Annotated in this window: 55 protein-coding genes and 1 tRNA gene (2 of these 56 only partly in view); 39 read left to right on the top strand and 17 right to left on the bottom strand. The window is 43.3% G+C overall.

Translation table 11 applies throughout. The annotated features are described in order from the left end of the window. Positions 1-105 carry the 3' end of a M20/M25/M40 family metallo-hydrolase gene (locus tag ABD960_RS13045; RefSeq protein ID WP_345331598.1) on the top strand. The gene continues 1,476 nt to the left of window position 1, outside the view, so the window shows 105 of its 1,581 coding nt (coding positions 1,477-1,581); the start codon falls outside the window, past its left edge; its stop codon occupies positions 103-105. A 63-nt stretch (positions 106-168) separates the two neighbouring features. Here the strand turns inward: ABD960_RS13045 and ABD960_RS13040 are convergent, their stop codons facing one another. Continuing rightward, positions 169-381 carry a hypothetical protein gene (locus tag ABD960_RS13040; RefSeq protein ID WP_345331597.1) on the bottom strand — a complete coding sequence of 71 codons (213 nt, stop codon included), beginning with the start codon at positions 379-381 and terminating at the stop codon, positions 169-171. Between the two features lie 60 nt (positions 382-441). On the opposite strand from ABD960_RS13040, the gene ABD960_RS13035 reads away from it, so the two are divergent. The 10 genes from ABD960_RS13035 to ABD960_RS12990 all read left to right on the top strand — a co-directional run bounded on the left by ABD960_RS13035 (position 442) and on the right by ABD960_RS12990 (position 16,498). Continuing rightward, a complete protein-coding gene (locus ABD960_RS13035; RefSeq protein WP_345331596.1) occupies positions 442-915 on the top strand; it encodes a LuxR C-terminal-related transcriptional regulator in 474 nt (157 codons plus the stop codon). 108 nt (positions 916-1,023) lie between these two features. After that, a complete protein-coding gene (locus tag ABD960_RS13030; RefSeq protein WP_345331595.1) occupies positions 1,024-1,557 on the top strand; it encodes a DUF4199 domain-containing protein in 534 nt (177 codons plus the stop codon). Positions 1,558-1,868: 311 nt separating this feature from the next. Further along, positions 1,869-3,083: a Pycsar system effector family protein gene (locus ABD960_RS13025; protein WP_345331594.1), complete on the top strand. Its 1,215-nt coding sequence runs from the start codon at positions 1,869-1,871 to the stop codon at positions 3,081-3,083. Further along, on the top strand, positions 3,073-5,121 hold the full coding sequence (gene ppk1, locus ABD960_RS13020; RefSeq protein ID WP_345331593.1) for a polyphosphate kinase 1: 2,049 nt from the start codon (positions 3,073-3,075) through the stop codon (positions 5,119-5,121). Before ABD960_RS13025 ends, ppk1 begins: the two co-directional genes overlap by 11 nt. Then, positions 5,105-5,989 carry an SdiA-regulated domain-containing protein gene (locus tag ABD960_RS13015; protein ID WP_345331592.1) on the top strand — a complete coding sequence of 295 codons (885 nt, stop codon included), beginning with the start codon at positions 5,105-5,107 and terminating at the stop codon, positions 5,987-5,989. Before ppk1 ends, ABD960_RS13015 begins: the two co-directional genes overlap by 17 nt. 39 nt (positions 5,990-6,028) lie before the next feature. Continuing rightward, positions 6,029-6,646, top strand: coding sequence for a phosphatase PAP2 family protein (locus tag ABD960_RS13010; RefSeq protein ID WP_345331591.1), 618 nt, complete (start codon positions 6,029-6,031; stop codon positions 6,644-6,646). Further along, on the top strand, positions 6,636-10,265 hold the full coding sequence (locus ABD960_RS13005) for a BamA/TamA family outer membrane protein (protein ID WP_345331590.1): 3,630 nt from the start codon (positions 6,636-6,638) through the stop codon (positions 10,263-10,265). Before ABD960_RS13010 ends, ABD960_RS13005 begins: the two co-directional genes overlap by 11 nt. Before the next feature lie 16 nt (positions 10,266-10,281). Beyond that, the gene (locus ABD960_RS13000) at positions 10,282-12,645 is read left to right on the top strand and encodes a hypothetical protein (RefSeq protein ID WP_345331589.1); all 2,364 of its coding nucleotides are present in this window, start codon (positions 10,282-10,284) and stop codon (positions 12,643-12,645) included. A gap of 16 nt (positions 12,646-12,661) precedes the next feature. Further along, positions 12,662-15,238, top strand: a complete 2,577-nt coding sequence (locus ABD960_RS12995) for a BamA/TamA family outer membrane protein (protein ID WP_345331588.1) — start codon at positions 12,662-12,664, stop codon at positions 15,236-15,238. Between the two features lie 240 nt (positions 15,239-15,478). Then, entirely contained in the window at positions 15,479-16,498 is a 1,020-nt protein-coding gene (locus tag ABD960_RS12990) for a LacI family DNA-binding transcriptional regulator (RefSeq protein WP_345331587.1), read from the top strand. Here ABD960_RS12990 and ABD960_RS12985 read toward each other — a convergent pair whose 3' ends face one another. Next, a complete protein-coding gene (locus ABD960_RS12985; RefSeq protein WP_345331586.1) occupies positions 16,499-18,811 on the bottom strand; it encodes a mechanosensitive ion channel family protein in 2,313 nt (770 codons plus the stop codon). It lies immediately after the preceding gene. A 251-nt stretch (positions 18,812-19,062) separates the two neighbouring features. Here ABD960_RS12985 and ABD960_RS12980 point away from each other — a divergent pair, with 251 nt between their 5' ends. From ABD960_RS12980 to guaB, 3 genes are all read left to right on the top strand, one after another. After that, complete coding sequence (locus ABD960_RS12980; protein WP_345331585.1) at positions 19,063-20,340, top strand: M16 family metallopeptidase; 1,278 nt, start codon at positions 19,063-19,065, stop codon at positions 20,338-20,340. Between the two features lie 44 nt (positions 20,341-20,384). After that, the gene (locus tag ABD960_RS12975) at positions 20,385-21,665 is read left to right on the top strand and encodes a M16 family metallopeptidase (RefSeq protein WP_345331584.1); all 1,281 of its coding nucleotides are present in this window, start codon (positions 20,385-20,387) and stop codon (positions 21,663-21,665) included. Between the two features lie 285 nt (positions 21,666-21,950). Then, positions 21,951-23,420 (top strand): IMP dehydrogenase, encoded by a 1,470-nt coding sequence (guaB, locus tag ABD960_RS12970; RefSeq protein ID WP_345331583.1) that lies wholly within the window; start codon positions 21,951-21,953, stop codon positions 23,418-23,420. 94 nt (positions 23,421-23,514) lie between these two features. Here the strand turns inward: guaB and ABD960_RS12965 are convergent, their stop codons facing one another. Further along, positions 23,515-23,916 (bottom strand): DUF1573 domain-containing protein, encoded by a 402-nt coding sequence (locus tag ABD960_RS12965; RefSeq protein ID WP_345331582.1) that lies wholly within the window; start codon positions 23,914-23,916, stop codon positions 23,515-23,517. Between the two features lie 130 nt (positions 23,917-24,046). Here ABD960_RS12965 and ABD960_RS12960 point away from each other — a divergent pair, with 130 nt between their 5' ends. The 6 genes from ABD960_RS12960 to ABD960_RS12935 all read left to right on the top strand — a co-directional run bounded on the left by ABD960_RS12960 (position 24,047) and on the right by ABD960_RS12935 (position 30,319). Beyond that, the gene (locus ABD960_RS12960; protein WP_345331581.1) at positions 24,047-26,479 is read left to right on the top strand and encodes an alpha-ketoacid dehydrogenase subunit alpha/beta; all 2,433 of its coding nucleotides are present in this window, start codon (positions 24,047-24,049) and stop codon (positions 26,477-26,479) included. A gap of 40 nt (positions 26,480-26,519) precedes the next feature. Further along, complete coding sequence (locus ABD960_RS12955; protein WP_345331580.1) at positions 26,520-27,128, top strand: porin family protein; 609 nt, start codon at positions 26,520-26,522, stop codon at positions 27,126-27,128. Positions 27,129-27,276: 148 nt separating this feature from the next. Beyond that, on the top strand, positions 27,277-27,885 hold the full coding sequence (locus tag ABD960_RS12950) for a porin family protein (RefSeq protein ID WP_345331579.1): 609 nt from the start codon (positions 27,277-27,279) through the stop codon (positions 27,883-27,885). Between the two features lie 67 nt (positions 27,886-27,952). Next, positions 27,953-28,669, top strand: a complete 717-nt coding sequence (locus tag ABD960_RS12945; protein WP_345331578.1) for a hypothetical protein — start codon at positions 27,953-27,955, stop codon at positions 28,667-28,669. A 72-nt stretch (positions 28,670-28,741) separates the two neighbouring features. Beyond that, positions 28,742-29,323, top strand: coding sequence for a nitroreductase family protein (locus ABD960_RS12940; RefSeq protein WP_345331577.1), 582 nt, complete (start codon positions 28,742-28,744; stop codon positions 29,321-29,323). A gap of 195 nt (positions 29,324-29,518) precedes the next feature. Beyond that, entirely contained in the window at positions 29,519-30,319 is an 801-nt protein-coding gene (locus tag ABD960_RS12935; RefSeq protein ID WP_345331576.1) for a murein L,D-transpeptidase catalytic domain family protein, read from the top strand. Positions 30,320-30,382: 63 nt separating this feature from the next. On the opposite strand, the gene ABD960_RS12930 is transcribed toward ABD960_RS12935, so the two are convergent. Then, on the bottom strand, positions 30,383-31,918 hold the full coding sequence (locus ABD960_RS12930) for a L,D-transpeptidase family protein (RefSeq protein ID WP_345331575.1): 1,536 nt from the start codon (positions 31,916-31,918) through the stop codon (positions 30,383-30,385). A 101-nt stretch (positions 31,919-32,019) separates the two neighbouring features. Between ABD960_RS12930 and ABD960_RS12925 the strand changes: the two genes are divergently transcribed. After that, entirely contained in the window at positions 32,020-32,538 is a 519-nt protein-coding gene (locus ABD960_RS12925) for a DinB family protein (RefSeq protein ID WP_345331574.1), read from the top strand. Here the strand turns inward: ABD960_RS12925 and ABD960_RS12920 are convergent. The 6 genes from ABD960_RS12920 to ABD960_RS12895 all read right to left on the bottom strand — a co-directional run bounded on the left by ABD960_RS12920 (position 32,533) and on the right by ABD960_RS12895 (position 38,913). Beyond that, a complete protein-coding gene (locus tag ABD960_RS12920) occupies positions 32,533-33,159 on the bottom strand; it encodes an HAD family hydrolase (RefSeq protein WP_345331573.1) in 627 nt (208 codons plus the stop codon). The two genes, ABD960_RS12925 and ABD960_RS12920, sit on opposite strands and share 6 nt — an antisense overlap. Positions 33,160-33,198: 39 nt before the next feature. Then, entirely contained in the window at positions 33,199-34,287 is a 1,089-nt protein-coding gene (gene aroC, locus ABD960_RS12915) for a chorismate synthase (RefSeq protein ID WP_345331572.1), read from the bottom strand. A gap of 90 nt (positions 34,288-34,377) precedes the next feature. Continuing rightward, entirely contained in the window at positions 34,378-35,646 is a 1,269-nt protein-coding gene (aroA, locus tag ABD960_RS12910) for a 3-phosphoshikimate 1-carboxyvinyltransferase (protein WP_345331571.1), read from the bottom strand. A 9-nt stretch (positions 35,647-35,655) separates the two neighbouring features. Next, positions 35,656-36,780, bottom strand: coding sequence for a chorismate mutase (locus tag ABD960_RS12905; protein WP_345331570.1), 1,125 nt, complete (start codon positions 36,778-36,780; stop codon positions 35,656-35,658). Between the two features lie 178 nt (positions 36,781-36,958). Beyond that, positions 36,959-37,801, bottom strand: a complete 843-nt coding sequence (locus ABD960_RS12900) for a prephenate dehydratase (protein WP_345331569.1) — start codon at positions 37,799-37,801, stop codon at positions 36,959-36,961. Between the two features lie 236 nt (positions 37,802-38,037). Next, on the bottom strand, positions 38,038-38,913 hold the full coding sequence (locus ABD960_RS12895; protein WP_345331568.1) for a PH domain-containing protein: 876 nt from the start codon (positions 38,911-38,913) through the stop codon (positions 38,038-38,040). An 85-nt stretch (positions 38,914-38,998) separates the two neighbouring features. Between ABD960_RS12895 and ABD960_RS12890 the strand changes: the two genes are divergently transcribed. Further along, the gene (locus tag ABD960_RS12890) at positions 38,999-39,181 is read left to right on the top strand and encodes a hypothetical protein (protein ID WP_345331567.1); all 183 of its coding nucleotides are present in this window, start codon (positions 38,999-39,001) and stop codon (positions 39,179-39,181) included. Between the two features lie 241 nt (positions 39,182-39,422). Here the strand turns inward: ABD960_RS12890 and aroB are convergent, their stop codons facing one another. Both aroB and ABD960_RS12880 read right to left on the bottom strand, forming a co-directional pair. Continuing rightward, the gene (gene aroB / locus ABD960_RS12885; RefSeq protein WP_345331566.1) at positions 39,423-40,481 is read right to left on the bottom strand and encodes a 3-dehydroquinate synthase; all 1,059 of its coding nucleotides are present in this window, start codon (positions 40,479-40,481) and stop codon (positions 39,423-39,425) included. A gap of 3 nt (positions 40,482-40,484) precedes the next feature. Then, positions 40,485-40,691, bottom strand: coding sequence for an RNA-binding S4 domain-containing protein (locus ABD960_RS12880; RefSeq protein WP_345331565.1), 207 nt, complete (start codon positions 40,689-40,691; stop codon positions 40,485-40,487). A 71-nt stretch (positions 40,692-40,762) separates the two neighbouring features. Here ABD960_RS12880 and ABD960_RS12875 point away from each other — a divergent pair, with 71 nt between their 5' ends. The 3 genes from ABD960_RS12875 to ABD960_RS12865 all read left to right on the top strand — a co-directional run bounded on the left by ABD960_RS12875 (position 40,763) and on the right by ABD960_RS12865 (position 43,937). Continuing rightward, complete coding sequence (locus ABD960_RS12875; RefSeq protein WP_345332817.1) at positions 40,763-41,968, top strand: proline dehydrogenase family protein; 1,206 nt, start codon at positions 40,763-40,765, stop codon at positions 41,966-41,968. A 114-nt stretch (positions 41,969-42,082) separates the two neighbouring features. After that, positions 42,083-42,646: a carboxymuconolactone decarboxylase family protein gene (locus ABD960_RS12870; protein ID WP_345331564.1), complete on the top strand. Its 564-nt coding sequence runs from the start codon at positions 42,083-42,085 to the stop codon at positions 42,644-42,646. A 1-nt stretch (position 42,647) separates the two neighbouring features. Next, on the top strand, positions 42,648-43,937 hold the full coding sequence (locus ABD960_RS12865; RefSeq protein ID WP_345331563.1) for a sensor histidine kinase: 1,290 nt from the start codon (positions 42,648-42,650) through the stop codon (positions 43,935-43,937). Positions 43,938-43,954: 17 nt separating this feature from the next. On the opposite strand, the gene ABD960_RS12860 is transcribed toward ABD960_RS12865, so the two are convergent. Further along, on the bottom strand, positions 43,955-44,587 hold the full coding sequence (locus ABD960_RS12860; RefSeq protein WP_345331562.1) for an HAD family hydrolase: 633 nt from the start codon (positions 44,585-44,587) through the stop codon (positions 43,955-43,957). A 64-nt stretch (positions 44,588-44,651) separates the two neighbouring features. On the opposite strand from ABD960_RS12860, the gene ABD960_RS12855 reads away from it, so the two are divergent. Both ABD960_RS12855 and ABD960_RS12850 read left to right on the top strand, forming a co-directional pair. Continuing rightward, a tRNA-Ile gene (locus tag ABD960_RS12855) sits at positions 44,652-44,725 on the top strand. A 293-nt stretch (positions 44,726-45,018) separates the two neighbouring features. Beyond that, positions 45,019-46,245, top strand: coding sequence for a site-specific integrase (locus tag ABD960_RS12850; RefSeq protein WP_345331561.1), 1,227 nt, complete (start codon positions 45,019-45,021; stop codon positions 46,243-46,245). Positions 46,246-46,285: 40 nt separating this feature from the next. On the opposite strand, the gene ABD960_RS12845 is transcribed toward ABD960_RS12850, so the two are convergent. From ABD960_RS12845 to ABD960_RS12830, 4 genes are all read right to left on the bottom strand, one after another. Beyond that, complete coding sequence (locus ABD960_RS12845; protein WP_345331560.1) at positions 46,286-46,540, bottom strand: hypothetical protein; 255 nt, start codon at positions 46,538-46,540, stop codon at positions 46,286-46,288. A 233-nt stretch (positions 46,541-46,773) separates the two neighbouring features. Next, positions 46,774-47,190 (bottom strand): type II CBASS E2 protein, encoded by a 417-nt coding sequence (locus ABD960_RS12840; RefSeq protein WP_345331559.1) that lies wholly within the window; start codon positions 47,188-47,190, stop codon positions 46,774-46,776. Next, complete coding sequence (locus tag ABD960_RS12835) at positions 47,190-48,320, bottom strand: nucleotidyltransferase domain-containing protein (RefSeq protein WP_345331558.1); 1,131 nt, start codon at positions 48,318-48,320, stop codon at positions 47,190-47,192. Before ABD960_RS12835 ends, ABD960_RS12840 begins: the two co-directional genes overlap by 1 nt. Beyond that, on the bottom strand, positions 48,317-49,126 hold the full coding sequence (locus ABD960_RS12830; protein ID WP_345331557.1) for an SMODS-associated NUDIX domain-containing protein: 810 nt from the start codon (positions 49,124-49,126) through the stop codon (positions 48,317-48,319). Before ABD960_RS12830 ends, ABD960_RS12835 begins: the two co-directional genes overlap by 4 nt. Positions 49,127-49,261: 135 nt before the next feature. Between ABD960_RS12830 and ABD960_RS12825 the strand changes: the two genes are divergently transcribed. The 12 genes from ABD960_RS12825 to ABD960_RS12770 all read left to right on the top strand — a co-directional run. Further along, on the top strand, positions 49,262-49,849 hold the full coding sequence (locus ABD960_RS12825; protein ID WP_345331556.1) for a hypothetical protein: 588 nt from the start codon (positions 49,262-49,264) through the stop codon (positions 49,847-49,849). Between the two features lie 4 nt (positions 49,850-49,853). Next, entirely contained in the window at positions 49,854-50,261 is a 408-nt protein-coding gene (locus tag ABD960_RS12820) for a hypothetical protein (RefSeq protein WP_345331555.1), read from the top strand. Then, complete coding sequence (locus tag ABD960_RS12815) at positions 50,254-51,021, top strand: ImmA/IrrE family metallo-endopeptidase (protein ID WP_345331554.1); 768 nt, start codon at positions 50,254-50,256, stop codon at positions 51,019-51,021. The genes ABD960_RS12820 and ABD960_RS12815 overlap by 8 nt, the downstream gene beginning before the upstream one ends. A 222-nt stretch (positions 51,022-51,243) precedes the next feature. Continuing rightward, a complete protein-coding gene (locus ABD960_RS12810) occupies positions 51,244-51,573 on the top strand; it encodes a helix-turn-helix domain-containing protein (protein ID WP_345331553.1) in 330 nt (109 codons plus the stop codon). Further along, a complete protein-coding gene (locus ABD960_RS12805; protein ID WP_345331552.1) occupies positions 51,570-51,890 on the top strand; it encodes a hypothetical protein in 321 nt (106 codons plus the stop codon). Before ABD960_RS12810 ends, ABD960_RS12805 begins: the two co-directional genes overlap by 4 nt. Before the next feature lie 174 nt (positions 51,891-52,064). Continuing rightward, on the top strand, positions 52,065-52,487 hold the full coding sequence (locus ABD960_RS12800; RefSeq protein WP_345331551.1) for a plasmid mobilization protein: 423 nt from the start codon (positions 52,065-52,067) through the stop codon (positions 52,485-52,487). Then, the gene (locus ABD960_RS12795) at positions 52,442-53,695 is read left to right on the top strand and encodes a relaxase/mobilization nuclease domain-containing protein (protein WP_345331550.1); all 1,254 of its coding nucleotides are present in this window, start codon (positions 52,442-52,444) and stop codon (positions 53,693-53,695) included. The genes ABD960_RS12800 and ABD960_RS12795 overlap by 46 nt, the downstream gene beginning before the upstream one ends. 11 nt (positions 53,696-53,706) lie before the next feature. Beyond that, positions 53,707-55,644, top strand: a complete 1,938-nt coding sequence (gene mobC, locus ABD960_RS12790; RefSeq protein WP_345331549.1) for a conjugal transfer protein MobC — start codon at positions 53,707-53,709, stop codon at positions 55,642-55,644. A gap of 96 nt (positions 55,645-55,740) precedes the next feature. After that, positions 55,741-55,974 carry a helix-turn-helix domain-containing protein gene (locus ABD960_RS12785; protein ID WP_345331548.1) on the top strand — a complete coding sequence of 78 codons (234 nt, stop codon included), beginning with the start codon at positions 55,741-55,743 and terminating at the stop codon, positions 55,972-55,974. 121 nt (positions 55,975-56,095) lie between these two features. Continuing rightward, a complete protein-coding gene (locus ABD960_RS12780; protein WP_345331547.1) occupies positions 56,096-56,962 on the top strand; it encodes an RteC domain-containing protein in 867 nt (288 codons plus the stop codon). Between the two features lie 144 nt (positions 56,963-57,106). Next, entirely contained in the window at positions 57,107-57,649 is a 543-nt protein-coding gene (locus ABD960_RS12775; protein WP_345331546.1) for a hypothetical protein, read from the top strand. 20 nt (positions 57,650-57,669) lie between these two features. Further along, positions 57,670-57,671 carry a 2-nt sliver of a DUF4134 domain-containing protein gene (locus ABD960_RS12770; RefSeq protein WP_345331545.1) on the top strand. The gene runs 337 nt beyond the window's last position, so only 2 of the gene's 339 nt are visible here; its start codon straddles the right edge of the window (only 2 of its three bases are visible, at positions 57,670-57,671); the stop codon falls past the right edge of the window.

Raw genomic sequence — 57,671 nt, 5'->3', positions numbered from 1 at the left:
AAAACATCTAACGAGAAAAGCGTGATGCCGGTTAACCCGCGCACAGGCGAGCCAACTAAATGGCCCGATCAAACATCGCCAACCCGCAGAGGTGGTTTAGATTAAATTTTTAATTTATTACATATGCAGCAAAGGCACCGTGTGGGTGCCTTTGCTGCATATGTGCTTTTACTTTTTTGATGTGGCTACTATAACAATGCCACCTATTAGCAGTACACCACCCAGGTAGGGCGGCCAGCTTACGGTTTTCTCTTTATCTGCCGAAACTTGTATCGGCCCGGCATCTATTACCTTTTCTTTTTTGGTGTAACTAAAACCTGTCCATATCAGCATGGCGGCGCCTATTATAATCAGTATTATTCCGGTAACTCTGTTCATCATCTTTTGGTTTATGTAAGATGATAAGTGGCACAGGCCGCAAAATGTTTTATTTTTGATGACATGACCACTGCCTTTTGGCTCAAATACCGATCAACCTTGCTGTACGGGGTGTTACTGGCTCTGCTGCTTTTTTTGATGAAGTGGCTCGAGGTACGATTGCTCATTATAAACCATTTGTTTGAAATTTATGCTGGCTGTATTGCCGTACTTTTCACCGCCCTGGGTATATGGATCGCTGTAAAGCTTACCAGCCCTAAGGTTAAAACTTTGGTGATTGAAAAACGGGTGTTTATTGATAACGCCGCGGCATTTGTTTTTAATGCCGACGCCTTGCACACCACAGGCCTTAGCGCCCGCGAATTAGATGTTTTACAACTGATGGCGCAAGGTTTAAGTAACCAGCAAATTGCCGATCAACTGTTTGTTTCGCTGAATACCGTTAAAACGCATACCTCAAAGATACTCGATAAGCTGGATGCGGGCAGGCGCACGCAAGCTGTTGATAAGGCACGTAAGCTGGGGCTTGTTCCATAAGGCTCACTATTTGGTATGATACGGCGCGCTTTTAACAAAATCACCCGAAAGTATGAGTTCTAATATTGCCGTTATAGCCACTTTTACCGCCACAAAACTTTATAACACATGAAAAAATATGTAATTACTTTCGGCATTATCGCGGGTGTCATTGTAAGTGCGATGATGGTTTACTCCATCACCTCTTGTTACAATTCGCTCGATTTTGATGGCAGCGAGATTATTGGCTATAGCTCCATGATCATTGCCTTCTCGTTTATTTTTGTGGCGATAAAAAACTATCGTGATAAAAATAATGCAGGCATCATTTCATTTGGCAAGGCATTCCGGATAGGCTTATTTATTACCCTGGTGGCATCAACTATTTACGTGTTGGTGTGGGTGATTTACTTCTATAATTTTGTGCCCGATTTTATGGATAAATACACCGCTCATACTATACAGCAAGCCAAAGAAAGCGGCCTGTCAGCAACAAAATTAAAAGACCAAACTGCCCAAATAACTAAAATGAGCGAGATGTATAAAAATCCGTTATTTGTTGTGCTGTTTACTTATATGGAAATTATGCCCGTAGGGTTAATTATCTCGCTGATAGCCGCGTTGATACTTAAGCGCAATACTTCAAAAGTTGTTGCAACATAATTATCATATTACATCCTGTCAGCCCACCTAAACCGTTTGGACGTTTTTATGCGTGCAACATGAAATTATAAAAATCGTTAATTAGATAAAACCGCAAACTACTTCAGGAGTTTACAGGAGGCGCAAAGCATAACCGACAATAATCTATGTAATGACTACCCGATTGATTAGGTACAGTAAATAGGCAATTGTAAAGATTTGTGTTTTAGCCATTACAGAATAAAAACGTATTTAATACGTTAATACGCCGTCCTGATTTGGGATAAACACACTAATAAGCGATATTTATATTATATACACCAAACACACACATGAATTACAAACAATTGCTGGATGAGGCAAAGGATCACGTCATCAAATATTTTCGTGATCACAATAACCCCGATCTGGTATATCATAATTTAAGCCATACCAAAAATGTGGTGGGCGCTGCTATGCAGATAGCCAACCATTACCAGCTGAACGACGAGGACTATTTTATTGTAATAGCCGGTGCCTGGTTTCACGATACCGGTTACATGGTTGACGCCTCAAAACACGAAGAAAGCAGCGCCCAAATCGCAGCCGATTACTTAAAGCATAAAGGCGTTGATGCGGTAATAATAGCCAAAGTTCAGGGCGTTATAATGGCCACCAAAATGCCGCAAAATCCTAACGGATTGCTTCAGGAGATCATGTGTGATGCCGACCTTTTTCACCTGGGTACGGTTGATCAGCGTAAAGGCAGCAGGCAGCTGCGCGAAGAGATGCTGCTGTTTTGCAAAATGGATATCAACAAAGCCGATTGGCGGCAAAAGACCATCAGCCTGATGGAAAATCACCGGTATTTTACCGATTACTGCCGCCTGCTGCTGGATGACCAGAAAGCTAAAAACCTCGCGGAGCTGAAGGAAAAGCAAAGTAAAAATGACGCCAAACAGCAGGATATTTTAGTGTTTGATAAGCAACATGAGGTCAATAAAAATGATGATGAGCCCGAAAAAAAGAAAAAGGATCGGCCCGAGCGCGGTATTGAAACCATGTTCCGGATCAGCTCAACAAACCACCAGCGACTGAGTGATATGGCCGATAACAAGGCACATATTATGATCACGGTTAACTCCATCATCCTGTCGGCCATCATCAGTTTGGTGCTGCGCAAGCTGGATCAGGACAGTACCTGGCTTATCCCTACGGTTATGCTAATTTCGGTTAGCTTGCTTACCATAACCTTTTCTATCCTCGCTACGCGCCCATCCATACCCGATGGCAGGTTTACCCTGGATAACCTGAAAAATAAGGACGTTAACCTGTTGTTCTTCGGTAACTTTTACCGCATGTCGCTGGATGAATACAGCGCCGGTATGTTCCAGCTGATGGAGGATAAAGAGTTTTTGTACGGAAACCTGATACGTGATAACTTTTCGCAAGGGGTAGTGTTAGGCAAAAAATACCGTTTGCTGCGGATATCCTACAATATATTTATGTTTGGGTTGATTGTGTCGGTATTCGCTTATATCATCGCGTCAATACTTAATGGAGACTAACAACCTGTTTAACGACCGCGACCTGAGCTGGCTCTCGTTCAACGGGCGTGTGCTGGCCGAGGCTGCAAAACCGTCCGTTCCGCTGCTGGAGCGCATCAAGTTCCTGTCCATCTTTTCGTCAAACCTCGACGAATTTTACCGGGTACGAATGCCAGTACTGGCTGCGTTCCAGAAAATTACCAGTGATGGCGATGGCGCTGATACGGCTAACTTGCAGCAAGCACGGGAAACGATCTTGGCGCAGCAGCAACTGTTTGGTAAAACGTTGGTAGCGCAAATCATTCCTGAATTAAGTGAAAACGGGATCCACCTGTTTTATAATGAGGCGATACCTGATAAATATCAGGCCTTGCTAACCGCCTATTTTTATAGCGACGTGCTGGGCTTTTTGCAACCGGTGTATGTGGGGTTGAATGATATTAATTTCTTTCCTGAAAATAATAAGCTTTACTTTTTGGTTGTAATTGAAAACGGTGGTAAACAGGAAACGGTGATCGTGAATATCCCATCGGACAAAGTGCCTCGTTTTTATACCACTGAACTAAATGGCGAAACTGCCGTTTTTTTTCTGGACGATATTATGCGGCTTAACCTGAAATTGCTTTTTTTGGGCAAAATAGTAAAGGGCTGTTACAGTTTTAAAATAACCCGGGATGCGGAGCTTGACCTGAAGGACGAATACACCAGCGATGTTGCCGGGCAGGTTGAAAAGCAGTTGAACAAGCGCGATCAGGGTTTGGCCACACGTTTTTTGTTTGAGCCGGGCATTCCGCTTTATAGCCTGAATTTAACTACCGAGCAGCTTGGGCTGGCCAATGCCGTGAGTGTTGAAGGGGGTAGGTACCATAATTTAAAGGATTTTGCCGACTTCCCGGTTAAAAACAGTGCTTTAAGCTACGATCGCTGGCCGGCGGCAAATTGTCCGGATGTGCCGCGCGATACAACTTTGCTGCAATATCTGGACGGGCGCGACGTTTTATTGAACGTTCCGTATCAATCGTACCATAGCATTTTACGTTTATTTAATGAGGCAGCCACGCATCCAGATGTAGAGGAAGTTTACATTACGCTTTACCGCGTGGCAAGGGAGTCAAAAATTGTGAATGCGCTCATCAGCGCGGCTAAAAACGGTAAAAAGGTTACCGTGATGATAGAGCTGAAGGCCCGGTTTGATGAAGCAAATAATATTAAATGGGCCCGTAAAATGAAAGATGCCGGTGTGCGCATTATTTACAGTATAACGGCGCTCAAAGTTCACGCTAAGGTAGCGTTAGTAAAAAGGAGGGATGGCGACAGGATAAAATATACAGGCTTGCTGGCTACTGGCAATTTTAATGAGAGCACAGCATCATTTTATACTGACCATATTTTGATGACGAGCAACCCGGCTTTGACACGGGAAATGGAGTTGTTATTATTGTTCCTGGCGAAGCGGCAAAAACCATCATCGCCGGATCTGATCCCTTTTGGCGAATTGCTGGTATCGCAGTTTAATTTGCAAAGGCGGTTCTTGGAGTTGATTGATAATGAAATAGCCAACGCGCAACAAGGGCTGCCTGCGTCCATCACCATAAAGATGAACAACCTGGAAGAGAAGGTCCTTATCAGTAAGTTGTATGATGCTTCACGAGCGGGAGTAAAGATCCAGCTGATCGTTCGTGGAATATGCTGTATAGTGCCGGGTGTGCAAGGTATGAGCGAAAATATTGAAGTGCGCCGCATTGTTGACCGCTACCTGGAGCATGGGCGAATATTCATATTTGAGAACAGGGGCGATAAACAGGTATACATGGGTTCGGCCGATTGGATGAACCGTAATATTTATCGTCGCATTGAGGTGTGTTTCCCGGTGTATAATGCCGGTATTAAAGCGGAGATATTGCACCTGATCGATCTGCAATGGCAGGATAACATGCAGGCGGTTTATATTGACCGGGAAATGAGTAATAAACCTGTTGCAAGGCAAGGTGAGGCGGTACAATCGCAACATGCCATTTATAATTTTTTGAAGAATGATAAACATGAAACAATTATATAAGGAGTTCAAGTTTCAATCGGCGTTTTTGCTGGTTTTATCACTGGTGTTCATCAGTTTTTCGTGCATGCAAAAAAGGGATGCATCGAAAAGTCCACCGGGGTACGATCTTTCCAAACCTCAAAAGTTTGTGATGCCTGCCAGCCTGACGGAAATATCAGGCCATACCTTTTACAAAGGCGATCCATCAGTAGTATACGCGCAGGAGGATGAAAGCGGTAAGGTGTATTTTTTTAAACCAGGGGATAAGAACATCTCATCAACCCAATTTGCAGGTCCCGGCGATTATGAGGACATAGCCATTTGCCGCGAGCAGGTAATTATGCTGCGCAGTGATGGCGTATTATTTATTTTACCGCTGGCACAGGTAAAAGCGGGTAAGGTAACATCGGTAAAAACAATAGGCAACATTTTGCCTAAAGGCGAGTACGAGGGTATGTATGCCGATGAAAGCACGGCTACCATTTACATCATCACTAAAAACAGCAAAGCTGACAAAAAAATGAACATCACAGCGGGCTATAAGTTTAACCTTTTGGCAGGCAATAACGTAAAACCGGCAGGTGAGTTTAGCATATCAAATGAGGAGGTAGCAACGCTCTCAGGAGAGAAAAAGAAAAAGAAGGCCAGGTTTATGCCTTCGGCACTTGCGAAGAATCCGCTTACCAATGAGTGGTATATCCTGTCATCCATTAACAAAATGATAGTGGTTACTGATAACAACTTTAAGGTAAAAGATATATATCCGCTTACACGTTCACAATTTCCGCAGCCTGAAGGCATAGCGTTCGACAGGCAAGGCAACCTATACATTTCAAACGAGGGTGGCAATGGCAGTGGCACACTGCTTAAGTATGTGTATAACAAGTAATTTGTATATTTAAATTAAAATTAAAGTATGCGTGTGGTGATGAAATGTTTTTTGCTGTTTATTTTTGCTGCTGTTGTATGTTTTTGCAAGCCGGTTTTTGCCCAGGGTTGGGATGCCAAGCTGCTAAACAAGATCAACCCGGAAAACCCGAATTCGCAGTACTGGATAAATACCAGTAACTCTGTTTATTGGGCAAGTGCGGCGGTGCCAGCCGGATCATTGATCTATGGTTTAATAAGCGGTGACGAAAAGGCCAAGCACAGCTCATTTGATCTGTTTTTGAGTTTAGGCGCTAATATGCTGGTTACTGATTTGATGAAGAAATCATTTAACCGTACACGCCCTGGCGATAAATATCCGAATATGATTTACCCGGTATCGCCAACTACTGATATGTCAATGCCTTCGGGCCATACCAGCATGGCGTTTGCAACGGCAACAACATTGTCATTACAATACAAAAAGTGGTATGTTACGGTGCCTGCCTATGCATGGGCGGCTTCGGTAGGGTACTCACGCATGTATTTAGGTAAACATTACCCCTCGGATGTATTGGGCGGCGCGGCGTTAGGGATAGGAGCGGGTTATGCAAGCCATTGGCTTAACCGTAAACTATTTAAACGCTATTACACCACACCCAAACCCTATGCCTACTAACTATAAAGCGGTAGTAAAACTTACTATACTATCAATATTAATTTTTAGCATACATAACGCCATTGCGCAAAAAGGCCCGGTAAGTTACCGGGTCATTTTTATTGGTGACGCCGGTGAGATGGATAAGCAGCAGGAAGCCGTGCTTGCCCATGCCACCGCCCAAACCATACCCGGCAAAAGTATGGTCATGTATCTGGGCGATAATATTTACCCGCACGGCATGGGTTTACCCGGCAGCCCGGAGCAAAAGCAAACGGAGGATATTTTACGGTCACAATACCAGCCGTTCAGAGCCAAGGGCGTACCGGTTTATTTTATTCCGGGTAACCACGATTGGGACAGGATGGGGCCGCAGGGTTTGGCCAAAATAAAACAGCAATGGGTTTTTTTAGACGCACAGCAGGATAGTTTGCTTAAGCTTGTTCCGCGCGACGGCTGCCCCGATCCGGTAGAGATCAACCTAACTGATAGCCTCACCATTATCGCGTTCGATAGCGAGTGGTGGCTTTTTACTTTTAATAAAGATAACCCCGATGCTGAATGCGACTGTAACAACCGCCAGGATATTTTAGCGCGCATGCAGCAGCTGTTTGATAAAAATAAAGGTAAAACTATACTGCTGGCATCGCACCATCCCTTTAAAACCTACGGCACGCATGGCGGATATTTTTCGCTGAAGGATCATATCTTTCCGCTGACTGCCGCTAAAAGGAATTTATATATACCGCTGCCGGTAATCGGCTCGCTATATCCGGCACTGCGTACGCTTTTCACTAACCCTGAAGATACCGGGCATCCGCTGTATAAAAATATGATACAGGGTATTGACAGGGTTTTTAATGGCTACCCGGACCTGATCCATGTTGCCGGGCACGAGCATGGCTTACAATTCATCAAGAGTAAAAAACTTACACAGGTAGTAAGCGGAGCCGGAGCCAAGCGTACCTATGCTAAAAAAGGTAAACACTCGCTGTTTGCGGACGCTACCCAGGGCTATGTTACCGCTGATATGATGGCGGACAAGAGCATGGTATTCACCTACTATATTTTTACTGACGAAGGTGTAAAGCAGGCTTTTACCTATACCCAACCCTTTGTAAAAGTTAATTACCGCGACTCGATACCTAAACCGATTGCTGCCGATAGTACGGTGATTGCGGTAAGGCCAGAGTATAATAAAGGCGGTAGTATGCACCGTTTCCTTTTTGGCGAAAATTACCGTAAGGAGTGGGCAGAGCCAACTAAGCTACCGGTTATCCGCCTGTCGCAAATACATGGTGGCTTAAAACCAACACAGTTGGGGGGCGGCTACCAGTCAAAATCATTACGCCTGGTTGATAAGGATGGCAAAGAGTGGGTGTTGCGCAGTGTTGAAAAAAGCCCGGAAAAAGTTTTACCCGGCGAACTGCAGGAAACCTTCGCTAAGGATTGGGTGAACGATGCCATGAGCGCGCAGCATCCCTATTCAGCATTAATGATACCGCCATTGGCTGATGCGGCTAAGGTGCCTCATGCCAATCCGATAATCGGTGTGGTATCGCCGGATAAGAACCTGGGCAAGTATGGCGCTATATTTAATAATATGGTTTGCCTGTTAGAGGAGCGTGAACCTATCGGCGATTCAAAAAATACATTGAAAGCCATCAAGGCCCTTAATAAGGATAACGATAATAAGTTTGATGCGCGGGGTTTTGTACGAGCCCGTATGCTCGATTTGCTGGTGGGCGACTGGGACCGCCATGAAGACCAATGGCGCTGGGCCGAAAAGAAAACAGGTGATAACACCGTTTACACCGCCGTTCCGCGCGACCGTGACCAGGCTTTGTATGTAAACGAAGGCTTGTTTCCGGGCATTGCGGGTTTGCCTTGGGTAGTACCCACACTACAAGGTTTTGATGGCGAAATCCCGTATGTTAAATGGTCGATTTTCAAATCGAGATTTTTAAATATGTATCCGCAGGCTAACTTTAGTTACCAGGAGTGGATGAACATGGCCAACGAATTTGTAGCTTCAGAAAGCGATCAGGTGCTTGAGGCCGGATTGAAAAAACTGCCTGCCGAAATTTACGCTATCCGGCATAACGAACTGCTGGCCAAACTTAAACAGCGCAGGGATAACATCCCCGCTGCCATGGCTAAATACTACAAGTTTGTAAATAAGATTGTTGATATACGCACCACGGATAAAAATGAGCTGGTAGAAATAACCGGTGATACCGCCCGCTCGCTCAAAGTAGTCATCAAAAAAATAAATAAGGATGGCAAAACCGAGGATGTGCTGATGAACAACACCTTTAGCCGTAATATTACCAAGGAGATCAGGCTTTATGTAGAGGACGGTGATGACCATGTGATTATCGACAATAAAACATCGCCCATAAAGCTTAAGGTTATTGGTAAAAAAGGCGATAAGGTGTATGAGATAGCCAACACTACCAAGAGCATTCCCTTATACAACAAGGGCAACAACATCACCTTTAAGGGCGACAGCAGCCGCTTTAAAAAACATTTACGTGCCGACAGTGCTAACACCGCCTTTGTACCGGTTGATCTGTATAATAAGCTCATCCCGCTGGCAACCGGCGCTTTAAACGCGGATGACGGTTTAATTTTTGGCTTGGGTTTCAAATATATACACCAGGAAGGCTTCCGTAAATCACCTTATAACGACGCGCATCAGCTCATGGTCAGTCATTCATTTGCAACAAAAGCTTTCCGAATTAAATATAGTGCCGAGTGGATGGAAGCAATTGGAAATGCCGATATAACTTTGCAGGCGTTAATACAAGCCCCGGATAATACCACCAACTTTTTTGGCCGTGGTAACGAAACAGCTTTTGACCGGGTAGGTAACTGGAAGCGCTTTTACCGTACGCGATATAACACAATAGAGATTGATCCGGCGCTGAGATGGCGGACTTCGCAAGGTACATCGGTAAGCATTGGTCCATCATTTCAATCTTACCATTTGGATAAAGAAGATAACGTTGGCCGTTTTATTAACAATACGTCGCTTATCGGCTCGTATGATAGCGCTACGGTTGATAAAGATAAATTGCATGCGGGTGTTGTTTTTAACTTTATCAGCGATAAGCGTAACAACCCGGTACTGCCAACCTGGGGCAACATGGTTAACATAAAAGTGGAGGGATATGCAGGGTTAAACAGCTACTCAAAATCGTACATACAAATAGTGCCTGAAGTGGCCTTTTACAAAAGCCTTACATCAAGCGGCTCAATAGTGCTTGCCGACAGGATAGGCGGCGGTGTTACCATTGGTAAAACAGCATTTTATCAATCATTGTTCCTTGGCGGCATTCAAAACTTACAGGGCTTTCGCCAATACCGGTTTGCCGGCCAGCATAGCGCCTACAATAACCTGGAACTGCGCATTAAACTGGGCGATTTTGCCAGCTACATTTTACCTGGACAGTTTGGCATTACCGGATTTTTTGACGTTGGCCGCGTTTGGGAAAAAGGCGAACAAAGCGATAAATGGCACATTGGCAACGGCGGTGGCATCTATTTTGCACCTGCACGTATGGCGGTAGTTCAGTTAGTTGCCGGGCATTCTGACGAAGGCTGGTACCCCTACATATCTATGAAATTTAGATATTAAGATAACACACCAAAAAATGCACACCGAAATACTTGAAATAAACCAGGACCAATGCGTTGTTTGCCAGGTTGAAACAAGGCTCTCTTTTAAACCGCTTGTAGAGCACCTGCAGGAACGGCTGAAAACCGAGCATCCTATAAAAGCGCAGTTCTACAAGTTTTTGCTTGAAAAGCTGAGCGAATTACAGGCTACGGATTACATTGTAAAAGTAGCCGACCTGGAAAGATACCAGGAAATGCTGGTATTGATATACACCATACTGACCCCACTGGTTGCCAGCGAAAAAGAATTCTTTTGGGCGATGAGCACCCCTGTGCCTGATAAGATATTCTTTAGTACGGATGCCTTCTATAACTTTTACACCAACAATGCGGAAGTAGCACACGTTGAGGGGTTTGAAGAAACCGATCATATTGAGAAAAAGCAGTTGCAGTTTATCTATCAGCTTATTTTAAAGCGGTTTTACAACTTTACCTCCGTATTCAAGGATGAGAAGGTATTAACTTATACTGATCCGGTTAGTCACCTGAATAAATACTTCAGCATACACGCCGACACCAGTTTCATTAATATTTTTGTTGATGGTGAACTGCCTGTGCTCGACTTTGAAAAAATAGGCGAGCAGATGCATGAAGGGCGTGAGCTGGAAATACTTGCCGATATTTTGCCGCTTCACCACTTCAGGCTCGAGGGCTTTACCATACTTACGCTTACCGATATCACCATGACGCGGGCTATTGATAACCTGCGTTCGGTATTGGTAGAGCATGCTGATGAGCGCGCTGCTTATCCGCTGGTAATCCAGTCGTTAAAAACATTGGCGGGTAATGCCGAGATTGAATTTGGTATAATGCCATTTTTAACGCTTAACGACAAGCTTGTATTTGATTCGGACGATTGTAAGGACAGTGTGCTGATGGATGCCGCCTCAAAAGCCGGCATTGCCGACGAGGTGATGTATGCCTTGGTTGAAGAGTACCGCAAAAACCCGCGCCCGATAATTTATACCAAGATAACCGATGAAAAAGCCGTAGATAACGTGATGCTGCGCATCATCAAACAGGCAGGCATATGCGCCTACACACTCATCCCGATATATTACAACAAAAAGCTCGCGGGCGCTATGGAGCTGCACTCCACCAAGGAATTGATTATTGATGAAGTGCTGCTGTCAAAATTACAGCGCGCGCTACCTTTGCTGGCCCAATTGTTTCAGTACAGTATTGACAGGTTTAATTCAGCTATCGATTCCATACTGAAGGATAAGTTTACAGCTTTGCAGCCTTCCGTACAGTGGAAATTTAATGAGGTAGCGCTTAATTACCTGCGCGGGCTAAAAAACAGCGATCGATTACCGGTTATCGATACCGTGGTGTTTGAAAATATGTACCCGTTGTTTGGCGCTATCGATATTCGAAATTCAACAATCGAGCGTAATATAGCTTTACAGGAAGACCTTTCGCAACTGCTTAACACGCTTTGCGATGCACTTGTAGCTGTTAAAAAGCATGTGGATATGAATCTTATAGACAAGCTGATCTATAACGTTAAAGAGTGGAAGGTGCGTATAAGCGATTACACCAACTCTAACGATGAGGTTATGCTTCGCGCTTTTTTGGATAATGAGGTTGATCCGCTGTTGAAGCATATCCGTTCTGGGCACCCGGTAACTGCGGCGGTGATAAACGAATATTTTAATTCTGTTCGAGAAGAGAGCGGCATCGCTTACCAGAAACGGCGCGAACTGGAGGCCTCGATGCAGCTTATCAATACCTCTGTAAGTCATTACCTGGAAAAGGCGCAGGCTATGCTGCAAAAATCATATCCCTGCTATTTCAGCAAATTCCGTACGGATGGGGTGGAATACGACATTTATATCGGCCAATCCATAGCGCCTGAAATGCCGTTTAATGAGGTTTACCTTAAAAACCTGCGTTTATGGCAAATACGCTCGATGGTGGAGATAGCGCGTTTAACTGCCGGACTATCCAAGAACATGATAAAGCCGCTGCATACCACGCATATGATATTCATCCATTCAAACCCGATCAATATCAGTTTCAGGAATGATGAGCGACGGTTTGACGTAGAAGGCGCTTATAACATCCGCTACGAAGTGGTTAAAAAACGGATAGATAAGGTATTGGTAAAAGGCACAGCTGAGCGCCTTACCCAGCCTGGGAAAATAGCGCTGGTTTATTTCAATCAGAACGAGGCAGGTGAGTATCTTGAATATATACAATATTTGCAGGAGCAGGGCTATTTAACCGGCGCGGTTGAGCAGTTGGATTTAGAAGAACTGCAAGGGGTGTCGGGACTGAAAGCACTTCGTACAACTGTTAATTATGTTGATGCCGAATTGCCTGAATCAATTGACTAGTTTAACACTTCGCGCTATGAGTAAATCATTTTATCTGTTTTTATTTATAGCGATACTGTTTTTCGGGCCGGTGCACTTATTAGCTCAAAACAGGCAAAACGTAGATAGCATAGAGGTAAGCGTTGCGCCTGAATATGATAAGGTAAGCAAAATACACCGCTTTTTACTGGGTAACCATAACCGGGCCATTTGGGCAGCACCTGTTAAGCTGCGCGTTGTTCATTTATCAACCGAAAGGGGTGGCATGAAGATATTGCAGTTGGGCGGCGGTATGCAAACCCGTTCGCTGCGTTTGCAGGACTCGGCCGGGCGCCAGTGGGCTTTACGCACACTACAAAAATACCCTGACCGCAAGCTGCCCGAAAATCTCAAAAAAACGGTGGCGCGCGATATTTTGCAGGATCAGGTTTCGTCCGCGCATCCTTTTAGCGCCCTGGTGGTACCACCGTTGGCATCCGCTCTGGGCATACCGCATGCCAATCCTGAGATTGTTTATGTAGCCGACGACCCGGCATTAGGTGAGTATCGAAAAGATTTTGCTAACCAGGTTTTTTTGCTGGAAGAGCGGGAACCGCTTGATGCCGAAAAAACCTATAATACTGATAAAGTACTGCAGAAGATACGTGACGATAATGACAACAAGATAGATGAGAAACTGGTGTTACGCGCCCGTTTGCTGGATATGCTGCTGGGCGATTGGGATCGGCATGAAGATCAATGGCGATGGGAAAAGCTTGAGGGTAAAAGCGGTGATCTGTATAAGCCTGTTCCGCGTGATCGAGACCAGGTGTTTTATTACACCGATGGTGTTTTCCCTTGGATAGTATCGCACCAGTGGTTATCGTCGAAGTTTCAGGGTTACGGTGACCACATCAGGGATATTAATGGCTGGAACGTGCAGGCGCGTTATTTTGACCGGTATTTTTTAAACCGTTTGGATGAGGGTGACTGGAAAAAAGAGATAGCTTACGTACAAAACACATTGACAGATGAATTGATCACTGCCTCTGTAAAGCGAATGCCCGATACGGTTTACAAGATATCCGGCAGCAGAATAGTAGCCAACTTTATATCACGCCGGAACCTGTTGATGAAACAGGCGTTGGAATACTACCGATTTATAAGCAAGTATGTAGAGATTCCGGCGACAGATAAGCACGACGGATTTGCCATTACCAGCAATACTGATGGTAGTTTGCGGGTTACGGTTAACAAAATCAAAAAGAATGGCAGCGTGGACCATTCTACTTATAAGCGTACCTTTTACCCGGATGTTACCAGCGAGGTAAGGCTATACGGCTTTGATAACAGCGATAGGTTTACCGTAAGCGGATCGACACCTTCAAAAATAAAGCTGCGCATAGTGGCCGGTACCGGTGCCGACACCGTACGCATAGCGGATAGCCTGCATAACAAGCACAATATTTATGTGTACGATTTAAAGCAGGAGAGCAACGTGTTGCCATCACGCTCACAAGCCAGGTTAAAGCTGTCAACGGATAGTGCGGTTAACCGTTACGAGCGCGAAAGTTTTAAGTACGACCGTTTTGCCATTATAACCCTGGCTAATTATGGTGTTGATAAAGGAATTTCATTGATCGGCGGTTTCTCCTACGAAAAACATGGCTTTCGTAAGGAGCCGTACGCCTACCGGCACGAATTTCTGACTGAATATTCACTGGCCCGAAAATCATTTGTATTCACCTACACCGGCGACTTTATTAAGCTATTTGGCAATACTAACCTGATGGTTAACCTGAAAGCGCGAGGCCCAAACAACGTAAGCAACTTTTTTGGCCTGGGTAATGAGAGTGTTTTTATCAATCGCGGGAGGCGCGAGATTGGTTACTACCGTAACCGCTATGATTTGGTAACCGGGGATGTATCGCTTTATCAAAACATAAACAAATGGCGTTTCAGTGCCGGGTTGGCCGGTCAGTTTTATACCGCATCGCAGGATAATAACGAGCGGAAGTTTTTAGCACTCTATGACCAGCAAAATCCGGATCAGCAGGTATTTGCTGACAGGGCTTACGCCGGTTTTACGACTAATGCCTGGTTGGATACGCGTAATAAAGCGCTGATACCAACACAAGGCATATTTTGGAATACCACCTTTTCGGGCTACGCCGGAATAAGCGGCGGCCGTAACAAATATATGCAGCTGCAATCGGAGTTCGGCTTTGTTGTTAACCCCGACCGTGATTCAGTTTGGGTAATTATTAACCGCACCGGCGGCGGCCACATTTTTGGTCATGCAGAATATTTTCAGAAGGTAAAGTTAGGCGGCCTCGCCAACCTTCGGGGCTTCCATACCAACCGTTTTACCGGCGAAACCATGTTGTATAACGACTTGGAGACGCGCGTAAAGCTATTTGACTTTAACTCTTACCTGCTTCCCGGCTCGTTGGGGCTGATCGGCTTTACGGATGCCGGCAGGGTATGGTCGCCCGGCGAAAGCTCAGACAAAATATATGTCGGCTACGGTGGTGGTTTATATCTGATACCGGCCCGTTTGGTACTTATTGAGGCCGCGATGGGTTTTTCGCGAGAAGGAGCCATCCCTTACATCTCCCTTGGTATTCACTATTAAAAGCGATGTATTAGCGCTTTGCGCCCAAAAAATACAATACCTGCTAAAACATTTTAAATATTTATAAAAAGATTTCTTTAAAGTGTATCAATTACAATAAATTTGAAATTCAACCATTGTGCATTATAATTATGGTATATTTTTGCTTTTCAGCGCTTAAGTGATTTTGTAACTCACTCTTGGTTGAAAGCGATAACCATGTAAACCTTAACAATTTTTTTAGATCTAATATCCCGTCAAATGTCGAAGAAGAGGCTGTCAATAGTTGATATAGCGAATAACCTTAACATATCTAAAACCACGGTATCATTCATACTTAACGGTCGTGCTAAAGAGAAGCGCATCAGTACCGAAATGGTAGACAAGGTGCTTAAGTACGTTAAAGAAGTAGGTTACAAGCCAAATTCGCTTGCTAAAAGTTTGCGTACCGGTAAATCAAATACGATAGGGCTCATTGTAGAGGATATTTCAAACCCGTTTTTTGGCTCTATCGCCCGTTTGATAGAGGACAGGGCCTACAAAAATGGTTACAAGATTATTTATTGCAGCACGTATAATGATATGCAGAAGACCAGGGACATGATCAACATGTTTCGCGACAGGCATGTAGACGGTTATATCATCGCTCCGCCGCAGGGTGTGGAAGAAGATATCGCCTCGCTGATCAATGAATCGATGCCCGTGGTATTGTTTGACCGTTATTTGCCTACCATTGATACGGATTATGTAGTGGTGAACAATCAGTTCAGTGCCTATAATGCCACGCAGTACCTGGTAGGGCAGGGCTATAAAAACATAGCGCTGATAACTTTTGCTAACGACCAAACGCAGATGGTTGATCGTATAAGGGGTTACCAGATGGCGTTAAAGGAACACGGCCTGAAACAACTGATCAAGGAATTACCTTTTGCCGAAGACCTGACAGAATCAATCACCGCGTTTCTGAAATCGCGCAAGGGTATCGACGCCGTATTATTCGGCACCAACCGTGATGCTACTTACGGCATCAAGATAATGCACAACCTGGGCATCCGTATTCCGGAGGATATCGCGGTAATATCATTTGATGATTCGGACGCTTTTGAACTGCATTCGCCGCCAATTACTACTGTTGCGCAGCCTGTTGAAGATATGGCCGAGCACATCATCACCATTCTGCTTGATAAGCTGAACAACAACGGCGTCGGCACTAAAAATCAATCCATCGTATTGCATACCGATCTGGTTGTCAGGGGGTCATCCCAACCGGTAAAAAAATAATTACATGGTTTTAATCGCCATGTTTTTAAAGCGGCCTAATAATTTTTGCAGCAGGCGGCTCTTAAAACCGGCCTCCGCGTAAATATTGGTTAGCCATACCAGTATTTTTAGTTCGATGTTATCAGCCGCGAAGGAATTGATAAGCAATTCGGGAGGCAGGTTTTTAACCGTGTCGCTTTCTTTGCCAACTTCTTCTTCTACTATTTTGCGGATAGCTTCGATGTCGGTATCAATGGCTACCTTGAAAATTATTTCGGTTTTCAGATAATCATTGCTGAGTGTCCAGTTCACTAACCTGCCCGAGAGCAGATCGCCATTAGGAATGATTACCTCGCTGCCCTGGGGCGTAAGCATTTTGCTGGAGCGTATGCCTATATCCTGCACTTTGCCTTTTTTGTCAGCCAGTTCAATATAGTCGCCAATGCGAAAAGGCTTTTCAAAAATGAGTATGATGCCCGATACAAAGTTGTTTACAATGTTTTGCATACCCAAACCTATACCTACTGAAAGGGCGCCTAATACCACAGTCAGTTTATCTAAAGGAATTCCTGATGCTGTTACCGCTAATAGTACACCAATGATTATTATAACCAACCGGAGTAGTGCCAGTTTTGAACCTTTATGCTCTATTTTATCGTTAATGTTGTTGCTGATGCCGCCTTCGCCAAATAATACGTCCACGTGTTTTTGCAGCATATTGGCCAGGTAAACAATCACTGCGAAAAACAGCACATTGCTCAATGTAAATTTAACGCTGCCAAAGGTGCGCTCCTTTATTAATACCTGCTGTATAAAGGCGTAAATACCACCGGCAATGCTCAGGTTGATCATGAATACAAGCAGCCACAGTACAACAGCTACTACCGTTAAAGCTTTTTTAAAGGATGTGCGTGAGCGGTTGATGTTGATACGCGAAAACAAGCCTTCTGAGCAGGCGCTCACCTTTATTTGCAGTTCAAGGGCATCAGTTAAAATTTGTATAAACACTGCCAAACTTATCACCTGAGAAATACCTATTATAGCCGTAGTGCTATACACTTTTGCCAGGCTTATCCGGCCGAGTATATTCAGAATAATGGCCAGTAGATTAAGAAACACAAAAATATACAGAACCGGGTTGGTCAGCTTTTTGGCTACGCCCTCGTTACGTAACCGCCGCATAAACATAATTCCGCCGTATACTGCAACAATGTTTAACGCTATTAACCACAGGCGCATCCAAACGGCCTCCTGCACCACAGAGGTAGAAAGCACGATGACTACATACAAACCGATTATTAAAAACCAGTATTTAATGTCTTTACCGTCAATATGTTGCCAAAAAAGAATAGTTAGCGCCGTTAGCGACAGAAATTGCGTCAACTCAATATAAAGCGACGGAGAATCGGGCTCAAACAGCGGCGCCAGATTGAGTATCACAATCAATGTTGCGAGTATGGGATAATGGCGGATATATTTAAAGCGTAGTTCGCCTACCCGTTCCCGTAAATCCGGCTTTAGTATCTTTTTAAAGTTGCGGAAAACCCAAAGGTAAAATGCAATACCTGTAAGCAACAGCAACACACGGTTATCCCACGAGGAATCAAAAAAATAACCTAATATTTTATTTTGTCCTTCAAATGATGAACTGATTAGTTTCAGCAGGTCGTTGTTCTGGCTTTTTGCCGGTGCCGACCATAGGTAGGGTACTTCGCGCCCGATGGCGCTGCGCCCGGATTGATGCAGCCGCTCATCAATGGCGCTCTGCATATCGTTAACAGTGAGGTATAACGCCGATACATAAGCAAGTAACGTACTCACGGTATCAAGCCCTGTGCTGGTAACCTTACCTGCACCCTGCAAACGCAGTTTTATATCAGCCAGTTGAGCGGTGTAGAGCCGTTTTTGCGTAGTGTCTTTATTATCAACAGTAAGTAGCGAATCATTGCTGAGCGACACCACTTTATCTGCCCGCTGTTGCAGGTCGTTGTTAAGTTTAGTTAATCGAGCCTGCCAGTCGGTAAGTTTTGATTGGGCGTCTTTTAAAATAAGGTTGTAGCTCAACAGGCTTTTGGTATCAATTACTTTTTTAGGGATCGCCAGGTCTGTTTTAACCGGGCTAATGCTGTTTTTTACTTCATTTAAGCCGCTTTTTATATCGTCAATCCGGTAGCCTTTTTTGTTCGCCGCGTTAATATCGGTTATGGCGGCCTGCGCCTGTTGTATTTTAAAAAGCAGTGTGTCGGGTATGGTATTTACCGTATCGGAATTCACAGGTTTGTTTTGTGCCGCTGATGTTTGGGGTATCATGGCGATACTCGCCAATGTTATCATCACACCCAATGTTATAAGTATAAAATCTCTTTTAACGTTATTTATGCGCCTTTTTACCATATTGAACCCAAGTAATTATAACCTGAACTATAAAACTTGTTTAGATGGTAATGGTTTTCTTAATGTGAAGTATAGTTAAATTACGGGTTAAATAAGCGTTTGCTTTTTTACAAAATCAAAACAAGTAAACCATATTGCAATACCTAAAAATGATACCTTTACCATCCTGTTCAAACTCATGATATTGATACATGGTTAAATTCAACCGTTTTACACTGAGCAATGGCCTGCGGGTTATTGTTCATGAAGATAACACTACGCCTATGGCCGTGGTTAATATATTATTCGATGTTGGCGCACGCGACGAAAACCCCGAACAAACCGGCTTTGCACACCTTTTTGAGCACCTGATGTTTGGCGGCTCGGTAAACATACCGGTTTACGATGAGCCCCTGCAACGTGTAGGCGGCGAAAACAACGCCTTTACCAGCAACGATATTACCAACTATTATATCACCCTGCCATCAGCTAATTTAGAAACTGCTTTTTGGCTGGAGAGTGACCGTATGCTCAGCCTCGCTTTTAGCGATAAAAGCCTCGAGGTACAGCGTAACGTGGTGATCGAGGAATTTAAACAACGCTACCTGAACCAGCCTTACGGCGATGTTTGGTTAAAGCTGCGCCCATTGGTTTACAGAGAGCACCCTTACCGTTGGGCTACCATAGGACAGGAGATAGCCCACATTGCCGATGCGAAAATGGACGATGTAAAGGCTTTTTTCAAGAAGCATTACAATCCGCAAAACGCCATTATGGTGGTGGGAGGCGATGTAACTACCGAGCAGGTGAAACAACTTGCTGAAAAATGGTTCGGGCCGATACCTGCAGGTGAAAAATACCATCGTAACCTGCCTGTTGAGCCGGAACAGCATGAGGTCCGCCGCGAAACGGTTACGGCCAAAGTGCCGCTGAATGATGTGTACATCGCTTTTCAGATGTGTGGAAGGTTAGATGAGGGTTTTCATGCGGCCGAATTGACTTCGGATGTGTTATCCCGGGGTAATTCGTCGAGGCTTTACCGTAGCTTGGTGAAGGAAAAGCAATTATTTAGCGAGGTGCACGCTTATATAACGGGCAGCCTTGACAAGGGCATGTTTATAGTAGAGGGTAAGCCTTTGGAGAACATTACCATTGAAGCCGCTGAGGCGGCTATATGGCAGGAGCTCGAGCGTATTAAAACAGAAGATATACCCGCTGATGAACTCACCAAAGTGAAGAATAAAACGGAATCGACCATGGTGTTTTCAGAGATGGCATTGCTTGAAAAGGCAATGAACCTGGCCTGGTTTGAATTGCTTGGCGATGCTGAAATGCTGAACCAGGAAACGGACAAGTTTTTAGCCGTAACGCCTCAGCAAATTAAAGAACAGGCTAACCTGATTTTCAGAAAAGATAATTCATCAACCTTGGTTTACCTGGCAGAAAAGTCGGTTTTAAGCGAGCAGGTTGCAGTTGACAGTGAGCAGTAATTAGTTGGTAGTTGCAGATTAATGCCTAATGAACAAATGACCCTATGGCGATAGATAGAACAATAGCGCCCGAATTTAAGGCGATAAATGATATAAGTTTGATAGAGCCGCAGCACATTAAGCTGGCTAACGGCTGTAATGTATTTTGCTTTTCCAGCAGCGGTCAGGAACTGCTGCGTATGGAATGGTTTTTTGGCAACCTGCGTTTTAACAAAGCCAAGCCCTTGCTTAATCAGGCCACAATGGCTTTATTAACCGAGGGTACACATAACTATACCTCTACGCAAATTGCTGATAAGATAGATTTTTACGGAGCTTTTTTGCAGGCCGAGTATGGTTTTGATCATTCGCAGGTTACGCTATTTAGCCTTAACAAGCATTTAAGCGAAACCTTGCCGATGGTGAAAGAAGTGCTTACTAACGCCATCTTTCCGCAAAAAGAGGTGGAGACCTATGTGCGTAATCAGCAGCAAAAATTGCAGGTAAGTCTGCAAAAAAATGATGTAGTTGCCCGGCGTGTATTCAATAAAGCATTAAACGGCGATACCATTTATGGCTTTGCCGCCGAGGCCGCGGATTACCAGGCGCTTGACCGAGCCGATCTGCTGGAGCATTACAAACACATGTTCCGCCCGGATAATTGCACGCTGATTATCGCCGGTAAAATAGAGGACCAGGCGCTTGAAATGATCAATGATCTGTTTGGCAAAAGCTGGGAGAACATCGGCGATAAGCCCGATACCACCCAGCCCGAAGTAGTGCGCAACGCGGAGCATTTTTATTACGTTGAAAAAGCGGACGCGCTGCAATCGGCCATACGTTTGGGCGTACCGGCAGTTAACCGCACCCATCCCGATTTCCCGGCTTTGCAGGTGTTGAATACAGTATTAGGTGGTTATTTTGGTTCGAGGCTTATGGCTAATATCCGCGAGGACAAAGGTTATACTTATGGTATCGGCTCGGGCATAAGTTCTTTAAAGCATAGCGCAACCTGGTTCATCGCATCCGAAGTAGGCGCCGATGTGTGCAAGGCGGCTGTTGCCGAAGTAGAGAAGGAACTCAATTTGCTTAAAACAGAACTGATAGGCGACGATGAACTGGCATTAGTGAAAAACTACATGCTTGGCTCGTTGCTGGGTAGCCTTGAAAATATATTCTCGCATGCGGATAAATTCAAGAACGTTTACTTTGCCGGTTTAGGCCTCGATTATTATAAGCGTTATACCGAAACCGTAAAAAGTGTTACTGCCGAAAGCTTACAAGAACTGGCTGGTCAATACCTTAATTTCGATAATTTTTACAAGGTTATTGTAGGGAAGTATTGATTTACTCACCCGGTCGAGGCTGCGCCCGACTACCCTCTCTTCGCCTTCAGCGAAAAGAGGGTAAGTGTGCTTCGAACTCGTATGGAGTGGTTCTTTGAGTAATAAAGATCTCTCTCTGCGCGAGCGCAGAGAGAGATGTCAAGCGTAGCGATGACAGGGTGAGTCGATATATCACCCCAAAGCAATTTTAGACCTCAGTGCACTGAATTACTTACCCACCATTCGGAAATTAAAAATAAAATCTTACCTTTGCCCGGCAAATAATAACTCCTAAAATTATTTGCTATGCAGCCAGACTCCTCAAAATTTGTCGCCGAAGGTTTAACGTATGATGATGTATTGCTGTTACCGGCATATTCAGAAATACTGCCCCGCGAAGTTGACACATCCTCTTATCTTACTAAAAAAATAAAGCTGAACGTGCCGTTGGTTTCCGCCGCTATGGATACGGTTACTGAGGCACAATTGGCCATTGCCATCGCGCAGGCGGGCGGCTTAGGTATGCTCCATAAAAACATGAGCATACAGCGCCAGGCCGATGAGGTGCGCAAGGTAAAACGCTCAGAAAGCGGGATGATACAGGATCCGGTTACGTTGAACGAGAACGCTTTGTTAGCTGATGCTTTCAAAATTATGCGTGAGTTTCGTATCGGTGGTATACCGGTAGTGAGTGACAAAGGCGAACTAAAAGGCATCATCACCAACCGCGACCTGCGTTTTGAAAAGGACGCTAATAAAAAAGTTGAAGATGTAATGACCAAAAGCAACTTGATCACCGCGCCAAAAGGCACTACGCTGATCCAGGCTGAAGAAATATTGCAACAGCATAAAATTGAGAAGCTACCTGTGGTCGACGAAAATAATGTGCTGATCGGTTTGATTACCTTTAAGGATATTCAAAAATTCAAAAATTACCCTAATGCCTGTAAGGATGAGCATGGCCGCCTGCGTGTTGGCGCTGCGGTAGGGGTAACGGCTGATACTATGGACCGTGTGGACGCACTGGTTAAAGCCGGTGTTGACGTTATTGCTATTGACACGGCTCACGGCCACTCAAAAGGAGTTATTGATAAATTGAAGGAAGTTAAAGCTAAATATCCCGATCTGCAGGTGATAGCCGGTAACATTGCCACCGGCGATGCCGCCAAAGCCCTTGCTGATGCCGGAGCTGACGCTGTCAAAGTGGGTATAGGCCCGGGTTCTATCTGTACTACCCGTATCATAGCCGGTGTAGGTGTACCACAATTATACGCGGTTTACGAGTGTGCCAAAGCCCTTGAGGGTACAGGTGTACCGGTAATTGCCGATGGTGGTATTAAGCATACCGGCGATATTGCCAAAGCTATTGCAGCCGGTGCAAGTTCTATCATGGCAGGTTCGTTGTTTGCCGGTGTTGAGGAGTCGCCGGGCGAAAGCATTATCTACGAAGGCCGCCGCTTTAAATCATACCGTGGTATGGGCTCAATAGAGGCCATGGAGCAGGGTTCAAAGGATCGTTATTTTCAGGATGTTGAGGATGATATTAAAAAACTGGTGCCTGAGGGTATTGTAGGCCGAGTGCCATATAAAGGTACCCTGGCCGAAATAGTTTACCAATATGTAGGCGGTTTACGTGCCAGCATGGGTTACTGCGGCGCTAAGGATATCCCGACGCTGCAAAAAGCTAAATTTGTACGTATCACAGCTTCCGGTATCCGCGAATCGCATCCACACGATATAACCATCACTAAAGAAGCACCAAACTATACCCGTTAATCAGGTAAAGCGTTTGATTCCATAAAAAAATCCCTTACCATAGCGGTAAGGGATTTTTATTTTAAGGCTTATGCCTTTATTTTCTCGAAGTAAATTATCGGGTTGTTGTTTTAGCATCTTTGGCTACAACCTCGCCCACAATAATTAAATTCTTTTGTGGGGTTTTAGCATTTGAAGTTACTACAATTGTTTTGCTGAACGGAGATACCGCAGCCGCATTGTAAGTTACTTTAATATTTCCTTTTTCGCCTTTTTTAACAGGCGTTTTAGTGAAATCAGCAATGGTACAGCCGCATGTCGGCCTAACATCAGCGAGGATAAGTGGCTCCTGGCCTACATTGGTAAACACAAATACAGTAGAAACAGGGGTGCCCTGAGCAATTTTGCCGAAATCGTGTTTTTCCTCAACAAATTTAAATTCAGGTTTAGTGTCCTGCGCGGAAGCTGTTAAGGCAAAGCCAAATACAATGGCGCATATCAGTAATAACTTTTTCATATTCACAATAGTTGATGTAACAAATATACTTGTTTAATTGATAACGAAGATTAATTGACGGTTGTTTGATTGTAAAATATAAAATTACAAAATAGAATTTTATAATTTTACCGCTCAAACGGAATTTTATATGTCAAAAACTGCCCTCTATACCGCCGGAAATGATGATGCTGTCGAGCTCAGTTTTGATGATTTTAAAAAGATCGTCATTAATGATTACCGTATAGCTTTTGAAAGCAGGCAGGCGAGTTTGCTTGGTCGCCGCGAAGTGCTTACGGGCAAGGCTAAGTTTGGCATATTTGGCGATGGTAAAGAAGTGGCACAGATAGCCATGGCCAAAGCCTTCCGTAATGGCGACTGGCGCGCGGGCTATTATCGCGATCAAACCTTCATGTTCGCTACGGGCATGAGTAATCTTAAAGAATTCTTCGCGCAGTTATACGCTCATCCAGACATTGAAAAAGAACCCGCGTCAGGCGGCAGGCAAATGAACTGCCACTACGCCACCCGTTTTGTAAATAAGGATGGCTCATGGATAAACCAGGTAGAGAACATGAATTGCTCGTCAGACATGTCGACCACAGGGGGGCATCTGCCGCGTCTATTGGGGCTGGCTTACGCTTCAAAGCTATATCGCCAAAACCAGGAACTGCATCAGTACAGTAATTTCTCTTTATCAGGTAACGAAGTAGCTTTTGGCACTATAGGTAACGGCTCAACTTCCGAAGGTCTGTTTTTTGAAACTTTCAATGCGGGTGGCGTACTTCAGGTGCCTATGGCTATTTCTGTTTGGGATGATGCTTACGCTATTTCTGTACCAGCAAGCCTGCAAACCACCAAAGAAGATATCTCTGAAGCTTTACAAGGCTTTCAGCGTGAAAAGGGAACTAACGGCTACGAGATATTTAAAGTGCGTGGATGGGATTATGTAGCCCTTTGCGAAACGTATCAGTACGCTATCCGCATTTGCCGGGAGCAGCATGTTCCCGTATTGATACATGTTACGGAGATGACGCAGCCACAGGGGCATTCCACATCAGGCTCGCACGAGCGTTATAAATCAAAGGAGCGCCTGGCCTGGGAAGAAGAGTACGACTGCCTGAAGCAAATGCGTAAGTGGATGGCAGAGACTGCCATTGCCACTGCCGAACAATTAGACGAGCTGGAAGCCGCGGCTAAAAAGCATGTTCGCGATTGCCAGCGTGAAGCCTGGAATGAGTTTAATGCCGAGATCAATACTGAAATGGATGAAGCCGTAAAACTGATTGATCAGCTAGCACAAAGCTCGTCGGCCCGGACAGAATTATTTGACGTTATCAATCATTTACGTGCGGAGGTTGATCCCGGGCGTAAAGATATGACGACTGCTATACGCAGGGCACTACGCTTAACCCTGAATGAACAATTGGCTGAACGTGCGCCTCTGCTTAAATGGATTGAGGAAGAAACCGCCAGGAACAGTGAGCGCTATAATTCTAAACTATTTTCAAACACGCCATATTCACCGCTAAAGGTTGATTTTGTGGCACCCGAGTATGCCGACGATGCTAAATTGATTGATGGGCGCGAGGTACTTAACGCCTGCTTTGATGCCAACTTTGAACGCGACGCGCGCATAGTGGCCTTTGGTGAGGATGTTGGCGCTATCGGGGATGTTAACCAGGGCTTTGCCGGCCTGCAAAGCAAATACGGCGATCTGCGGATTACAGATACCGGGATTCGAGAATCGACTATTATAGGGCAGGGTATAGGGCTAGCCATGCGCGGTTTAAAGCCAATTGCCGAAATACAGTATATGGATTACCTGTTGTATGCCCTGAACGTGTTGAGCGATGATTTGGCAAGTTTAAGTTACCGCACCGCTGGTGGACAAAAAGCACCAGTAATTGTGCGTACCCGCGGCCACCGGCTGGAAGGAATATGGCATTCAGGCTCACCAATGGGCATGATACTACACTCCATGCGGGGCCTGCATATCTGCGTTCCGCGTAACATGACGCAGGCAGCCGGTATGTACAACACCTTGCTGCGCGGCGATGAGCCTGCCTTGGTGGTTGAAAGCCTTAACGGTTATCGCCTTAAAGAAAGATTACCGGCTAATATTGGCGAGTTTACCGTGCCGCTTGGCAAAGCTGAAGTATTGCATGAGGGTACGGATATTACCGTTGTATCATACGGCTCAACGCTGCGTGTGGTGCAGGAAGCATTGCCCGAGCTACGAAAACTTGGTGTAAGTGTGGAATTGATAGATCCGCAAACGCTTTATCCTTTTGATCTGGACCATGCATGCGGTAAATCTTTGCAAAAAACTAACAAATTGCTGGTGGTTGATGAGGATTTGCCGGGAGCTGCCTCCGCTTATATTCTACAACAGATACTGGAGAATCAAAAGGGATATTATTATCTTGATGGGCAACCCAAAACGCTGACCGCCAAAGAGCACCGACCGCCTTACGGCTCGGATGGCGACTACTTTACAAAACCAAACGTTGATGATGTGATTGAAGCGGTATATGCCATGGTGAGCGAAAGTAACCCAAATAAATTTCCGCCGATATTTTAAAATTCTATATTTGCGCGATTTTAAAAACTTTATCACAACCATGACTAAATTTTGCAAAGTTGTGTTGGCACTGGTGTGCCTTTACACAACTGCCTCCGCGCAAACAAAAAACACTAACGAATTTGGTGTTCAAATTGGCCTGAACGCTGCAACGGTAAATGCTGATGGTATGACCAATAGCAATTACAGAGTAGGCTTTAATGCTGGCGTATCAATTGATCATTACTTCTCAGAAAGCTGGAGCCTCAAAGCTAAGCTGCTTTACGATCAAAAAGGATGGGACAGGGGTTATTTGGCTACGCCGGAAGATACTTATTATACCAACTATCGGTTGAATTATTTGACTATCCCGGTTTTGGCTAACTGGCACTTCGGCCGTACAAAAAATTGGTACCTGAACTTTGGCCCTTACACAAGTATTTTGCTCAGCGCATCAGAAACCGAAGGTGGTATGGATCTTAAACCGTTTATGAGCGGCGCCGAATTTGGGCTTGATCTGGGCATCGGGGTAAAAATACCTGCCAGTGACAAGTTGAAATTTTTTATCGAATTGAACGGGCAAGGCGGTATCACTGATGTGTTTAAGGATAACACAGGTTCTGCAATACGCAGCACGGTATCAAGCATCAACGTTGGTATCAACTTTTAAAGAAACATACAACCAATTAATATTGCCCTCCTGATATATTTGGGAGGGCATTGTTGTTATATAAAGTTATGTTTAACGAAAGCGATACAAATAAATTTTCGTCAACATTTTAAAGTGATATATTGGGGGTATAAACTTTAAACTTATCATGAAATTTCTTTTTAACATAATGCTGGCATTTATATGCCTTTACTCATCTGCGTCTGCACAAACAAAAAATTCTAATGAATTTGGCATTCAGTTTGGTATGAATGCGTCACGCTTGAATTCCGACGTTACAAATAAAACGCATTATAAAGTTGGTTTTAACGCGGGCGTTTCAATAGATCATTATTTTTCTGAAAGCTGGAGTGTTAAGGCGAAGGTTCTATATGATCAAAAAAGTTGGGAAGGCTTATCTTTATTAATGAAGGGCGTTTTGTATAACGCCCAATATGATTTAAATTATTTAACCGTTCCGATTTTAGCCAATTGGCACTTTGGCCGTACCAAAAATTGGTATCTGAATCTTGGTCCTTATACAAGTATATTATTAAATGTTGAGGAAGTAGGATCTGACAGGGATGTTAAATCCGGATTAAACAATATCGATCTTGGTCTTGACTTAGGTATCGGCTTTAAAATTCCGGTTTCAAATAAAGCCAAACTCTTTTTTGAACTTAATGGTGAAAAAGGATTAACCGATGTTGCTAAGGAGGGTTCAGGTCCAGCATTTCAAAACAACGTTTCGAGCATTAGTATCGGGTTGAGTTTTTAAAAAAATATTTGTTCAGGATATTCAATTAGCAATGCCTTCCTGATATATTTGGAAGGGCATTGTTTATATGAAATATCCTATCCTTATCCTTCTTTTAATCTTCGGGCTGCGTAGCTACGCCCAATATCCGTTTGAAAAATATCCGAAACCTCATTACAACGTTATTCCGTTAAAAGTGCTTGTGCAAAACGATTCACAATTCGTTGCAAAGTCAGCAAAATACAAAGGGTATTCAATTAAACTTGAGGATGCTCAAGCGGATACTAAGGTTACTGTTTATCATCACAATAAAATAATAAAGGTATTTACAATTGATTTAGGGCCGCTCTGGATTATTTTACCTCCTAAATCTGCATTGTGTGCTGCCGATATTGATGGTAACGGGACAGTTGATTTCAAACTGAAAACTTACAATAATGGTAGTGGTTTAGCGGGTTCACTAATGCATAAGCTGTTCCTATTCAACCGGGGTGGGAGTAATTTCTCTGCAGTTCATTACATGGATTTTTTTGATAATGATGAGCGGGATTTAAATGGAGATGGCCGTTATGAGATTATAACCCAACACTACAAACAAAATCAGGATAACAATCACGCTTATTGGGTATTCGATCTCTTTAACTTTAAAAATGGTAAATTAGTTAACGTTAGTGCCGAAAATAATTATCCCATAATGGTCCAGTTTCTATATCGGGATAACTACAGAATAACCAGGCACTTTACCCGCAGGCAGATGCGGCGGTTTTCGGTGATAACGCCGCAATTTTTTGAGTATATAAAGTAATTAAGCTTAGCAATTACATCGCACCATAAAATTTATTTAATTTGCGCCCGTTTTAAAGCAAAAATAAATTTTATGGATAATAACACGTTTTCAACCATATCAACCGTAATTAAAACCCGCCGTACCATTAAGCCGGCTATGATGAACGGTCAGAAAATTCCTAACGGGCACATTGCCGCTATACTTGAACTAGCTGACTGGGCACCGACCCACGCTTTTACCGAGCCTTGGCGCTTTGTAATCTATGAAGATCCGGCTGTTTTTTGTAAGCAACACGCGGAATTGTACAAAACGCATACACCTGCCGAAAATTTTAAGGAGGCTACTTATACCAACCTGCAAAATATAGGCAACAATGCTTCGCATCTGGTTATCGCTATTATGAAACGCGGTAGCAACCCTAATATTCCCGCTTTAGAGGAAGTGGCAGCGGCATCAGCGGCTATACAAAACATACTATTGGCAGCAACATCATTAAATATCGCTTCGTTTTGGAGCACTGGCGGCATGACCTTGAAACCTGCAATGAAGGACTTTTTAGAGCTTGGTGAGGAAGATGCCGTACTTGGTCTGCTTTACCTAGGCCACACGGATAACCAACCCGAAGGCCGCCGTACAACACCACTTGAGGCAAAAGTTAAGTGGGTTAAATAACGCTTATATTAACTAAGTATATTTAAATAGCCTTAAAGGAAATTAAATTTCCTTTAAGGCTATTTTATGTAGATCGGATGACAATAAATTATACGGTTATGCGTATATTTGTTTAACAATTCACACGGATACAATCTATTCTGACCTAAATCTCAACGCTTTTAAAATTATTAACTGAACTAATTTTAATTGAATATGAGAAAATATTTTTTGTGGGCAACGTGCAGTCTCTTAGTCGTGTTTTCAATAGCTTTTATCAGTTGGAGCCCTGCTTCAAACGTTAAAAAAGTTAGTACCGTTAATGTTGCCTCAGCTAAAAAACACGCTGCTTCGCTTAGCGAATTATACGGACAGTATGTTACCGATATTTACAATACCGCGCAGCTACAGCTTACCGGTATGGATGCCCTTGTTTTTCAAAAAGCTATAACAGGTTATATCAATCTTAAAATGGCACACAAGCTACCTGAAAACAGTAATGTGATCACCGTGGTTGATTTCAATAAATCGAGCCGTGAAAAACGTATGTGGATTATTGACCTGGCAGCAAAAAAGTTGTTGTTGAACACGTGGGTATCGCATGGGCAGGGTAGTGGTGATGATATGGCAAACGCTTTTTCAAACACCGAACATTCGCACCAAAGCAGCCTTGGCTTTTATGTAACCGATGATGTTTATTTAGGTAAACATGGCCGTTCACTACGTTTAAATGGCATGGATGTCGGTTTTAACAGCAACGCTCGCCAGCGGGCCATTGTAGTACACGCGGCTGATTATGTTAGTCAGGCTTCCATTAATCAATTAGGCAGGTTAGGCCGCAGCCACGGTTGCCCGGCAGTATCACCCGAGGTTTGCGCTACCGTTATTAATACCATCAAAGGGCAAAATATGCTATACATTGCCGGTAACGATAGCCGTTATACCTCTAAGTACCTTAATGAGGGCGTAGCCGAAAACTTTTTGTTCCCCGCTGCACAAGTTGCTAAAGTCTTATAATTATTCTTCTATAAAAAAGAACGGGAGCCCCAATCAGGGCTCCCGTTCTTTTTGCGTTAAATTTTATACGCTCAACAACTTTTTCATGTGACCGTAAAGTACCACATCCAGCCCGTAAACATCAGGGCGGAATTGTATTTTGCCGCTATCATCAACCCAGCAAGTTACATAGGTTAAATATACCGGTACCTTGTTAGGCAATGCAATATCTGTAGGCGTTGAACTTGGGTTGTTCATTTTATCTACGATCATTTTGTATTTATCGCCGTTGCCAAACAACGCTTCGGCTAACTGTTGTGGTTGTTCAACCCGTACACAGCCATGACTTACTGCGCGCATGTTTTGATTGAAGGCATTTTTAGCAGGTGTATCATGCAAATAAACACTGCTGCCATTTTTAAACAAAAATTTAATCTTGCCTAAAGCGTTACCATCGCCAGGGCGCTGCTTAAATTCATACTCATTTTTTGAGGCGCTGCCCCAGTCAATGGTTTCGGGGTCATCAACCTTTTGTCCGTTATGGTAAACATCAATATTTTCATTATCCAGATAATATGGATCATTCGCGGCCTGCACCATAATTTCTTTTGAAGCTATACTCTTTGGAATGTTCCAAACCGGATTAACCTGTACGCTGTGGATAAGGCTGCCCAGCTGCGGTGTTTCACGTGAGAAAGGGCGGTCAATTTTGTCGCTCTCATCATACTCTACCAGGCTTACTTCTTTATCCATATTACGGCCTTCGCCAACGCAAACCTTCATGTTCAAGGCTGATTTGCCATTTTCCATCACGTCTAAACGATAATCAGGAATGTTAACGATCACGTATTTTTTAGCATCAGGCTTATTTTTCCAGCGTAAACGTTCCAGGTTTACCGCGAAATAACGTTCGCTTTCTTCAGGCGTCATGCCAGGGGCCTGCACTTTATCGGTCAGGGCTTTTTGTAGCGCTTTGTACTGCGCGCTTTTAGGTTGGATGCTGTCCAGATAACTTTTCAATTCCTTAACAGCAAACACGCTTTTCATTGATGTGCTGTCCGGGCGTTTGGTTTCGGTGTAGTAACGCTGATATATCTTACGCGGACTAATTAACCCGTATTGCAGCGCGTTTGAATATCTGATCAACGAGTTAGCAGTCAATAACTCCAGTTTAGCAAGCGTGGTGTAGGCGGTGTTAACATCTTTAACGGCCTTTTTATCCTTGATGCGTGCAAGTAAAGCCTTTATGCTGTCGGCACGGAATATCTGCGGGTTAATGCCATGCTGCGTTGAATTGTCAAGATAGGTCGACAGTGTTTGCAGATCTTCGTTTTTTAAGTGGTTAAGCACCAAAACCGGTTCATAATCATTTTCAGCATAATAAGATTTAATTACATCCGGATAAGTGAGAAGCGATTTATTATCCGTCATGGCCTTTTTAAATGCTTCAGCGAAACCCTCGTTGGTCATATCCTTAAAGGTTTTGTTGCCTGTGGCATCGGCCATCTCTTTGCCTAAATCTGATTTGCTTTTTTTACAGCCTGGTATCACAGTTATAAAGGCCAAGGCAATTGTGGCTACAAATAATAAGGCTTTGTTATTGGTTATTTTTGTTATCATATATAAAAAGTAGATGTGTTGCCGCATTCAGTGCAATACCCGTACCATAGTATTTACATACGGCTTACTTTGTCAAATTGCTTTTTGTATAGATTAGCATTATGGATAATAAAAAGCTTCCCGAGGTTTGGCAGCGTGGCCCGGTTGCAGGTGTACCGGCATTGTTGCAGCCCGTAGCACATGCGCTATTGCAGGCAAATGAGGAAATTGGTGCATTAATGAAAGATTTTCCGGATAGCCTGCTTTATGAAACGCCCGCCGGACAGGCCTCGCCTGCTTTCCATTTGCAGCACTTAACCGGTGTGCTCGACAGGCTTTTTACTTATGCCCGCGGCGAAGTGCTGAATGAACAGCAGCTTAATTTTCTGTCTCAAGAAGGTAAGCTGGCTCAAATACCATACACTGCAATGGCTTTGGCTGATGCTTTTAGCACGCAGCTGGATAAGGCCGTGGAGCAATTGCGTAATACTGATGATGCGACACTTACTGATTTTAGAGGAGTAGGCAGGGCGCAAATACCATCAACCGTTATAGGTTTGCTGGTACATGCCGCCGAGCATACCATGCGGCATACCGGCCAGTTGTTGGTTACAGTAAAGGTGTTACAAGCCGGATTATAAGATCAGCTCGCCGATATCGCGGTGATTGGTGATACGGTAATCTGCCTCTGCATCAGTATAACGCTTTTCAGGATCGTACAATACCGTTTTAATGCCAACGGCTTTAGCTTCTTTAATTTCAGATTCCGGGTCGTCGCCGATAATGAGTACTTCTTCAGCCTTGTAGTTAAATTTCTCAAGAATTTGCGTAAACATTTGCCTTTTTGTTTTTTCGGTACTTTCCGGGTCAACTACGTAGATCTGTTTAAAATCTCCGACTATGCCCAGCATTTTTACCTTGCTGTTTTGCAACTTTACAAAACCGGTAGTTACCAAAAATTTATCAACGGCAAGCGTTTTAACATAGCGGTAATCGTCAAATGCCTGCATAGGCTTGTTGTAGGTAAGATTTCTAAGTAGTTCGGCTGCCTGCGCTTTCAGGTCATCACTTAAACCATATTCGTCCGCCACCTTTTGAAATGGGCGGCGGGTAAGTTCATTTTTAGCCGTTTGGATATCGGAGGAACTGATGCCTTCAGCCTGATTATCTATAAGTTTAAATAACCCGGCAAAAACCTCGTCGGCTATAGATTCAACAGGGTAGATGGTATTGTCCAGGTCGTATATTAGAGCACGTATCATATAAAGATAACGTGCTTTTTATGGGGATGTTTGTAACGATTATACTTTAGCGGCCCTGTTACGCAGCACATGATCGGCTAAAACCAATGCCGCCATGGCCTCAACAATAGGCACGGCGCGTGGTACCACACAAGGGTCGTGACGGCCCTTGCCGCTGATCTCTGATGCTTCGCCGGCGCTGTTTACCGTTTGCTGATTGTGCATAATGGTAGCCACAGGCTTAAACGCTACCCTGAACTCGACAGGCATGCCATTGCTGATACCGCCCTGTATACCACCCGAAAAGTTGGTGATGGTTTCCACCTTACCCGCGTTGTTGCGGAAGATGTCGTTATGCTCAGAGCCACGCATCTCGCTGCCCTCAAAACCGGAACCAAATTCAAACCCATGCACGGCGTTGATACTCAACATAGCCTTGCCCAAATCGGCATGTAATTTATCAAAAACAGGCTCGCCTAAACCGGCAGGTACATTGGTGGCAAAGCAGGTAACTTTACCGCCTACGGTATCGCCTTGCTTACGGATGCCATCGATAAACTCGATCATTTCTTCGGCAGTAGCAGGGTCAACACAGCGTACAATATTTTGCTCCCGGGCTTCAATAAAAGCCGTAGCATCTTTAATATCCACATTAGGCGCGTTTATTTTGCCTACACTGCTTACATGCGCGAACACTTCAATACCCTGCGTTTTCAGGAATAGCTTGGCCAATGCGCCAGCCGCTACACGCGCCGCGGTTTCTCGGGCTGATGAACGGCCGCCGCCTCGATGATCGCGGATGCCATACTTGGTAAAGTAAGTAAAGTCGGCATGTGATGGACGGAATACATCCACATTATGGCCATAATCCTTTGAGCGCTGATCTTCATTCGGGATGATCATGGCGATAGGCGTACCCGTAGTTTTGCCCTCGAACGTACCCGAAAGTAACTGCACGGCATCGCTCTCCTTACGCTGCGTGGTGATCTTTGACTGACCGGGTTTACGTTTATCCAACTCAGCCTGAATGTAATCCAGGTCAACCGGTAACTGCGCCGGGCAACCGTCTACAATCACACCGATAGCCTCGCCATGCGATTCGCCAAATGTTGTTATCCTGAATATTTGCCCGAAAGTATTGCCTGCCATGGTGCCCCCTAACCCCCTAAAGGGGGAATTTTGTATGTTGTTTAATAAATATAGTTAAGTTGATTATTTCGCATTTTAAGGATTCCCCCTTTAGGGCGTTAGGGGGCCAAAGCCCACCTTCTCCAGATCCTGCCAGAATGCCGGGTATGATTTTTCGACAACCATGGCATCTTCAACTTCCACTTGCGGAATTACCAGTGCCAGCGGCGCAAAGGCCATGGCCATGCGGTGGTCCTCGTAGGTATTGATGAACATGCTTTCGGGAATGAACTTTTCGCTGCAATCCAGTTTGTAAACCAAACCTTTTTCAATCAGTTTAACCCCCATTTTGCCCAGTTCGTTCTGTAAGGCCTTTACACGGTCGGTTTCCTTTATTTTTAGGGTTTCCAGGCCGGTAAAGGTAGCTTCGTGCCCTAATGCCGCACATACCACAATAACGGTTTGCGCCAAATCAGGGCATTCCTTCATGTCGAATATTTTGCGTTGGATAGGTTTTGGCTCCTTTTTCAAATGAACGCCGCCATCCTTAAACTGCGAGGTAATGCCAAAGTTCGCCATGATCTCGGTGATCACGCTATCGCCCTGTAAGCTGTATGAGGTAAGTCCCGGTAAAAACAGTTCGGCTTCATCAGCTAAAGCCGCTATAGCGTACCAGTAGGATGACGCGCTCCAGTCAGGCTCCACAGGCAGCGATGTTTCGCTGAACTCCTGGTTAGCTATGCTGATCATGTTGCCTTGCCAAGTATGCTGAATACCCGCTTGCTTTAACATCGCCAAAGTCATCTCCACATAAGGGCGGGAGGTAAGCTCACCCTCGATATGCAGCTCTAAACCTTGAGGTAACTTAGCGGCTATCAGTAACAAAGCGGTGATATACTGACTGCTGATATCACCCTTAATGCTGATCTGGTTGGTTTGCTGCTCAAAGCCACCGCTTATTTGCAACGGCGGAAAGCCATCCTTTTCGGCATAGGTAATGTTAGCGCCCAGTTTACGCAAGGCATCAACCAAAATGCCTATAGGGCGCTGTTTCATACGCTCGGTGCCGGTAAGCAATACCTCACCCGGTTGCAGCGCGAAATAAGCCGTCAAAAAACGCATAGCCGTCCCAGCCGGGCCTATGTTGACGGTTGCTGGTTCAGCAACTGCGTTACTGCCAACTGCCAACTGCGTACTGTTAAGTATCCCCGCCAGCGTAACGGTATCCGCCGCGTCCGACAGGTTTTTAACCTTTACACGGCCGCCACTCAAGGCTTCAATAACGAGTGCACGGTTGCACTCGCTTTTTGAGCCCGTAAGTTGTATGGTGCCGTTGACGGTTTTATCTGTTTTAGTAAGGATGATGTTACTACTACTCATTATCCCTGGTTACGCTTGGGTTAATTTTTCTTCCACTTGCTCCTGGCCTTCGTTCAGGATAATGCCCTGGCGACGGATAGATTCGGTGTGAACCAGCTCTAACAGTTTCTCGGTAAACTCAGCGTCGAGTTTCAAAGCCTTACCATAATCGGTAGTTTTTTTCAGGATCTCTTCCCAACGGTTAACCTGTAAAATAGTGATGTTGTTATCTTTTTTGTATTTACCAATTTGCTCGGCGATGTTCATACGCTCGGCAACTTTCTGGATGATCAGGTCGTCGATCTTATCGATCTTGGCACGTAATTCAGCCAACTTATCACTAACGGCTGCACTTTTAACTTCGGCTTTACGCAGGGTAAGGTTGTCAATAATATCTGAAAGGGCAGCAGGGGTAACCTGTTGTTTAGCATCTGTCCAGGCAACTGAAGGATCAATGTGCGATTCGATCATTACACCTTGCATATCCAGGTCAAACGCTTTTTGGGCGATGTAACCGATCAGGTCGCGGTTACCGGTGATGTGGCTCGGATCATTGATGATCGGCAGATCAGGCACCTGTGTTTTCAGGCTAATTGCCAGATCCCACATTGGGTCGTTACGGAAGGTGGTGTTACCGTATGACGAGAAGCCACGGTGAATAGCCGCCAGTTTAGTAATACCCGCATTATTGATGCGCTCTAAGGCGCCAATCCATAACGATAGGTCAGGGTTAACCGGATTTTTAACCATCACCGGTACATCAACACCCTGAAGGGCATCAGCAATTTCCTGTACAGTGAAAGGATTAGCGGTTGAACGTGCACCTACCCAAAGAATGTCGACACCGGCAGCTAAAGCTTCTTCAACGTGTTTAGCGGTAGCAACCTCAACTGCGGTTGGCAAGCCGGTTTCTTCTTTAGCGCGTTTTAACCACTCCAGGCCAATGCTGCCGATACCCTCAAACTCACCCGGACGGGTACGCGGTTTCCAGATACCTGCACGCAGTGCGGTAATTTTTCCGGTATTGGCCAGCAATTTAGCAGTGGCTACTAATTGATCCTCAGTTTCGGCACTGCACGGGCCTGCAATTACCAATGGCTCTTTACCCGATGTTATCCAGGTATTTAATGGTTGTATGTTTAAATTAAGTTTCATGATCGTTGTTTGTTTTTTTGAGTCCGAAGTCGGTAAGACCGAAAGTCCGGAAGTAAATTTTATATTTTGTTAATTAATTGTTGTGTTTGAGTCCGGGAGTCCGATAAGTCGGAAAGCCCAGAAGATTGTTTTTCCTATCTCCAGACTTTCGGTCTTACCGACTTCCGGACTACTAAAGCTATGAAAGCCCCTCCTCATACCGCTTATATTCGCCCAGTATATTAAAGTTGTGGGTATACTTTAATATTTGGCGCAGTGCGGTATCATATTGTTGTTGGGCTGTCCATTCCACGTCCAGATAAAAGTTGTATTCATTACGTTTACCCAGTACCGGCATGCTCTGTATCTTGCTCATGTTGATGTTGTTTTCGGCCAAAATATTGAGCACCTTGGCCAGCGACCCCACCTCATTACTTACCTGGAAGCATAACGACGCTTTGTTGGCTTCCACCTTAACGGCATTGTCATGCGTGGTGAGTATTAAAAAACGGGTGAAGTTCTTTTTGTTCGATTCGATGCGGCGCTCTAAGATTTCCAGACCGTAAAGTTTGGCGGCCAACGTGTTGGCAATGGCTACGGTATCGGTAAGCTGTTCCTCACGGATGCGTTTGGCGCAGGCGGCGGTATCATTGCTTTCCACTACCTTGATCTGTGGGTAATCATCAAAAAAATCAACGCACTGGCGTATAGCAATCGGGTGCGACATGGCAGTTTTAACATCCTCAAACGCCACGCCCGGCAGCGCCATCAGGTGTAGTTGTATAGGCAGGTAAACCTCGCCTACTACCGGAAAGTTGTAGTTTAACAGCAGCGAGTAGTTAGGCAGCAGGCTGCCGGCAATACTGTTCTCAATGGCCATCACCACATAGTCGGCCTCGCCGTTTTTCAGGGCTTCGAAAGTTTGTTTAAAAGAGTTGCATTCAATGGTTTGAATGTCCTCGCCAAAATACCTGAAGGCGGCCTCTTCGTGAAAGGAAGCGCGTATGCCCTGTATTGCAACCCGTGGTGTTCCGTTTATCATAACCCTGTTAAAGCAAAAAGTCCCGGCCTTTATCGGGCCGGGACTTTTCAGTTTCTTCTGTATGTTAGTTAGTGCATATCAGTCCCGGCTCTTACCTGTTAAAGTAAAAGTAAAAACCGTAAAAATATGCGTTGTTATTAATCATTGTTTTGTTTGATGCCGCTAATGTAAGCGTTTGAAGTATTTGTTCCAAATAAAATTAAAAATTAATATTTATCTTGCTTTAACATATTGCTTTACAATACTTGAAACGGATGAAGCTCGCCAATTGAAAAAAATTCAAATGAATCATCAAATTTTGATGTAAAATCGCTATCACTAATTAAAATATTTGTAAACTTAATTGAAGTGTTATTCTTAAATGCAATCTCGTATACGATTAATTCAATAGGATTTCTGCTGCCTTTTGCTTGATACGTTATAATGTTAACGATTTCATCTTTTCCATATTTAACAATTTCATTTTTATTATCTCCAAACCAAAACGCATTTTGCCCTCTCGAAATTTTAAGAAATTGGTTTCTTTTCGGAAAAGTTAATATGAACGTGTAATATAATAAAACACCTGGGAACGCAATCAGTAGTAATATCAGAAATATTCCATCCGGTTGAAAATGAATCGGCTTACTCATCAAGAGAATTACAACTGGAAACATTAAAAAAAGGATCCAAAGATTTAGCGTGATCGTCATAAACCTAAACACGGTTGGATTATATTCAAATGTTTGAGTGAGAAAATGTTTTTTGCTACTAAATTTTGGAAAAGGTTTGTCAAAGCCCTCAGGTTTAAAAGTGTTGTCAAAAAAGTGAGTGATAATCTCCAAAACTAAGTCAAGGGATTCAAATGAGCGCTCAAATAATACATTGCCTTGATTGAGGTAGTAAATGCAGTATTTATCATTAAAATATAAGCCAATCTTCAAATATTCACCCCCTTTATTACATATTGTAACCGATGGCCCGGTCAGTTGAATATCCGTTAAATGGCGTTCATCCTCCCATGGGAATGCTTTAATTAGTGCTATGGTCTCTTCCAGATTGCGGGCCTTCTCTTCGGAAAACTCGCCGGTTTCGTAGTTCTTGTGCTGTACTTTTGAGATAAATTCAGGCATGGTGTTATGCTGCTAAGATATACTTTAAAGCTGTTTATTCTAAACCAAAATCCACCCTCAACGTTATTCAATAAAACATTACACTATGAATAACGATCCAAAAGATATAAAACAAACCAACGACGACAGCAACCTGCACCGTGATGAGATTGGCGAGAACACCGGTACCGATACGCAACTAAACAAAAGCGTTAAAACGGATGCCGTTGAGCAGGAGGAATCAGACAGTTCAAATAAGGAGCAAGGCCCGGCAGGCGAGAATTTGTAAGGGTTGTCTGAACCTGAATTTTCGGAATTGAGGGATTTGCAGAATTTTGCCGATTAGCTGTAAAAGTCCACTAATGCTTCGACAGGCTCAGCATGACAAGGTGGTGATTTTAAAAAAATGGCTTGTCACCCTGAGCTTGTCGAAGGGTGCGTGCGGTAGGGCCTTTATCTACAATGCTTCGACGGGGCTCAGCATGACACCCTTTTACTTTTTAAGGTTATAAAATTCCTTTGCTCTGCAGTTACCCCGCTAAATAATAATCAAACGCTTCAAAAAGTTCCTCTTTGGTGCAAATGTTATCAATATTGAACTTGCCGATAGCTGATAGTAGCGTACAGTTCACTTTGCCATCCATGTTCTTTTTGTCCTTCAGCATAATGCTGTAAAGCTCCTCATAAATATCACGGCTAAAGCCAAAGCGTGGGTATAGCCGGTTAAATGTAGCGGTGATCTCCTCAAGTTCTTCAGCTTTTAATCCTGTTTTTTTGTGGGCCAGGTAGCTTTCGCAGATCATGCCTATGGCAATCGCCTCGCCGTGGGTAAGCGAGTCGGGTTTATCGTTCAATGCCCACGTTTCAATGGCGTGGCCAATGGTGTGGCCAAAATTCAGGCTCTTGCGGATGTTTTTTTCCGTAGGGTCTTCCATAACCACCTTATTTTTCAACACTACCGAACGGTGTACCAATGCTGTTGAAGGCTTGGTAAGGTCGCTTTGTTTAAGCTCGTTCCAGTAAGCCGCATCCAGTATCAACCCATGTTTCAGCATTTCGGCCAGGCCCGATAGTATTTGGCGTGGCGGAAGGGTATCCAAAAAAGCGGTATCAATAAATACCGCTTTTGGTTGTGTAAATGTGCCAATGATGTTTTTGATGCCGTCCACATCAATCCCCGTTTTACCACCAACCGAAGCGTCAACCTGCGAAAGCAGGGTAGTAGGCATGTGCACAAAATCAATCCCCCGTTTATAGGTTGATGCCGTGAAACCGCCCATGTCGGTAATCACGCCGCCGCCCAGGTTTACCAGCAGGCTTTTGCGGTCGGCCTCAAAATCAATCAGCATCTTCCATACGCCAATGCAGAAGTCAATATTCTTGCTTTCCTCGCCGGCGTTTATCTCGATCAGGTCGTAATTACCCAGGGTGTTAAGCTTATCGGTTAGTTTGGGCAGGCAGTGTACGCTTGTGTGTTCGTCGGTTAAAACAAAAAAACGGCTGTATTTACCACGCTCAATAAACGCTATAAGTTCATCAATACTGTTCTCAAAAAAAATAGGGTAGTTATCGCTCTGGATGGTTTGCATAATTTAAATGATCCTGATGGTTTGTTTTCTGAACTCAACAACGTCGCCCTTTTTTACTTTCAGGCGTTTGCGATAGTCAACCTGGCCGTTATACTTTACTTCGCCCTCGGTAACAACAATTTGCGCTTCGCCGCCGGTTTGTACCAAATTGGTGGCTTTAAGTAGCTGAATTAGTGGGATGTACTCGCCCTGTAGTTCAAAGTTGATCATGTGTGCGGCAAAATTAAACTATTGCAGCATAAATGAACGATTTAATTGACGCATTTTATATTTTTGCAGTTATGACCTCGTACTCTACAAACGGCAGCGACAAACCTGCCGAAGGCCTCTCTTTTGATAATACTGAAGTGGCTTTCAGGCATTCAACCAACGGTGAGCTAAAACGTGCTTACTGGCTGTTTCGCATTATCAATGTCAACTTTTTGGTTAAGATAGGGCCGCCTGTTACCAACTTCGCGGTTAATATTGGTTTGCCCATAAAAGGGCTTATCAAGGCTACTATCTTCAAACAATTTTGCGGCGGCGAAACTATTGCCGAGTGCGATGCAGCCATTAAAAACCTGTATGATGGCGGGGTAGGTACTATCCTTGATTACTCGGTTGAAGGTGAGGACGAGGAAGCTGTATTTGATGAAACCCGCAACGAGATCATCCGCACTATAAAACGTGCTACCGGCGATCCGGCCATTCCGATCACTGTATTTAAAGTAACCGGTGTAGGCCGTTTTTCATTGTTAGAAAAGCTGGATGCAGGTACCACACTTACTGCCGGCGAGCAGGCTGAGTGGGCCAAGGTACAACAGCGCGTGCTTGACATTTGCCAAAATGCTTATGATGCACAAGTGCCTGTTATGATAGATGCTGAAGAAAGCTGGATACAGCTAACTATTGATGCCCTTGCTATGGACATGATGCGCCGTTTTAATAAAGAAAAGATAATTGTTTACAATACCTACCAGCTTTACCGTCATGATAAGCTGGCATCTATTAAGGCAGATCACGCGGTTGCGGTAAAAGAAGGATTTGTATTAGGCGCTAAAATTGTACGGGGTGCATACATGGAAAAAGAGCGTAAGCGCGCTGCGGAGATGGGTTACCCATCGCCTATTCAGCCCGACAAACAATCGGCAGATAAAGATTATGACGAAGCCGTGCGTTACGCCGTTGAGAATATTGATACACTTGCCATAGTTGCCGGTACCCATAATGAGAACAGCTGCCGCCTGCTGGCTGAGCTTATGGATAAGCAAGGAATTGAGCATAAACACCCACATGTTTATTTTTCGCAATTGCTGGGTATGAGCGATAATTTGAGCTTTAATTTGGCAAATGCTGGGTATAATGTTGTAAAATATGTACCTTACGGGCCAATAAAGGCAGTTTTGCCTTATCTTTTCCGCCGGGCACAGGAGAACACCGCCATTGCCGGACAAATGGGACGTGAACTTAGCCTCATCGTAAAAGAAAAGAAACGCAGGGGTATCTGAGACAGATCGTCTGTAGCGGGGCTAAGCCCTGAACATCTATCATTATCTTTAAAAGGGAAAAGCAAACTTTATTTATGCTGATAAGGGGTAATTTATTATTTAACCCCAATATGTATGTCGCAACGTTTTAAATTAGTTGAGTACGAGGATGCCGGTCCGGAAGTGAAGTTGATATACGAGGAAACCATGAAAGAAATGGGCATCCCCTTCGTTTTAAACTGGTTTAAATGCCAAGGTAACAACCCTACCGTGTTACGCGGAAACTGGGAGAAGCTACGTAACACCATGTTGCGCGGTTCGGTACCGTTTGTACTTAAGCAGCTTATTATTTACAATATATCAAATTTAAAGGGTTGTGATTATTGTGCCCAGGCGCATGGTATCATAGCCGATAGTTTGGGCAAAACTCTTACAGGTGAAAATGATTTGAGGCTTACCAATAACCTGGATAGCAGTTACATACCATCATCATACCGGAAAGCGATATCGATTGTAACACGTTGCGCCTTGGCGCCGCGCAGTACTACCGATGAAGATTTTGAGGAATTGCGCGATGAAGGTTTTAGTTTGGAAGAGGTGCAGGAACTGATGGCGCTTGCCGATCTCACCAATATGGTGAACACCATAGCCGATATATCGGGTATAAAGATTGACAACGAACTGATGGAACCAAAATAAAATGGATTCCACGACGGGGATACTTCAAAACTCGCAGCGTTTACGGTACGAAGCGCTCTCTAACTTTGCTACTGACCTTAACAAGGCCGCGTCATTTAATGATATTGGCGAGGCGCTGACCGCGCATGCCAAATACATTATAGATACTTACATGTTACGGATATGTTATACCCATCGGGGCGATACCTGGTGTATTGAACTTAGTCGCGGTGAATACGCAATTGTTCGGCCTAGGAATAATGCAGTCCGAAAATTTGAGCTTGAGATACTTGCCAACGGTTTGCCTGTTAGCTACGCGTTAGAAGATGGTACGATTGATATATTAAAACGGACAGCTTTTAACGACCCGAAAATAGCATACGTGCGTTCACTGCCTGTGTTCTATTATGAAGATAGAAGCATCGTTATTACCACTGGTGCAAAAGAAGTTGTATCACAAATCGATCAGGATTTTAAATTTTTACGCAGTATAGCCGACCTCGCCGCTAACAAGCTTTTACAGCTTGAACTACTACAGGAGATAAAAAAGAATAACAAGGAGCTTAAAAAGAAGAATCAGCAGATAACCCGCCTCAACCGCGATCTCGAAAAGACGGTGCTTACGCGTACTGCTGAGGTTACGGCCGCCAATCAGGAATTACTTACGTTGTTTTATCGTACCTCGCACGATTTCCGGGCTCCGCTGGCCAATATTATGGGTTTAGCTAACCTGGCCAAATTGGTTACAGAGGATGAAAACGTGCTGGATTTGTTTGATAAGTGTGAACAGGTTGTACGCAAGCTGGATGGTATGCTTTCAAAGCTTAATGTATTAAGCACCTATTCGTACGAAACTCAGGTAGGGGAGGTTGACTTTAAGCAAGTTTTGCGAGGTTTAAAAACCAATTACCAAAGCCGCTTAGATGATGTTGGCGGCAGATTGGTATTTGATGTGCATTTGACAGAAAAGCATGTATGTAATACGCATGCCTATATTAATATATTTGATAACCTAATTGAAAACTCCCTTACCTTTCATAAGGGAGGTTTACTTATCCAGATCTATATTTTTAGCTTTAAAGGTAATTTGGTGATAAAATTCAGCGATAACGGGCAAGGTATACCGCCGCGGGTTATCAATAAAATTTATGATATGTATTACCGCGGAAATTCCGCATCCGCCGGTAGCGGGCTTGGTTTATACGTTGTACGCCGGCTTGTAAAATCATTAGGCGGCGAAATCTATGTTCAAAGTAAAGTAAAGCAATACACTTACTTTTTCATCAAAGTACCATTGACACAAACTGTCTGATTTGTGGATCTATCAGGTTATAACAGCCCGTTGCGTTTAAAATAATCCTGTAAAGTGTCAGGCGCTGTCATCAGGAAGGTGTTGATACCTAACTGCTCAGCGGCTTTCAGGTGTTGCGGACTATCGTCTATAAACAGCGTTTCGTTAGGATTAAGCCCGTTTTCAGTCAACACCTGTTCAAATATGGCTGTTTCAGGCTTGCGCTTGCCGGTAAGGTGCGAATAATATGTTTTCTCGAATAGATGATCGTTGCCCATAAAACCAAATTGCTTTTCCAGGTAGTTCATAATAAATTCGTAATGGATAGCATTGATATTGCTCAGCAAAAAGGTGCGGTATTTAGCCTTTAACTGAAGTAGTAGATCGTGCGTACCCTCGGCAACGCCGATCAGCATACTGTTCCAGGCATTATTGATCTGGGTATCGGTCAGGTTGGCGTTTCCGGTTATTTCACGTATACGATCACGAAACTGAACAGCAGTTATTTCTCCCCTGTCAAAAGCGTCAAAAATAGCATCCTGTTTAAGATGACCAAAAAAGTCGCCCGTATTATTGATACCCAGCTCACTCCAAGCTTGTTGCGCTTTTTCAAAGCTGATGTTAAAAATAACGTTGCCGTAATCAAAGATGATATTTTTAATATTTTTCATAATTTACTTTACTAATTCATGGCAAATATGTAATATTGCGCCTCGAAAAACAACCGAAAAATTTGCGCCTATAGCTCAGTCGGTTAGAGTAGAAGACTCATAATCTTTTGGTCCCTGGTTCGAGCCCAGGTGGGCGCACTTCCCCGAGTATCGGGAACATCGAAAACCCTCTAAATAGCTTATTTAGAGGGTTTTTTCATTAATTATACCCTTCCTAACCCCAAAGAAAGCCAAACTTCTGAACACCTAACTGACTACCTGAGATTAGTTTTTACCTTAGGTGTTCAAAAGTGACTTAACGATCTGATAAGTAATCTGTTAAGTGAACTAAAACTCACAAAAACGAAAAAGCCGTGGGCACCTTTTGAACACCTGAAAGCGAAGCTGAAACAGGATGCAACTAATTCATTAACCATTTAAAATGTTATTGTATGAAAACATCGCAGTCATTCCGCATTTACTTTACGATCAAGAGTGATAAGGAGAAGGATGGCAAAGCACCACTATATGTAGTGGTTACTATCAACAAGGAAAAATGCTTTATTGCCTTAAAGCAAAAAATGGTTGATATCAGTATTTGGGATTTTGGAAAGGGTGCCGCCAAAGGCACTAAGAATGAAATTAAAGAGCTGAACGCCTATCTGGAAGAGGTTAGGCTTAAGTTAGGTAACTGCTATAAGGAGTTGCAATTAAAAGGGAAGCTGATCAATACCAGATCGATCAAAAGTCTTTTTCTCGGTGAAAAAGAAGAAGCATTTACGTTGAGCAGCCTCATGAGCTACCATAACGAAACGGCTACCACAGATTTAAAGTGGAGTACGCTTAAACATTATTATGTTACCCAGCGCTATTTAAAGAAATTTTTGGAACAACACTATAATGCTACTGATATATACCTACGTGAACTGAATTATAAGTTTGTGAAAGACTTTGAAGTCTTCTTGCGTAACCACAAACCGAAAGATCATCAAAAGCCGCTTAACAACAACGGCGTGATGAAACATATTATTCGGTTAAAAAAGATGACCAACCTGGCGTTAAATTTACATTGGATAGATGCGGATCCTTTTGCAACTTATAAACTTAAAATCCAAAAGGTCAATCGGGAGCAGCTATCAGAAGTCGAATTGAAAGCTATTGAAGAGAAGAAATTTGGTATTGAGCGATTAGAAATGGTGAGAGACATGTTCGTCTTTTGCTGTTATACCGGCCTATCATACGTTGACGTCAGTAACCTAGAGCCAGAACATATTGTGACTAATGCGGATGGCGACCGTTGGATTAGGACATGCAGAGAAAAGACGCTTATACCTGTGATAGTGCCGTTACTGCCTAAGGCGTTAGACATCCTTGATAAGTATAAAGACAATGAGCGCGCTTTATATGATGGGCGTGTGTTTCCGAAGATATCTAACCAAAAAGTAAATAGCTACCTGAAGGAAATTGCTGATCGCTGCGATATAATTAAAAACGTGACGTTTCATATTGCTAGACACACATTCGCGACTACTATAACATTATCCAATGGTGTACCTATTGAAACTGTGAGTAAGATTTTAGGTCATACCAAAATTACAACTACTCAGATTTATGCGAAAGTTGTAGAAAGGAAGCTCAAGGAAGATATAAATGCCTTGAAACAACGGCTAAATAAATAAACGCACATTTAGGTAATGTAAAAGAAAGCTTGATCATTTTTCAAGCTTTCTTTTTTACTGCCGGTGCTTTCACTGAATTAACCGGGATAAAATTAATAAGTGTTGCGGTGTCTTTACCATTATCGTTCCAAACGCACTCTTCCGAACCCCAATATAAAGCCAGGTACTTATCATCACTGTTATTATATTTTTTGAAACCGTTAGTTCCTTTTGTAGTGTAAACAACCACAGCCTGGTCTTTTGCTAACTGATATTCTGGAAATACATAGATGTGTCGGAACTCATTAGAAACCATTTCGTTTCCATCAAAGGTGCGGTCAACTAATGCAAATCCTTTGGTACTAATAGGCGCTGTCGCTTTTAACCAAACTTTTTCTTCTTCAACTGAACTACCGTTCAGGACCTTGTAATTTCTAAAGTAAATTTCTGTGCCATAAAATTATAATTGGTTATACAAATTTTAAAAATTGCTAAATTAATCGCGGGGTTACTGCTTAAAGTTTTACTATTAAATTACGACATCTACCGCTAACCAGGATGTTCACCACCTCCCAACCAATCGCCTGTAATGTGCCAAACCTCATAGTGGTATAACCAAAGTGATGTCCAGGGTATAATGGTCTCACTGATCAGATCGCTTGGCTTAAACTCTCCATAAATCGGTCGATAAAGGCATAACCGCTCTTTAGAATACAGATGTTCGGGCATTTCCCCTTTGAAATTTCGCTCAATTTTGGGATTTAGTAATATAATATCTGGGGAATCCCCTAATTGATAAATAATTTGAACAGTATAAATAATGCTTCTGGCGGTCGGTTGCAAATCGCCTACTGCTTTGAGCCTGTTCCTTGTAACACTCACGGCAAACCCAGGCCATTTGACATTTATTGCCTGGGCTTGCTGAGAAAGTGGTTTTGCTGTTAATGTGCAATTATTAAAATACATTAGTCGCCAAAAAAAGTATTCGTCTTAACAACTGCGCTTGCTACTGTACCGGCCTTAACAATGTTACCTGTGTCGCGACTAATACCCAAATTCTGGGATTTACGATAACTTTCAAGCAAGGTAGTTTGCTCACGCTGCGCATTGGTGAACAAATCATCGCCAAATAATCCTTTAAGTATACGGCTCTCGGTGATCACCCCATGTTGTTTTTTCAGCTCCTGCCACTCATTGTACAGGTGTACTACAAACGCTTTAAAGGCAGTATAATACTGCGGTTCAGCATCCCACTTATCGGTAAAGTCTTCTTGGGCGTTCACGGGGTTGAGTATTTTTAGCCGGGATGGCAGATAAGTTACATTATGGCGTATTTGATTTACTATATTTTCAACCGTATCAAAAATACTTTCTTCGCCATTGTAATATAAGCCGGCTATAGTTGTTAAAATGATACTTGAAGTTTTATAGGTATCATCATCCTGAAAGTAAATATCACGGTAACGCTTTATTAGTTGCACTGCTCGTTGCAGTGGTTTTTTATACTTAAAGTTATCAGCCGGTATATTTTCTGCTCTCAGCGCCTTTTCCAGTAAGCTAACCTTTACGGTATTTGCCCGATCAATAAACCACTTCGCATATCCCCGCGGGTTGCTGCTTACCCATCGGCCTAATTCATGGTCAGGAACACAAAGCCTGTTGTCATCCCAATCAAACTCCTGTATGCCAGGTAATATGTCCATGTGGAAATCACCGGAGTAGTTCAGGCGTATACAGCGTTTCTTTAATTCCATCATTCCCTTATACGTCTCATGTTCGCTCAGTCTGCGTTTCAGCTCCTGGTATATACGTTGAGGGGTGTGCGCGGTGTGATTAGTTTTGATGTGCAAGGCAATATCCAGGTCGAACTCGTCTTTACCGATAGGCTTTACAGTGGTAAGGATACGCACTGAACCATGTGGGTATAGTTCGTAGGCAAAAGGTTTAAAGAATTTTTCATCTTTCTCTATCCAAGATTTAATAGCTTCGTAATGCCCTTTCATCCTGTCATAACGGCTATCGCCGAGTTGCAATGATTCCGCCATTCTATCCAGAATGTCATCTATCTGCGCTTGTCTGTTGTTTAAATATATCATTTGGGTAGAATTTTGAATGTATGTGGTAATATGGTGCGGCCATCGTTGGTAGCACCTTTTCTAATTTCGTCTGGTGTAGCAAAAACGATTTGTTCGGTATGACTGATCAAATTGGCGATGGCTTTCTTTTGAGCATCGGTTTCAGGACGCAACTCATAGATCTCGGCATAACGAAATTCATCGATTGGGTAAACCGGCGATTTTAAAATACCTTCGGTGTGTTTGCAGATAAACACGTACTTCACATGTTTAAAAATATCTTCTTGCAACAAGCCCGGCTCAACCAGTTCCTCGTAGAACTCTCGCCATGGGTCCATTTCCCGATTTTTACGGCTTTCAAACCATTTTATAAAATCTATTAGGTTCTTACGCCTTTTAAGGCGTATTCGCAAATCGTGATCTGTTTTCTCATCACGCGGCACATGGTCGCAGGGTTCAACCCCCAGTTTATCAAATAACTCGCGGTTTTCTTCTTTAAAATATTTGAATGCGCCGCCTATTGGCTGATAGCCCACCCGATCATTTTTATGCCGCTTAATTAATACATACCTACCGTTCATTTCTATACGGAACAAATAAGCCACAGTAACACGTACTGGCTGATTGGCTTTAAATATTCTTGTCTTTAGCAGATTCCAATGCTTTTTATTCTCTATCAAAAACACAATCAGATCAATAGCCCCGCCTAAAACAAAACCCAAAGCGATCTTGAAAATGGTAGATTTAACATCGGTTGCTGTAATAAAAATGCAGGCTATAAAACCCGCGATACCTATAATAAAACTGATCTTACCTTTTAAATTCATATTCTCCTTTCTTTTTTTTACCTTCCCTTGTTTTTTTAAGCTCCTGATTATTTGCCCCTCTAATAAGTATATAACCGGAGGTTTAAAAAAGTCCCCCACTTGGGGGAAAACCTAACTAAGCCGGTTATTATCACTATGATTTTAGGACCTCACTATAGCAATAATCAAAGACGGTTTTCAACGTTAAAAGAAAACGATTGGAAAGTTGTCCTCAGAAAAAGCGCCAAACACATACGTATAAGATTAAAACAAAGGACCTTGAGCGGCGCCCATAGTGCTGGAAATCTAGGTACTAATCCGGTTGAACATTACCTGGAAATTGCCTATACCAAATTGCTGGGCGGTGAATGGGAATGGAAAGAAAAGTTTACATTACTAGAGCAGATGATCCGTTTGATCGATCATGAAATAAGTGCTGAAGTTGAAAAATATAAAACACCTAAATCAAAAGCGTTGAGAATCGAATATACCGATATCACAGATGATTTTTATATACCAGATACCACGCAGGTAACAGTAGATGAAGAAAAGACGTTTAAGGAGCAATGTGAGGCTTTGAAAAACGCGGCCGCTGGCGATACCGAATTAGAAATGATATATGAAGCGATCTGTGAGGGGATGAAACGAGCTGATATTGCCGAACTGCTGGGTAAAACACCTAAGCAGTTTGATAAACTGAAAGAGAAATTGGTTAATAAGGTAAAAAAATCACAACAATCCTGAAGCTATGCCGACCAATAAGCAAATTTTAAATAACCTATATGGGTTAATGCTGGAGATCAACTACCAGCAAGACGATCAGGATGTGTTGGCTGAATTAGAGGCTAAACCAGACTCGGTGGTTAACAACCACCTGCTAAAGATCAAACAATTAACAGCTAAATTAAAAGCCGATGCAAACCGTCAGCGTTATGCAGACGCTGTTAGCCAACTTCAACTTCTAAAACAAAAAGGCATTGAAGAATTTAGAAAACTGTTTAGTCCAAGCGATCAGACAAAGTTGGTGCCGATGTTCAATCGGTTTACCGAACTTTCCAAAAAAGATGAGCAGGAGATTTTAGAGGATCAGGAAATGCTACACTTTATGGAAATACTTAAAGATCGGGCAAACGAGGCTGATAGCAATAATGGTTAATCCTAGTACCAAAGCACTTCAGCTTCTTCATGAGATCGGTTGGTCGAAACCTGGCGATCTCTCCATGGAGGACATCGTTTTTTCGTTAAATGGTGTTCTGAAATATCAACCCCTATCCGGATCAGAGGGGCGTATATTGATCAAAGGTGATAATGCCATAATTACGATAAACTCTGAAATCAATTATGAACCAAGAAAAATTTGGGTGATTGCACATGAGATTGGTCATTTCTGCCTCCATAAAAATGTAGTCCCCTTATTTTCAGACACCGATAAAACACTATCTGATTGGTTTCAGAAAGGTCCGCAGGAGCAACAAGCTAATGACTTCGCGTCTGAATTATTAATGCCATCGCCGCTGTTTAAGCAGAAAGTTGCAGGTAAGAAACTTGATATTTCTCTCATACAGGATACTGCCCATTATTTTAACGTGTCATTGATTGCCACATTCTTGAAGTACCGTTTTTTGGGAGACTTCCCTGTAATGATTATTTTTATTGAAAATGGGATAATCAAATGGAAGCAGTATACACAAGGCTTTCCATTTGAGTTTATCGAGTATGAAAGCAAAGTGCCCGTTTATACGGTTGCCGGTGATTTATTTTATAACAAGACAAAAGAAGATAGACCCGAAAAAGTAGATGCCATAGAATGGTTTCCGGATGATTTTAACATCAAAACTAAAAGAACATGGCAACTTTGGGAGCAATGTTATCGTGTTTCTGACACTGGTATTGTTTCATGCTTGTGGACATTTTAATCTATCAACTCCCAATTATCTGTATCGTGATATTGCGACTTTCAAGTTGTACCCCGTCATTTCGTTGACATAGACTACCAGCCTGGCTTTTTAATGTTAAACTAGTCATGCCCATCACAAAGTTTATGAGTTGGACGAAAATAAAAATACCCTACCTCGTACATGAGGTGTGATAAATTTATTTTTCTGTTTTTCACATTTGCTGTTGCTAAATTTTAAGCTATGGCAAATCATAATGAAATCCAACATGACTTTCCTAAAGTAAACCGAGATCAGCTAATCACGGTTCAGGACTTGCTCGACTTCAAGCAACAGCTTATCGTTGACATTAAAAAGCTACTCAAAGAACAATCCGGGCAGCCCGGCCACCAGTGGCTGAAAGCTTTTGAGATTAAAAAAATGCTCCGGCTGTCCGAAAGTAAACTGCAATATCTCCGGGATAAAGGTCTAATCCCTTTCAAAAAACTGGGTGGTGTTACCTACTACAATTCTGAGGAAATTGAGAAGCTGATGGCTTCTGGTAAGTTGAACGATCAGATGAAAATGGCATGAAACGTAAGGCTAAACGCACCATTCCGGGACGGTCGAATGAGGTCGTGTTAGGGCGGGAAAAAGGAGCATCGACTTATGATGGTATGGGCACCTCGATGCCTCCTAATAAGGACGCAATACTGATCTATTTTGATCAAAAAGGTGAAGCCCAATTGGCGGATACGTTCTATGATGAACATGAAAATCGAGCCTGGAAAACACCAACCGGCGGCGCGATTCACAATTGGAAAGTTTGTGCTGCTGAATGGATTTACAACTATCGGCAAGAAGTGAAACGCAGGTTTCGGCAGTCCCCATTTTATAGTGAATCTATCTAAGTAATGATGCTAACCAAATCCGAATCGAGGATTTTGCATAAGGACGAGATTGCATTTTTGAGCAATCAGCAAGATAAACCGTTGTCGGACAACGGAATCTTGCCCTCCCTTCCGAAGTCAGTCCGGGGGCTCGTTAAAAATCCTCCGAAGTCGGATTTTTAGATGAGGTGAGTTATGGAAAATGAAAAAGAAAACAGGTTACGAAAGATCACCACAAGATTTAAACCTGGCGAATTTTTACTGATCGATAATCGTTTTAAAAAGACACGTTTCAGGAAGATGAGCGAGTACATTCGGTGCGTTTTATTGGAAAAGCCGATCACCGTAAACTACCGGGACAAGTCCATGGATGAGATGCTCGAAGAGCTTTCATTGCTGCGCCGGGAGCTCAATGCTATCGGTAATAATTTGAACCAGGCTGTTCGTCAGATCAACGCTGCACATGGCTCAGCAGACAATCGTTTGTGGTTATCGCTGATGTCCATCATCGGGACTAAAGTTGATCCCGCCATCGCCCAAATCAAAGACCGCATGCAAAATTTTTCAGAATTATGGTCGCAAAAATTAAAACCGGGCGAAGCATCCTCGGGGCAATAAATTACAACGAGCATAAGGTACGTTTAGGCAAGGCTGAATTAATCCTCTCACAAGGTTATTTGAAGGAGCCGTTTGACCTGTCTTTCAGCGATAAGGTGAACCGGTTGACTGATCTGACCAAACGGAATGAGCGCACTCAAGTCAACACCTTGCACGTGTCACTGAATTTTGCGGTGGGAGAAAATTTAGATAAATGGACCCTTCAGCAAATCGCCGACGAATACATGGAAGGTTTAGGGTTTGGCAAGCAACCTTACCTTGTCTATCAACATTACGATGCTGGTCATCCACACCTGCATTTAGTGTCAACTAACATAAAGCCGGATGGTGAACGGATCAGTTTTCACTTACTGGCAAATAAAGCCTCCGAGCAATCGAGAAAAAAAGTAGAGTTGAATTTTGGATTAGTCAAGGCAGAAGACCAAGGCAAACCACAACAAAACTTCAATTCTCTTTCCCTGGAACAAGTGACGTATGGAAAATCGGATACAAAGCGAGCAATTACTAACGTGGTTAATGAAGTATTGCGAACATATAAGTTTACCAGCATTCCCGAATTTAATGCGGTTCTGAATCGCTTCAACGTGACGGCTGACCGGGGTTCAAAAGAATCCCGGATGTATGAGAAAAACGGTTTGGTTTATTGGGCTTTGGATGGTAAAGGCGGAAAGATCGGCGTTCCCATTAAGGCGAGCAGTATTTACGGCAAACCGACTTTAAAGGCATTGGAAGGACGTTTCGCTTTAAATGAGGTGCTGCGCAAATCACTAAGAGAGCAACTTAAGCAAACAGTTGACGATCTGCTAAGCAAACCTATTGATAAAATAGAGTTTCAATTAAAGCTTAAGGCACAAAACATTGAAGCCATTTTTAGGCATAGTGAAGATGGCAGATTGTATGGGATAAGCTTCGTCGATCACAATGCTAAAGTTGTTTTTAACGGCAGTGATATAGGGAAGAACTATAGCGCAAACAGCCTTTCACAAATCTTCGCACAATCCGAAGCAAGCATTAAACCTGGCCATAGCGCTGACCTATCCGGCAGTAATCAATTACCTGATAATTCAGGAATAACGGGTAATAACAACTTCAACAATAGCAATTTAATCATCGAAGCCTTGTACCAGGAGGAAAAACAAGATATGGCGGCCATCGGCAGGCTACAGCAAAGAAAACGAAAGAAAAAACGCAGAGGGCATTCACTTTAAATTTTACAGTTATGCAAACAGGTGAAAACGAACAAGCATTAAGAAGGATCATTGATTTTACCCGGTTCATCAGCCTGGCAATTCTCATTCTTCATTTTTACATAACCTGCTATGCTGCATTTCAGCATTGGGGTTTGACCAAGCCGGTCGTCAACAGTATCTTACAGTCTGTCTCGAAGATGGCAGTATTTGAAAGCGTGTTATATGCAAAGTTGGCTGCGCTATGTGCGTTATTGATTTCCTTATTAGGCAGCAAGGGTAAGAAAGATGAAAAGATCAGACTTAAAACAATTGCTGCTTATGCGTTTACTGGCTTGCTGTTATACTTTGTCAGTTCAGCATTCCTCAAAGTTAATTATTCGTTATCAACCAGGGCTTTACTATATATCGGCATTACTTCGTTGGGATACTTATTGATGTTGTCAGGACTAAGTGCCTTGTTCAGAATGCTCAAATTGAAGCTGGCTGATGACATTTTTAATAAGGCTAACGAATCGTTCCCACAGGAAGAACGATACCTCGACAATGAGTATTCGATCAACTTGCCTGCTATCTACCACCTGAAAGGAAAGGCGCGTAAAAGCTGGATCAATATCATCAACCCCTTTCGCGGCACTTTGATTGGTGGTAGTCCGGGTTCGGGAAAATCCTACTTCGTCATCCGTCACATTATCACACAGCATATCCAAAAAGGTTTTGCCATGCTGATTTATGATTTTAAGTACGACGATCTGACCAGGATTGCCTATAACGCCTTGCTTCAACACGCTCACAAGTACAAGGTTAAACCGACTCAGTATGTGATCAACCTGGAACAGATCATGCACCGTGCCAATCCATTGGAGCCGGAAACCATGCTGGACATAACAGATGCGATTGATGCCAGCCGTACGATCATGTTAGGGTTAAACCGTGAGTGGATCAAAAAGCAAGGCGACTTCTTTGTAGAATCACCGATCAACTTCATCACAGCTATTATGTGGTTTTTAAGAAAGTACCAAGACGGCCGCTTTTGTACGTTGCCGCATGTCATCGAATTAGCCCAAGTCGATTACAAGGAACTCTTTGAAGTTTTGCTACAGGAACCTGAAATTGAAGTTTTAATCAATCCTTTTATTTCTGCTTGGCAAAATGAGGCGTATGAGCAGTTGGAAGGTCAGGTAGCAAGTGCTAAGATCAGTTTGGCGAGGCTGTCTTCACCTCAACTTTATTATGTGTTAAGTGGCAATGATTTTTCATTAGACATCAATAATCCTGATGAACCGAAGATCGTCTGCCTTGCCAATAATCCGCAAAAGTCACAGGTCAACGGCGCTGTCCTGTCCTTGTATATCAACCGCATTAACAAGCTGGTCAACCAAAAGAACCGCCAAAAATGCAGCCTGATCTTTGATGAGTTTCCAACTATCTACTTTAACGGCATTGACAATCTCATTGCTACAGCAAGGTCAAATAAGGTTGCCGTGACACTGGCGGTTCAGGACTATAGCCAGCTTAAAAAGGATTATGGACGAGACCAGGCAGAGGTTATTATGAACATTGTAGGTAATATCATTTGCGGGCAGGTAACCGGCGATACAGCCAAACAGTTGTCAGAGCGCTTTGGCAAGATCAACCAGCAGAAGGAAAGTGTATCGATCAATAGCCAGGACACTTCGGTGAGCCGTTCTACTCAACTCGACTTTGCGATACCCGCTTCGAAAATTGCAGGACTATCTTCGGGTGAATTTGTGGGTATGGTTGCTGACGACCCTACCAATAAGATCAGCTTGAAAGTATTTCATAACGAGATACAAAACGACCACGATGCTTTGAAGCGAGAGGAATTGGCTTACCAGCCTATACCATCGGTAAGAAATGTTGACCATGGAGACGTGTTAATGGTATATCAGCAAATAAAGGATGACATCAGAGATTTGGTTGATGGTGTACTTTCTAAAATATGTTGAAATATGTAAAAATATTGCTTAATATTTATCATGCTCAATAATACAACGTATCCGTTGTGATAATTCCAGCGCTATTAGTATTCTTTTATACTTCCGATGAAAAAGGAAGTACTATTAAAGAATCTGGGAGAAAAAATACGTGCAATTCGTAAGGAAGCGGGCGTTTCTCAGGCACAGCTTGCCCATTCCATCGGAAAGGATCAGCAATCGATTCAGCGTCTGGAAGCCGGAAATATAAACCCGTCCTATGTGTATCTACAGGAGATTGCAGAAGGATTAAATGTTACCCTCATAGACATACTGACAAAGAACTTGTCTGATAAAACCTGATTAACAACTGTTTTTGATTATAAAGAAATTTTAGGCCTCGGCGCCAGTTCTGGACGCACCCCTAAATTTCCTGAAGGATCAGCATTTTTTAGCATTTACTAAACCTAATATTAGCCTTATCATGAGAACTATCACCGAGCGCTTCTACAGCGCGCTTGAAAACCAATTAAACGAAATCTCTACTAACGGAGAACCTTTAGCTGAACAATACAAAGCCTCGATCCTGCTTTGCAAAAAAGCGATGGCCAAGTTAAAGAACTACATTTCCACTTATTCATTCGAGAGCGTCGAAGATGAGATTCACTTCTTTAAGGAAGTAAAACCACAATTTTACAGCAAATACATCTACTTCATCAACGTCTATAATTACTTGATGAAAAGGCCGACCGGTGCCGAAGATCACTTGAAAGATTACATTAATTCTGAACTGGCTGATCTCAAACGTTACTTTGACCATAACGCCGCCTTCTATCAATATTATCGCTCAGGTTCTACGCAGATGGATGAAGTTTATTTTACGCGCGGCGGATTTGATGTACATGTAGAACTGGAAAAATTTGAAGAAGACGAAGTGTATTCAACCAGTCACGACTACAAGCTTTCCAACATTATCGCCAACGAAAAATACCAGGATTTTTTGAATATCGAACTGCAAAAGCTCAATAATCATGATGAGCGTCCGCCTGAAATGAGCCTTGAATTGCCCCTTACCTGGACATTTTCGAAGACCGATCTGATTGAGCTGATTTACGCGCTGGTTGCTGCTGGGGTATTTAATAATGGCAATGCGGAGATCAAAACGGTTGTTAGCTTTTTTCAAACGGTTTTTCATATTGAACTTGGCCAGTACTATCACAAGTACACCGATATGACGCGGAGAAAAAAGGATCGTACGATATTACTTGATAAGTTAAAGCTTGCCTTACTCCGTAAAATGGATCAAAAACTCGATGAAGAAGGCTCTATTCAACAAAAGCTAAAATTATAGCCGTTTTTAACAGGCTGGTTTTCAAATTGTTACAAAAAATTTATCCTACCTTGTACATGAGGTGTGATAAAATTTTTTTGGATACGCCAACCTTTGCTTTCGAGATCGCTGCATGGTGCAGATGGTCTTTAAAATCAAAGTGTTATGTTGTCATCCATCTCCTGGCAGCAGTATTTTGCAGCCATCGCTATCATAAGCGCATCTTACTACCTGTATGTGATCCTTCGCTACTATCAACGCGAGGTTACCAATCTTTTTATAGCTAAGCACCCAGGTCAGGCACTTGCCCCAACTAGCAACCTATCATCTTTTGCAGTGATGGGTCAGGCTAAGCAAGATCAAAGCATCACCGTCGTAGCCGATGAAGAATTACAATTTGCGGAAGCCGACATCGACGAAAACTCAAAGGAACCGTTTACTGAAGCAACAGCAGCAAAGCCCGGTGAATTACTGCCGCAAGCGCAACTGCTTAACGAGACGGACAAACTCATTGATGCTTTTACAGACGTTGACAGTAAATCAGAATTTATTTCATTGCTTAACATTCTGCTTACCTCCTATAAACCATATGAGCTGCAAATAAACTATCTACAGGTAACTGAGCACATATTGAATGAATCGCACAGAAAACTGCCTTTCGACTTGGCAAGCAATGATCTGCCTGCCTGGACGAGTAACACTTTTTAAACCCTTTAAAATGAATGATCAT

It is taken from the genome of Mucilaginibacter defluvii (assembly GCF_039543225.1).
Lineage (GTDB): Bacteria > Bacteroidota > Bacteroidia > Sphingobacteriales > Sphingobacteriaceae > Mucilaginibacter > Mucilaginibacter defluvii.
Note: the sequence above shows the minus strand (reverse complement) of the source record. Positions and strands in the feature narration are given on the sequence as shown.

Coding starts and splice junctions, on each gene's coding strand:
- ABD960_RS13040 (WP_345331597.1), bottom strand. CDS start 381: ATGATGAACAGAGTTACCGGAATAATACTGATTATAATAGGCGCCGCC.
- ABD960_RS13035 (WP_345331596.1), top strand. CDS start 442: ATGACCACTGCCTTTTGGCTCAAATACCGATCAACCTTGCTGTACGGG.
- ABD960_RS13030 (WP_345331595.1), top strand. CDS start 1,024: ATGAAAAAATATGTAATTACTTTCGGCATTATCGCGGGTGTCATTGTA.
- ABD960_RS13025 (WP_345331594.1), top strand. CDS start 1,869: ATGAATTACAAACAATTGCTGGATGAGGCAAAGGATCACGTCATCAAA.
- ppk1 (WP_345331593.1), top strand. CDS start 3,073: ATGGAGACTAACAACCTGTTTAACGACCGCGACCTGAGCTGGCTCTCG.
- ABD960_RS13015 (WP_345331592.1), top strand. CDS start 5,105: ATGAAACAATTATATAAGGAGTTCAAGTTTCAATCGGCGTTTTTGCTG.
- ABD960_RS13010 (WP_345331591.1), top strand. CDS start 6,029: ATGAAATGTTTTTTGCTGTTTATTTTTGCTGCTGTTGTATGTTTTTGC.
- ABD960_RS13005 (WP_345331590.1), top strand. CDS start 6,636: ATGCCTACTAACTATAAAGCGGTAGTAAAACTTACTATACTATCAATA.
- ABD960_RS13000 (WP_345331589.1), top strand. CDS start 10,282: ATGCACACCGAAATACTTGAAATAAACCAGGACCAATGCGTTGTTTGC.
- ABD960_RS12995 (WP_345331588.1), top strand. CDS start 12,662: ATGAGTAAATCATTTTATCTGTTTTTATTTATAGCGATACTGTTTTTC.
- ABD960_RS12990 (WP_345331587.1), top strand. CDS start 15,479: ATGTCGAAGAAGAGGCTGTCAATAGTTGATATAGCGAATAACCTTAAC.
- ABD960_RS12985 (WP_345331586.1), bottom strand. CDS start 18,811: ATGATAACATTGGCGAGTATCGCCATGATACCCCAAACATCAGCGGCA.
- ABD960_RS12980 (WP_345331585.1), top strand. CDS start 19,063: ATGGTTAAATTCAACCGTTTTACACTGAGCAATGGCCTGCGGGTTATT.
- ABD960_RS12975 (WP_345331584.1), top strand. CDS start 20,385: ATGGCGATAGATAGAACAATAGCGCCCGAATTTAAGGCGATAAATGAT.
- guaB (WP_345331583.1), top strand. CDS start 21,951: ATGCAGCCAGACTCCTCAAAATTTGTCGCCGAAGGTTTAACGTATGAT.
- ABD960_RS12965 (WP_345331582.1), bottom strand. CDS start 23,916: ATGAAAAAGTTATTACTGATATGCGCCATTGTATTTGGCTTTGCCTTA.
- ABD960_RS12960 (WP_345331581.1), top strand. CDS start 24,047: ATGTCAAAAACTGCCCTCTATACCGCCGGAAATGATGATGCTGTCGAG.
- ABD960_RS12955 (WP_345331580.1), top strand. CDS start 26,520: ATGACTAAATTTTGCAAAGTTGTGTTGGCACTGGTGTGCCTTTACACA.
- ABD960_RS12950 (WP_345331579.1), top strand. CDS start 27,277: ATGAAATTTCTTTTTAACATAATGCTGGCATTTATATGCCTTTACTCA.
- ABD960_RS12945 (WP_345331578.1), top strand. CDS start 27,953: ATGAAATATCCTATCCTTATCCTTCTTTTAATCTTCGGGCTGCGTAGC.
- ABD960_RS12940 (WP_345331577.1), top strand. CDS start 28,742: ATGGATAATAACACGTTTTCAACCATATCAACCGTAATTAAAACCCGC.
- ABD960_RS12935 (WP_345331576.1), top strand. CDS start 29,519: ATGAGAAAATATTTTTTGTGGGCAACGTGCAGTCTCTTAGTCGTGTTT.
- ABD960_RS12930 (WP_345331575.1), bottom strand. CDS start 31,918: ATGATAACAAAAATAACCAATAACAAAGCCTTATTATTTGTAGCCACA.
- ABD960_RS12925 (WP_345331574.1), top strand. CDS start 32,020: ATGGATAATAAAAAGCTTCCCGAGGTTTGGCAGCGTGGCCCGGTTGCA.
- ABD960_RS12920 (WP_345331573.1), bottom strand. CDS start 33,159: ATGATACGTGCTCTAATATACGACCTGGACAATACCATCTACCCTGTT.
- aroC (WP_345331572.1), bottom strand. CDS start 34,287: ATGGCAGGCAATACTTTCGGGCAAATATTCAGGATAACAACATTTGGC.
- aroA (WP_345331571.1), bottom strand. CDS start 35,646: ATGAGTAGTAGTAACATCATCCTTACTAAAACAGATAAAACCGTCAAC.
- ABD960_RS12905 (WP_345331570.1), bottom strand. CDS start 36,780: ATGAAACTTAATTTAAACATACAACCATTAAATACCTGGATAACATCG.
- ABD960_RS12900 (WP_345331569.1), bottom strand. CDS start 37,801: ATGATAAACGGAACACCACGGGTTGCAATACAGGGCATACGCGCTTCC.
- ABD960_RS12895 (WP_345331568.1), bottom strand. CDS start 38,913: ATGCCTGAATTTATCTCAAAAGTACAGCACAAGAACTACGAAACCGGC.
- ABD960_RS12890 (WP_345331567.1), top strand. CDS start 38,999: ATGAATAACGATCCAAAAGATATAAAACAAACCAACGACGACAGCAAC.
- aroB (WP_345331566.1), bottom strand. CDS start 40,481: ATGCAAACCATCCAGAGCGATAACTACCCTATTTTTTTTGAGAACAGT.
- ABD960_RS12880 (WP_345331565.1), bottom strand. CDS start 40,691: ATGATCAACTTTGAACTACAGGGCGAGTACATCCCACTAATTCAGCTA.
- ABD960_RS12875 (WP_345332817.1), top strand. CDS start 40,763: ATGACCTCGTACTCTACAAACGGCAGCGACAAACCTGCCGAAGGCCTC.
- ABD960_RS12870 (WP_345331564.1), top strand. CDS start 42,083: ATGTCGCAACGTTTTAAATTAGTTGAGTACGAGGATGCCGGTCCGGAA.
- ABD960_RS12865 (WP_345331563.1), top strand. CDS start 42,648: ATGGATTCCACGACGGGGATACTTCAAAACTCGCAGCGTTTACGGTAC.
- ABD960_RS12860 (WP_345331562.1), bottom strand. CDS start 44,587: ATGAAAAATATTAAAAATATCATCTTTGATTACGGCAACGTTATTTTT.
- ABD960_RS12850 (WP_345331561.1), top strand. CDS start 45,019: ATGAAAACATCGCAGTCATTCCGCATTTACTTTACGATCAAGAGTGAT.
- ABD960_RS12845 (WP_345331560.1), bottom strand. CDS start 46,540: ATGGTTTCTAATGAGTTCCGACACATCTATGTATTTCCAGAATATCAG.
- ABD960_RS12840 (WP_345331559.1), bottom strand. CDS start 47,190: ATGTATTTTAATAATTGCACATTAACAGCAAAACCACTTTCTCAGCAA.
- ABD960_RS12835 (WP_345331558.1), bottom strand. CDS start 48,320: ATGATATATTTAAACAACAGACAAGCGCAGATAGATGACATTCTGGAT.
- ABD960_RS12830 (WP_345331557.1), bottom strand. CDS start 49,126: ATGAATTTAAAAGGTAAGATCAGTTTTATTATAGGTATCGCGGGTTTT.
- ABD960_RS12825 (WP_345331556.1), top strand. CDS start 49,262: ATGATTTTAGGACCTCACTATAGCAATAATCAAAGACGGTTTTCAACG.
- ABD960_RS12820 (WP_345331555.1), top strand. CDS start 49,854: ATGCCGACCAATAAGCAAATTTTAAATAACCTATATGGGTTAATGCTG.
- ABD960_RS12815 (WP_345331554.1), top strand. CDS start 50,254: ATGGTTAATCCTAGTACCAAAGCACTTCAGCTTCTTCATGAGATCGGT.
- ABD960_RS12810 (WP_345331553.1), top strand. CDS start 51,244: ATGGCAAATCATAATGAAATCCAACATGACTTTCCTAAAGTAAACCGA.
- ABD960_RS12805 (WP_345331552.1), top strand. CDS start 51,570: ATGAAACGTAAGGCTAAACGCACCATTCCGGGACGGTCGAATGAGGTC.
- ABD960_RS12800 (WP_345331551.1), top strand. CDS start 52,065: ATGGAAAATGAAAAAGAAAACAGGTTACGAAAGATCACCACAAGATTT.
- ABD960_RS12795 (WP_345331550.1), top strand. CDS start 52,442: ATGGTCGCAAAAATTAAAACCGGGCGAAGCATCCTCGGGGCAATAAAT.
- mobC (WP_345331549.1), top strand. CDS start 53,707: ATGCAAACAGGTGAAAACGAACAAGCATTAAGAAGGATCATTGATTTT.
- ABD960_RS12785 (WP_345331548.1), top strand. CDS start 55,741: ATGAAAAAGGAAGTACTATTAAAGAATCTGGGAGAAAAAATACGTGCA.
- ABD960_RS12780 (WP_345331547.1), top strand. CDS start 56,096: ATGAGAACTATCACCGAGCGCTTCTACAGCGCGCTTGAAAACCAATTA.
- ABD960_RS12775 (WP_345331546.1), top strand. CDS start 57,107: ATGTTGTCATCCATCTCCTGGCAGCAGTATTTTGCAGCCATCGCTATC.